Source organism: Serinicoccus sp. CNJ-927, assembly GCF_001942435.1.
GTDB lineage: Bacteria > Actinomycetota > Actinomycetes > Actinomycetales > Dermatophilaceae > Ornithinicoccus > Ornithinicoccus marinus.
Genome location: NZ_MKKF01000044.1, coordinates 1 through 56,189 on the forward strand (window position 1 = coordinate 1; position 56,189 = coordinate 56,189).

General features: G+C 70.2%; 53 protein-coding genes, 5 pseudogenes and 1 riboswitch (1 of these 59 running past the window's edge). Of the genes and pseudogenes, 23 read left to right on the plus strand and 35 right to left on the minus strand.

Annotated features, from left to right (window positions below):
* Together BJF86_RS11110 and BJF86_RS17585 are read left to right on the plus strand one after the other, a co-directional pair.
* The coding region (locus BJF86_RS11110; RefSeq protein WP_143553818.1) for a transposase at positions 1 to 301 on the plus strand (301 nt) is incomplete at its 5' end.
* Between the two features lie 5 nt (positions 302 to 306).
* Positions 307 to 456 (plus strand): hypothetical protein, encoded by a 150-nt coding sequence (locus BJF86_RS17585; RefSeq protein WP_187345618.1) that lies wholly within the window; start codon positions 307 to 309, stop codon positions 454 to 456.
* Positions 457 to 584: 128 nt separating this feature from the next.
* Here BJF86_RS17585 and BJF86_RS11120 read toward each other — a convergent pair whose 3' ends face one another.
* The gene (locus BJF86_RS11120; RefSeq protein WP_075818974.1) at positions 585 to 908 is read right to left on the minus strand and encodes a hypothetical protein; all 324 of its coding nucleotides are present in this window, start codon (positions 906 to 908) and stop codon (positions 585 to 587) included.
* 163 nt (positions 909 to 1,071) lie between these two features.
* On the opposite strand from BJF86_RS11120, the pseudogene BJF86_RS11125 reads away from it, so the two are divergent.
* Positions 1,072 to 1,365, plus strand: a pseudogene (locus BJF86_RS11125) (heavy-metal-associated domain-containing protein); the annotation flags it as partial.
* Positions 1,355 to 3,670 carry a heavy metal translocating P-type ATPase gene (locus BJF86_RS11130; protein WP_075818976.1) on the plus strand — a complete coding sequence of 772 codons (2,316 nt, stop codon included), beginning with the start codon at positions 1,355 to 1,357 and terminating at the stop codon, positions 3,668 to 3,670. The pseudogene BJF86_RS11125 and the gene BJF86_RS11130, both read left to right, overlap by 11 nt.
* Before the next feature lie 79 nt (positions 3,671 to 3,749).
* On the opposite strand, the gene BJF86_RS11135 is transcribed toward BJF86_RS11130, so the two are convergent.
* On the minus strand, positions 3,750 to 4,319 hold the full coding sequence (locus BJF86_RS11135; RefSeq protein ID WP_237768186.1) for a DUF305 domain-containing protein: 570 nt from the start codon (positions 4,317 to 4,319) through the stop codon (positions 3,750 to 3,752).
* Positions 4,320 to 5,239: 920 nt separating this feature from the next.
* Positions 5,240 to 5,406: riboswitch (cyclic di-AMP (ydaO/yuaA leader) on the plus strand.
* Here BJF86_RS11135 and BJF86_RS18965 point away from each other — a divergent pair.
* Positions 5,405 to 5,785: a hypothetical protein gene (locus tag BJF86_RS18965; protein ID WP_075818982.1), complete on the plus strand. Its 381-nt coding sequence runs from the start codon at positions 5,405 to 5,407 to the stop codon at positions 5,783 to 5,785. (Overlaps the previous riboswitch by 2 nt.)
* Positions 5,712 to 6,227, plus strand: a complete 516-nt coding sequence (locus tag BJF86_RS11150) for a C40 family peptidase (RefSeq protein ID WP_075818985.1) — start codon at positions 5,712 to 5,714, stop codon at positions 6,225 to 6,227. Before BJF86_RS18965 ends, BJF86_RS11150 begins: the two co-directional genes overlap by 74 nt.
* A gap of 281 nt (positions 6,228 to 6,508) precedes the next feature.
* On the opposite strand, the gene BJF86_RS11155 is transcribed toward BJF86_RS11150, so the two are convergent.
* From BJF86_RS11155 to BJF86_RS18975, 9 genes are all read right to left on the minus strand, one after another.
* Positions 6,509 to 7,909, minus strand: coding sequence for an NADH-quinone oxidoreductase subunit N (locus BJF86_RS11155; protein ID WP_202817344.1), 1,401 nt, complete (start codon positions 7,907 to 7,909; stop codon positions 6,509 to 6,511).
* 15 nt (positions 7,910 to 7,924) lie between these two features.
* Entirely contained in the window at positions 7,925 to 9,421 is a 1,497-nt protein-coding gene (locus BJF86_RS11160; RefSeq protein ID WP_237768187.1) for a complex I subunit 4 family protein, read from the minus strand.
* Positions 9,418 to 11,355 carry a proton-conducting transporter membrane subunit gene (locus BJF86_RS11165; protein WP_075818989.1) on the minus strand — a complete coding sequence of 646 codons (1,938 nt, stop codon included), beginning with the start codon at positions 11,353 to 11,355 and terminating at the stop codon, positions 9,418 to 9,420. The genes BJF86_RS11160 and BJF86_RS11165 overlap by 4 nt, the downstream gene beginning before the upstream one ends.
* Positions 11,352 to 11,654, minus strand: coding sequence for an NADH-quinone oxidoreductase subunit NuoK (locus BJF86_RS11170; RefSeq protein WP_022926299.1), 303 nt, complete (start codon positions 11,652 to 11,654; stop codon positions 11,352 to 11,354). The genes BJF86_RS11165 and BJF86_RS11170 overlap by 4 nt, the downstream gene beginning before the upstream one ends.
* Complete coding sequence (locus BJF86_RS11175; RefSeq protein WP_022926300.1) at positions 11,651 to 12,229, minus strand: NADH-quinone oxidoreductase subunit J; 579 nt, start codon at positions 12,227 to 12,229, stop codon at positions 11,651 to 11,653. The genes BJF86_RS11170 and BJF86_RS11175 overlap by 4 nt, the downstream gene beginning before the upstream one ends.
* The gene (locus BJF86_RS11180; protein WP_022926301.1) at positions 12,217 to 13,194 is read right to left on the minus strand and encodes an NADH-quinone oxidoreductase subunit H; all 978 of its coding nucleotides are present in this window, start codon (positions 13,192 to 13,194) and stop codon (positions 12,217 to 12,219) included. Before BJF86_RS11180 ends, BJF86_RS11175 begins: the two co-directional genes overlap by 13 nt.
* Positions 13,187 to 14,428, minus strand: coding sequence for a hypothetical protein (locus tag BJF86_RS18970; protein ID WP_075818991.1), 1,242 nt, complete (start codon positions 14,426 to 14,428; stop codon positions 13,187 to 13,189). Before BJF86_RS18970 ends, BJF86_RS11180 begins: the two co-directional genes overlap by 8 nt.
* Positions 14,419 to 14,742: an NADH-quinone oxidoreductase subunit A gene (locus tag BJF86_RS11190; protein WP_237768188.1), complete on the minus strand. Its 324-nt coding sequence runs from the start codon at positions 14,740 to 14,742 to the stop codon at positions 14,419 to 14,421. The genes BJF86_RS18970 and BJF86_RS11190 overlap by 10 nt, the downstream gene beginning before the upstream one ends.
* 284 nt (positions 14,743 to 15,026) lie before the next feature.
* Positions 15,027 to 15,377, minus strand: coding sequence for a heavy-metal-associated domain-containing protein (locus BJF86_RS18975; protein ID WP_075818993.1), 351 nt, complete (start codon positions 15,375 to 15,377; stop codon positions 15,027 to 15,029).
* A gap of 148 nt (positions 15,378 to 15,525) precedes the next feature.
* Between BJF86_RS18975 and BJF86_RS11200 the strand changes: the two genes are divergently transcribed.
* Positions 15,526 to 16,443: a F510_1955 family glycosylhydrolase gene (locus tag BJF86_RS11200; RefSeq protein ID WP_143553820.1), complete on the plus strand. Its 918-nt coding sequence runs from the start codon at positions 15,526 to 15,528 to the stop codon at positions 16,441 to 16,443.
* A 37-nt stretch (positions 16,444 to 16,480) separates the two neighbouring features.
* On the opposite strand, the gene BJF86_RS11205 is transcribed toward BJF86_RS11200, so the two are convergent.
* From BJF86_RS11205 to BJF86_RS11230, 6 genes are all read right to left on the minus strand, one after another.
* Positions 16,481 to 16,786 (minus strand): hypothetical protein, encoded by a 306-nt coding sequence (locus tag BJF86_RS11205; protein ID WP_075818995.1) that lies wholly within the window; start codon positions 16,784 to 16,786, stop codon positions 16,481 to 16,483.
* A gap of 541 nt (positions 16,787 to 17,327) precedes the next feature.
* Positions 17,328 to 18,110, minus strand: coding sequence for a ZIP family metal transporter (locus BJF86_RS11210; RefSeq protein WP_202817345.1), 783 nt, complete (start codon positions 18,108 to 18,110; stop codon positions 17,328 to 17,330).
* Positions 18,111 to 18,157: 47 nt separating this feature from the next.
* On the minus strand, positions 18,158 to 19,237 hold the full coding sequence (locus BJF86_RS11215) for a YihY/virulence factor BrkB family protein (protein WP_022925107.1): 1,080 nt from the start codon (positions 19,235 to 19,237) through the stop codon (positions 18,158 to 18,160).
* Positions 19,234 to 19,563: a DUF3618 domain-containing protein gene (locus BJF86_RS11220; RefSeq protein WP_075818997.1), complete on the minus strand. Its 330-nt coding sequence runs from the start codon at positions 19,561 to 19,563 to the stop codon at positions 19,234 to 19,236. Before BJF86_RS11220 ends, BJF86_RS11215 begins: the two co-directional genes overlap by 4 nt.
* A complete protein-coding gene (locus BJF86_RS11225) occupies positions 19,560 to 19,970 on the minus strand; it encodes a phage holin family protein (protein ID WP_143553821.1) in 411 nt (136 codons plus the stop codon). The genes BJF86_RS11220 and BJF86_RS11225 overlap by 4 nt, the downstream gene beginning before the upstream one ends.
* Positions 19,963 to 20,253, minus strand: coding sequence for a hypothetical protein (locus BJF86_RS11230; RefSeq protein WP_075818999.1), 291 nt, complete (start codon positions 20,251 to 20,253; stop codon positions 19,963 to 19,965). Before BJF86_RS11230 ends, BJF86_RS11225 begins: the two co-directional genes overlap by 8 nt.
* Positions 20,254 to 20,421: 168 nt before the next feature.
* Here BJF86_RS11230 and BJF86_RS11235 point away from each other — a divergent pair, with 168 nt between their 5' ends.
* The 3 genes from BJF86_RS11235 to BJF86_RS11250 all read left to right on the plus strand — a co-directional run bounded on the left by BJF86_RS11235 (position 20,422) and on the right by BJF86_RS11250 (position 23,250).
* Positions 20,422 to 20,694 (plus strand): DUF4235 domain-containing protein, encoded by a 273-nt coding sequence (locus BJF86_RS11235; protein ID WP_022925111.1) that lies wholly within the window; start codon positions 20,422 to 20,424, stop codon positions 20,692 to 20,694.
* A 66-nt stretch (positions 20,695 to 20,760) separates the two neighbouring features.
* On the plus strand, positions 20,761 to 21,483 hold the full coding sequence (locus BJF86_RS11240; protein ID WP_075819001.1) for a TetR/AcrR family transcriptional regulator: 723 nt from the start codon (positions 20,761 to 20,763) through the stop codon (positions 21,481 to 21,483).
* Between the two features lie 915 nt (positions 21,484 to 22,398).
* Positions 22,399 to 23,250 carry a DUF2382 domain-containing protein gene (locus BJF86_RS11250; protein ID WP_075819005.1) on the plus strand — a complete coding sequence of 284 codons (852 nt, stop codon included), beginning with the start codon at positions 22,399 to 22,401 and terminating at the stop codon, positions 23,248 to 23,250.
* Between the two features lie 317 nt (positions 23,251 to 23,567).
* Here the strand turns inward: BJF86_RS11250 and BJF86_RS11255 are convergent, their stop codons facing one another.
* Complete coding sequence (locus tag BJF86_RS11255) at positions 23,568 to 24,284, minus strand: ABC transporter ATP-binding protein (protein WP_075819007.1); 717 nt, start codon at positions 24,282 to 24,284, stop codon at positions 23,568 to 23,570.
* Complete coding sequence (locus BJF86_RS11260) at positions 24,281 to 25,372, minus strand: ABC transporter permease (RefSeq protein ID WP_075819313.1); 1,092 nt, start codon at positions 25,370 to 25,372, stop codon at positions 24,281 to 24,283. The genes BJF86_RS11255 and BJF86_RS11260 overlap by 4 nt, the downstream gene beginning before the upstream one ends.
* Positions 25,373 to 25,522: 150 nt before the next feature.
* Between BJF86_RS11260 and BJF86_RS11265 the strand changes: the two genes are divergently transcribed.
* From BJF86_RS11265 to BJF86_RS11275, 3 genes and pseudogenes are all read left to right on the plus strand, one after another.
* Complete coding sequence (locus BJF86_RS11265) at positions 25,523 to 26,719, plus strand: sensor histidine kinase (protein WP_075819009.1); 1,197 nt, start codon at positions 25,523 to 25,525, stop codon at positions 26,717 to 26,719.
* Positions 26,716 to 27,336 (plus strand): response regulator transcription factor, encoded by a 621-nt coding sequence (locus BJF86_RS11270; RefSeq protein ID WP_075819010.1) that lies wholly within the window; start codon positions 26,716 to 26,718, stop codon positions 27,334 to 27,336. Before BJF86_RS11265 ends, BJF86_RS11270 begins: the two co-directional genes overlap by 4 nt.
* A 101-nt stretch (positions 27,337 to 27,437) precedes the next feature.
* Positions 27,438 to 28,712, plus strand: a pseudogene (locus tag BJF86_RS11275) (IS256 family transposase).
* A 359-nt stretch (positions 28,713 to 29,071) separates the two neighbouring features.
* Here BJF86_RS11275 and BJF86_RS11280 read toward each other — a convergent pair.
* The 6 genes and pseudogenes from BJF86_RS11280 to BJF86_RS11305 form a co-directional block, all read right to left on the minus strand.
* On the minus strand, positions 29,072 to 31,834 hold the full coding sequence (locus BJF86_RS11280; protein WP_083652988.1) for a multicopper oxidase domain-containing protein: 2,763 nt from the start codon (positions 31,832 to 31,834) through the stop codon (positions 29,072 to 29,074).
* Positions 31,822 to 32,991 carry a hypothetical protein gene (locus BJF86_RS11285; protein WP_075819012.1) on the minus strand — a complete coding sequence of 390 codons (1,170 nt, stop codon included), beginning with the start codon at positions 32,989 to 32,991 and terminating at the stop codon, positions 31,822 to 31,824. Before BJF86_RS11285 ends, BJF86_RS11280 begins: the two co-directional genes overlap by 13 nt.
* Positions 32,988 to 33,422 carry a hemerythrin domain-containing protein gene (locus BJF86_RS11290; protein ID WP_237768189.1) on the minus strand — a complete coding sequence of 145 codons (435 nt, stop codon included), beginning with the start codon at positions 33,420 to 33,422 and terminating at the stop codon, positions 32,988 to 32,990. The genes BJF86_RS11285 and BJF86_RS11290 overlap by 4 nt, the downstream gene beginning before the upstream one ends.
* Before the next feature lie 49 nt (positions 33,423 to 33,471).
* Entirely contained in the window at positions 33,472 to 33,768 is a 297-nt protein-coding gene (locus BJF86_RS11295) for a DUF2249 domain-containing protein (protein WP_075819015.1), read from the minus strand.
* 53 nt (positions 33,769 to 33,821) lie between these two features.
* Positions 33,822 to 35,219, minus strand: coding sequence for an MFS transporter (locus tag BJF86_RS11300; RefSeq protein ID WP_075819017.1), 1,398 nt, complete (start codon positions 35,217 to 35,219; stop codon positions 33,822 to 33,824).
* Positions 35,220 to 35,382: 163 nt separating this feature from the next.
* Positions 35,383 to 36,648, minus strand: a pseudogene (locus BJF86_RS11305) (MFS transporter); the annotation flags it as partial.
* Between the two features lie 266 nt (positions 36,649 to 36,914).
* On the opposite strand from BJF86_RS11305, the gene BJF86_RS11310 reads away from it, so the two are divergent.
* From BJF86_RS11310 to BJF86_RS11345, 8 genes and pseudogenes are all read left to right on the plus strand, one after another.
* A complete protein-coding gene (locus BJF86_RS11310) occupies positions 36,915 to 37,739 on the plus strand; it encodes a helix-turn-helix transcriptional regulator (RefSeq protein ID WP_075819019.1) in 825 nt (274 codons plus the stop codon).
* Complete coding sequence (locus BJF86_RS11315) at positions 37,736 to 41,443, plus strand: nitrate reductase subunit alpha (RefSeq protein ID WP_075819021.1); 3,708 nt, start codon at positions 37,736 to 37,738, stop codon at positions 41,441 to 41,443. The genes BJF86_RS11310 and BJF86_RS11315 overlap by 4 nt, the downstream gene beginning before the upstream one ends.
* Before the next feature lie 43 nt (positions 41,444 to 41,486).
* Positions 41,487 to 43,264: pseudogene (gene narH, locus BJF86_RS11320) on the plus strand (nitrate reductase subunit beta).
* Positions 43,264 to 44,025 (plus strand): nitrate reductase molybdenum cofactor assembly chaperone, encoded by a 762-nt coding sequence (gene narJ, locus BJF86_RS11325; protein WP_143553826.1) that lies wholly within the window; start codon positions 43,264 to 43,266, stop codon positions 44,023 to 44,025. The pseudogene narH and the gene narJ overlap by 1 nt, the downstream one beginning before the upstream one ends.
* Positions 44,022 to 44,768 carry a respiratory nitrate reductase subunit gamma gene (gene narI, locus BJF86_RS11330; RefSeq protein ID WP_075819025.1) on the plus strand — a complete coding sequence of 249 codons (747 nt, stop codon included), beginning with the start codon at positions 44,022 to 44,024 and terminating at the stop codon, positions 44,766 to 44,768. Before narJ ends, narI begins: the two co-directional genes overlap by 4 nt.
* 11 nt (positions 44,769 to 44,779) lie before the next feature.
* Positions 44,780 to 45,148 carry a cupin gene (locus tag BJF86_RS17970; RefSeq protein ID WP_158068410.1) on the plus strand — a complete coding sequence of 123 codons (369 nt, stop codon included), beginning with the start codon at positions 44,780 to 44,782 and terminating at the stop codon, positions 45,146 to 45,148.
* Between the two features lie 2 nt (positions 45,149 to 45,150).
* A complete protein-coding gene (locus BJF86_RS11340) occupies positions 45,151 to 45,831 on the plus strand; it encodes a molybdenum cofactor guanylyltransferase (RefSeq protein WP_158068411.1) in 681 nt (226 codons plus the stop codon).
* Between the two features lie 3 nt (positions 45,832 to 45,834).
* On the plus strand, positions 45,835 to 46,074 hold the full coding sequence (locus tag BJF86_RS11345) for a MoaD/ThiS family protein (RefSeq protein WP_075819029.1): 240 nt from the start codon (positions 45,835 to 45,837) through the stop codon (positions 46,072 to 46,074).
* Positions 46,075 to 46,080: 6 nt separating this feature from the next.
* Here the strand turns inward: BJF86_RS11345 and moaA are convergent, their stop codons facing one another.
* Both moaA and BJF86_RS11355 read right to left on the minus strand, forming a co-directional pair.
* Positions 46,081 to 47,106, minus strand: coding sequence for a GTP 3',8-cyclase MoaA (moaA, locus tag BJF86_RS11350; protein WP_075819031.1), 1,026 nt, complete (start codon positions 47,104 to 47,106; stop codon positions 46,081 to 46,083).
* The gene (locus BJF86_RS11355; protein WP_075819033.1) at positions 47,106 to 47,630 is read right to left on the minus strand and encodes a molybdenum cofactor biosynthesis protein B; all 525 of its coding nucleotides are present in this window, start codon (positions 47,628 to 47,630) and stop codon (positions 47,106 to 47,108) included. Before BJF86_RS11355 ends, moaA begins: the two co-directional genes overlap by 1 nt.
* Before the next feature lie 730 nt (positions 47,631 to 48,360).
* Here BJF86_RS11355 and BJF86_RS11365 point away from each other — a divergent pair.
* Complete coding sequence (locus tag BJF86_RS11365) at positions 48,361 to 49,137, plus strand: SDR family oxidoreductase (RefSeq protein WP_075819037.1); 777 nt, start codon at positions 48,361 to 48,363, stop codon at positions 49,135 to 49,137.
* Between the two features lie 83 nt (positions 49,138 to 49,220).
* A complete protein-coding gene (locus tag BJF86_RS18980) occupies positions 49,221 to 49,406 on the plus strand; it encodes a hypothetical protein (protein ID WP_237768190.1) in 186 nt (61 codons plus the stop codon).
* 300 nt (positions 49,407 to 49,706) lie between these two features.
* Here BJF86_RS18980 and BJF86_RS11375 read toward each other — a convergent pair whose 3' ends face one another.
* The 8 genes and pseudogenes from BJF86_RS11375 to BJF86_RS11410 all read right to left on the minus strand — a co-directional run.
* Positions 49,707 to 50,339: a PfkB family carbohydrate kinase gene (locus BJF86_RS11375; protein WP_237768191.1), complete on the minus strand. Its 633-nt coding sequence runs from the start codon at positions 50,337 to 50,339 to the stop codon at positions 49,707 to 49,709.
* A 23-nt stretch (positions 50,340 to 50,362) separates the two neighbouring features.
* Positions 50,363 to 50,554, minus strand: a pseudogene (locus BJF86_RS19385) (PfkB family carbohydrate kinase); the annotation flags it as partial.
* Complete coding sequence (locus BJF86_RS11385) at positions 50,554 to 51,576, minus strand: SIS domain-containing protein (protein WP_075819043.1); 1,023 nt, start codon at positions 51,574 to 51,576, stop codon at positions 50,554 to 50,556. The gene BJF86_RS11385 and the pseudogene BJF86_RS19385, both read right to left, overlap by 1 nt.
* 59 nt (positions 51,577 to 51,635) lie before the next feature.
* The gene (locus BJF86_RS11390) at positions 51,636 to 52,676 is read right to left on the minus strand and encodes a Gfo/Idh/MocA family oxidoreductase (protein WP_075819045.1); all 1,041 of its coding nucleotides are present in this window, start codon (positions 52,674 to 52,676) and stop codon (positions 51,636 to 51,638) included.
* Positions 52,673 to 53,443: an amino acid ABC transporter ATP-binding protein gene (locus BJF86_RS11395; protein WP_075819047.1), complete on the minus strand. Its 771-nt coding sequence runs from the start codon at positions 53,441 to 53,443 to the stop codon at positions 52,673 to 52,675. The genes BJF86_RS11390 and BJF86_RS11395 overlap by 4 nt, the downstream gene beginning before the upstream one ends.
* On the minus strand, positions 53,440 to 54,234 hold the full coding sequence (locus BJF86_RS11400) for an amino acid ABC transporter permease (protein ID WP_075819049.1): 795 nt from the start codon (positions 54,232 to 54,234) through the stop codon (positions 53,440 to 53,442). The genes BJF86_RS11395 and BJF86_RS11400 overlap by 4 nt, the downstream gene beginning before the upstream one ends.
* Before the next feature lie 84 nt (positions 54,235 to 54,318).
* Complete coding sequence (locus BJF86_RS11405; RefSeq protein WP_075819051.1) at positions 54,319 to 55,200, minus strand: ABC transporter substrate-binding protein; 882 nt, start codon at positions 55,198 to 55,200, stop codon at positions 54,319 to 54,321.
* A 28-nt stretch (positions 55,201 to 55,228) separates the two neighbouring features.
* Positions 55,229 to 56,189 carry the 3' portion of an NAD(P)/FAD-dependent oxidoreductase gene (locus tag BJF86_RS11410; protein WP_075819053.1) on the minus strand. It continues 167 nt past the right edge of the window, so the window shows 961 of its 1,128 coding nt (coding positions 168–1,128); its start codon lies off the right edge, out of view; the stop codon is at positions 55,229 to 55,231.

The following is a 56,189-nucleotide window of genomic DNA, read 5'->3' on the forward strand; positions in this document are numbered from 1 at the left end:
CGCCAAGATGTGCGGCGCGTGCCCGATTCCCGCCGGGTCCGGCAAGACCAACAACAGACACCGCCTCTACAGGGGCGGGAACCGCCAGGCCAACGCCGCTCTCTACCGAGTCATCATCGTCCGCATGCGATGGCACCAACCAACCATCGACTACGTGGCCCGTCGCACCGCCGAAGGCCTGTCCAAACGAGAGATCATCCGCTGCCTCAAGCGCTACCTCGCACGCGAACTCTTCCGCCTCCTCCCAGCACCCGATACCACCGCCCACCCCCGAGACGAGGAACTCGAGATGGTCGCCTGATCGACTTGACGATCTATAGGAGCATCAACGCGATGGCCGAGGCGCTCAACTCGCTGTTCAAGGCCGAGTGCATCCGCAACCCCGTCATGCGACCGAAGGGCGGCTGGAAGTCGGTCGTCGACGTCGAGGTCGCGGTCGCCGAGTACGTCGACTGATTCAACCACCGACGACTTCACGGCGAGATCGGACTCGTCCCACCCGTCGAGTTCGAGACCAACCACTGGGCAACCCTGCCCAGTGAGCACTACCGTACAAACCCGGTCCTCACCGAGGTCGGATCCAACTAACCGAGCCTCCACGAAACCCGGGGCGATTCATTCCTGACCTTTCCGACAACTATGGAGGGCCCGTCCAAAGCCTCGGCGTCGGCGAGGAACTCTGTCCTGAGCGTCCCCGCCACCTTCCAGTCACTGTCGCCGTCATAGTCATCGCCTACGACCACAAGCGGGACAGTGATGTTCTTGCTCAAGGACCTGAAGGCGTCAAGTTGGCCACGGGACGGCATGTCGCTCTCGGTGTCGAGGCCTAGAGCTTCGGCAAACGGGGCGAGACGGTCAAGGGTTTCCAGGGCGTCTGCCAGACCCCCCTGTGACTGTAGTGCCTTCACCGTGTCAGGGATGTAGACGTCGCACTCCCATTGGACGAACGACCCGACGACGGCTCGTTCCAGGTCTGAGGCGATGTCAGGTCCGGCGACGTGTATCCAGTCAAGCTCGTCCGCTCGCTGCGTTGCGGCATCGATCAGGCGCTGGAGGCGCGCGACGTCATGGTTTGGGCACCTGGTCGTGCTACGCGATGGGGACTTGGCCTATCTGCACGTCCACCCCCACGGCGACGCACCTGCCGCCGGGCAGACGTCGGGACCGGACATCGTGTTCGAGGCCATCGCCCCCACGCCTGGCCGCTACCTGCTGTTCCTGGACTTCCAGGTCGACGGGCAGGTGCACACCGCGCCGCTGGTGATCGATACCGGCGGCGCGAGCAGCGGCGGCAGTGATGGCGGCTCGACGAGCACCGGCGACGGGCAGGGCAAGCACGAGGAAGGAGAGGACCATGAGCACTGACCAATCCACCGGCACCAACCTGGCCGGCGTCGAACTGCAGATCGGCGGCATGACCTGCGCGTCGTGCGCGAACCGGATCGAGAAGAAGCTGAACAAGCTCGACGGCATCACCGCGAGCGTGAACTACGCCACCGAGAAGGCCAGCGTCACCGCCCCGGCAGGCTATGACGCGCAGCTGCTGATCGCGGAAGTCGAGAAGACCGGCTACACCGCCGAGCTCCCCACCCCCAAGGGCGCCGCCGCGCCCGGCGATGAAAACGAGGGTGAGTCCCGTGAGGACGCCGAGCTGCGCACCCTGCGCCAGCGACTCATCGGCTCAGCCGTGCTCGCGATCCCGGTGATCGCGATGGCGATGATCCCGGCACTGCAGTTCGACTATTGGGGCTTCGCCTCCCTGGCCCTGGCCGCACCCGTGGTGATCTGGGCCGGGTGGCCGTTCCACAAGGCCGCCTGGATGAACCTCAAGCACGGCGCCGCGACGATGGACACGCTCATCTCCGTGGGCACGAGCGCGGCGATGATCTGGTCGATCATTGCGCTGTTCTTCGGCACCGCCGGCGACCGCGGCGTGGTCCACCCGTTCGAGCTCACCATCTCCCGCTCCGACGGCCTCGGCCACATCTACCTGGAGGTCGCCGCGGGAGTGGTCACCTTCATCCTGCTGGGCCGCTACTTCGAGAAGCGCTCCAAGCGCCGCGCCGGAGCAGCCCTACGCGCGCTGCTCGAACTCGGCGCGAAGGAGGTCTCCGTCCTCCGCGACGGGAAGGAGGAGCGGATCTCCATCGAGGATCTGAGCGTCGGGGACCACTTCGTCGTCCGACCGGGTGAGAAGATCGCCACCGACGGCACCATCACCTTCGGCAGCTCCGCGATCGACGCGTCCATGCTCACTGGCGAGTCCGTGCCGGTCGAGGTCGGTGAAGGCGACAACGTCACCGGCGCGACCGTAAACGCCGGCGGACGCCTCGTCGTCCGCGCCACCCGCGTCGGGTCCGACACCCAGTTTGCGCAGATGGCCAAGCTCGTAGAGGACGCCCAGTCCGGCAAGGCCGAGATCCAACGCCTGGCCGACCGGGTGTCCGGGGTGTTCGTGCCCATTGCGATCGCGATCGCCGTCGCCTCCCTCGGCGCCTGGATCGGGGCCGGCTTCCCGGTATCCGCCGGGTTCACCGCCGCCGTGGCGGTGCTGATCATCGCGTGCCCCTGCGCGCTCGGACTCGCGACGCCGACCGCGCTGCTGGTCGGCACCGGCCGCGGCGCGCAGATGGGCGTGCTCATCAAGGGTCCCGAGGTGCTGGAGTCCACCAAGCGGGTGGACACGATCGTGCTGGACAAGACCGGCACCGTCACCACCGGCAAGATGATGCTGACCGACGTGATCACCGCCGCCGGTACCGATCGGGCCGAGCTGCTGCGCCTGGCGGGCGGGTTGGAGGACTACTCCGAGCACCCCATCGCCCAGGCCATCGCCGCCGCCGCTACCGCCGAGGTCGGAGATCTGCCCGCCCCGGAGTCGTTCGAGAACATCGAGGGCCAGGGGGTGCAGGGCGTCGTCGACGGCCGCGCCGTGCTCGCCTGTCGGGAGTCGCTGCTGGCGGACTGGTCCCAGCACCTCGACGAGCACCTCAAGAGCGCCAAGCAGGCTGCCGAGGCCGAGGGCAAGACGGCCATCGTGGTCGGCTGGGACGGCGCCGCACGTGGCGTGCTGGTGGTCTCCGACCAGATCAAGCCCACCTCCGCCGACGCCATCCGTCAGTTCACAGACCTGGGCTTGACGCCGGTGCTGCTGACCGGGGACAACCAGGCCGTGGCCGAGCAGGTCGCCGCCGAGGTCGGCATCACCGAAGTGATCGCCGAGGTGCTGCCGAAGGACAAGGTCGACGTCGTCGCCCGCCTCCAGGACGAGGGCAAGGTCGTCGCGATGGTCGGTGACGGTGTGAACGACGCCCCCGCCCTGGCCCAGGCCGACCTCGGACTGGCCATGGGCACGGGCACCGACGTCGCGATCGAGGCCGCCGACATCACCCTGGTGCGCGGCGACCTGCGCGCCGCCGCCGACGCGATCCGGCTCGCGCGGCGCACCCTGCGCACGATCAAGACCAACCTGTTCTGGGCCTTCGCCTACAACACCGCCGCGATCCCGCTGGCCGCGTTCGGGCTCTTGAACCCGATGCTGGCCGGCGCCGCGATGGCGCTCTCGTCGGTGTTCGTGGTCTCCAACAGCCTGAGGCTACGAGCCTTCCAGGCCGAGGCCGACGACCACACTGCTCCCACCAGCGACACCTCCGCACGCGCAACCGCCTGACCGCGCTCCGCGACGTGGTCCGTGCCCTGCCGCCCTGCTGCTGCCCGCGAGAGCGGGCAGCAGCAGCACGGGCCTGGGCTCAGCCGTTCGACCCCTGGAGGAGGGCCTCCATCTCCTCGATCTCTGCTTCCTGGCTCTCGGCGATGTCCTCGGCCAGTGCGACGGCCTCGGGGTCGAGGCCGTCAGCGACCTGGGTCTGAGCCATGGTGATGGCCCCGTCGTGGTGCTCGATCATCATCTCCAGCCACATGGTGTCGAACTGGGAGCCCTGCGCGCTGCCCAGGTCCGCCATGTCCTCGGGCGACATCATGCCCTCCATCTGCGAGTGGTCCATGCCTTCCATGCTGCCGTGGCCGTCGGTCTCGGGCACGTCTTCGCCCCAGGCCTGCAGCCACTCGGTCATGGTCTCGATCTCGGGTGCCTGGGCCGCCTGGATCCGTTCGGCGAGCTCCCTGACCTCGGTGCCGCCTTGCTCCAGGGCCATGTCGGACATCTCGACCGCCTGTTGGTGATGGGGGATCATCTCGGTGGCGAACTGGACGTCGGCGTCGTTGTGCTCCTCGGACGCGGCCGAGGAGGATGGGTTCGCCGTGGTCCCATCACTGCAGGCGGAGATGGTGAAGAGGGCCGCGAGGGCCATGGCGGGCATGGTCAACATTCGGGTGGTGCTGTTCATTGCTGCTCTGCTTTCGTCGAAGGTGGTTCAGGAGGTGGAACGGTGCCGGGGAGAGCCCGGCCCGTGGCCTCCTAGACCCGCATGACGCAGAGCTGGTGGATGGATACCGCCTCACGCGGTGGAGACAGTCTCGGCGCCCAGGACATGCGCGTCTGCGGTGCGCGGCCCCGCGTCCAGCGCGGACTACCCCGGCGGGCCAGGAAGGGGGCGACAGCCACGGCCGCCGCGCAGAGGACCGCGAGGCAGGTCGTGGCCCAGCTCGTGTGCTCCGTGCCGTGGCCCTGCTGGTGGTGGGCTCGTGATGGCGCGCCTTGGCTGTCGTCCTGACCATGGGCGTCGAGGGCGTGCGTCTGGCTGGTCGTGCCGAGTGGTCGGTCTGCGACGTGCGGGAGGGCCGGTGCTCGGTCGCCGACGTCGACACCGTGCATGAAGGCAAGGGTCACCAGGAGCCCGGCCAGGGCCAGCACGCGCACGAAGTGTGCCTGCGACCAGGAGCGGGTGGGTGCAGCCCACTGTGGCGCCGGGGCCGGGGCGGAGCGGGGCTGCACCCTCCCAGCGTACGAGATGCCGTGGGCGCGTTTGGCTGGGCGGTTACCGGATCCGGTCGCAGAAGGAAGCGCGGTCTGACTGCCCGGTGCAGTGCAGGGCGGCCGAGTGTCCGAATCGGCCCCTCGGGGTGGTTGGCGATGTGAGGTCTCTCACCCGTTCATTGAGCGACCCAGCCCTGAGTGCAGCAAATGTCCAGGTCAGGGCGTTCTACCGATGCTCGTCGCAGGCAGGGCCTTGACGCGGTCGTTACCTGATCGTGACATTTGCCGGGGGGTCTGTGAAATCTCGAAGAGTCCTCCTCCCTGGGGGGACCCCCGAGCGTGACTGCCTAGTCCTGTCCCACGCGCACACCGGGGCCGTGGCCAGTACGACACCGCTTTGACAGGAGCGGGGGACCCAACTCTGGAACCGCCGTGCGCGGTTCCTCGGGGCGTGGGACCGACACGATCGGTCCAGGGGCACTCCAGCCCAAGCCCGACAGCTCACCCCGTAGGCACTGGAGGATCTACATGACGCAGCGCACCCCTGGCCGCCACCGTCGGCCCGGTCGTCTCCGCACGACCAGCACCACCCTGACCCGCACGGCGGCCGTGGCCGCGACGTCGACCGGCCTGCTCGCCGGCGCGGCGCTGAGCGCCAATGCGGCACCCGAGGTGCCCCAGGACCGCGACGGCCTGCTCCGTCTCGGCCCCGGCGTCAGCGCCGGCCGCACGGTCACCGTGGACCGTCCGGCCGAGGCCGTCGCCGCCCCGTCCGACATCGAGCTCGACTCCTTCGGCATCGGTGGCTTCTCCGCCTACACCCCCCCAGGTCGAGGTGGAGGTCGAGGAGCCGGCGCAGGCCGCCCCCGCGCAGCAGGAGCAGGTCACCGAGCAGGTCCCCGCCCGTGAGGAGACCAGCGCGAGCCGCGCCAACGAGCGCGCCGCCACGCCGGAGCCCGCTGCACCGGCCGAGCCGGCCGTCCAGTCCCAGCCGGAGCCCGCCGCGGCCCCCGCCCCGACCGGTGGCGTGCTCGGCATCGCCGCCGGCCTGGTCGGGACCCCGTACCAGTGGGGTGGCAGCACCCCGGCCGGTTTCGACTGCTCCGGCTTCACCAGCTACGTCTTCGCGGCGGTAGGCATCTCGCTGCCGCGCACCGCCGCCGCCCAGCAGGCGTACGCCACCCCGGTCAGCGACCCGCAGCCCGGCGACCTGATCTTCTACGGGTACCCCGCCTACCACATCGGCATCTACGCCGGCAACGGCATGATGTACGACTCGCCCCGACCGGGCAAGGTCCTCGATCTGCGCCCGGTGTTCGACGGTGTCTCCGGCTACGGCCGGGTCGGCTGACCCCAGCCCACCGAGGCGAGCACGCTCCCGCCCCGACGACAGCCCCGGCCGCACCCCGTGTGCGGACCGGGGCTTCGTCATACCCGGGCAGGCCGACGCGCGCGCATGGCCCGGGCTGACTACCGTGGGACCGGTCCCTCGTGACAAGGACGGTCCTGGCTCAAACGCGGCCCCGGCCACGAGGTCGAGCCAGGGGAGTGATGGACCCGATCTATGCCAGATCTGCAGGCGCGGGAAGGTCCGGACCGCGATGCACAGGCTGGGCGCGGTGTGGCCGCACATCAGGCGGTGGCAACGGCCCACAGGACCCCGGCCCCGACACCGACCAGGACGCTCAAGTTGGCGGTCGCGACGGCGGTCCACCGTGACCAGGGGGCGGGCGGATCGCCGTCCTCCGGGTGCTTGGTCGTCGGGCGGGCGTAGAGCGGGGCGATCCACCGCAGGTAGTAGAAGAGGCTGGCCAGGGTGTTCAGCAGGACGAGCACGGCGAGCCACGCGTAGCCGGCGTCCCAGGCGGCGGCCGTGGTGGTGAGCTTGCCGACGAAGACCGCGGTGGGCGGGGTCCCGACCAGCCCGAGCAGCGCCACGACCAGCGCCGCGGCGAGCCGCGGGTAGCGCCTGCCCACCCCGCGGTAGGCGGACAGCTCGCGGCGCCGCGGGAACGCGGTGGTGACGGCGAAGGCCGCCAGGTTGGTGACCGTGTAGCCGGCGAGGTAGAGCAGCAGGGACGGCAGCGCCAGGTCGCTGCGGCCCGCCACCGTGACGGGCACGAGCAGGTAGCCCACCTGGCTGACGGTGGACCAGCCGAGCAGGCGCCGCGGGTCGGTCTGGGCGTAGGCGGCGAGGTTGCCCACCGTCATGCTGGCGACGGCCAGCACGGCCACGAGCAGCGGCCACGCCAGGGTGTCGGGCAGGGCGCCCACGAGTCGGTATGCGGCCACGACCGCCCCGATCTTCGGCACCGTCGTGAGGAATGCCGCGACGGCACCACCGGCGCCCTGCGCGGCGTCGGGGACCCAGAAGTGCGCGGGGACGCCACCGGCCTTGAACAGCAACCCGCCCAAGATCCCCACAACACCGGCGGCGACCACCGCCCGAGGCGCGGCGGCGAGCGGGTCGGCCAGCCCGGCGTATGACGTGGTGCCGGATACGCCGTAGAGCAGCGTGACCCCGGCCAGCAGCAGGATGCCGAAGAGGGCACCGAGCAGGTAGGTCTTCATCGCCGCCTCGGCCGCCACGGCGGTCCCGGTGATCCCGATGAGCCCGTAGAGGGGGACGCTGGTCAGCAGGAACCCGACGGCGACGACGAGCAGGTCGTCGGCACCGGCGAGGACCAGCGTGCCGGTCGTGGACAGGAGCAGCAGCGCGTAGGTCTCGCTCTCCCGCGGGCTGCCATCGATCTCGTCCGCCGCCAGCGCCAGCACCACCAGGGCGCCCAGGGTCGCGACGAGGCGGGCCACCCCGGTGGACGGGTCCACTGTGAAACTGCCCTCCATGGCCACCGCCGTCGGGCCGGCCAGGGCGACGGCGGCCATCGCAGCGGCGAGCAAGAGGGCGGCCGCGGCGACGACCCGGGTGACCCACTGCCGCGTGCGGGGCAGGAACGACCCGCCCAGCAGGGCGGCGAGGGCGCCGAGGAAGAGCACGATCTCCGGCAGGAGCAGGGCCGGTCGCATCGCCATGGAGTCCACCGCCGCCTACCTCCCGACGAGCTGCACGACGACCTCCGCGGCGGGCTCGACCACCCCGAGCAGCGGGCGCGGCAGCACCCCGATGAGCAGCGAGAGGGCGAGCAGCGGCGCGACCGCCCAGAGCTCGGCGGGACGCAGGTCGCCGAAGCCCCGCGAGGCGCCACGGGTGGGTCCGGTGAAGAGACGTTGCAGCGCCCGCAGGAACAGCGCCGCGGTGATGAGGATGCCGACCAGCGCGATCGCCGTCACCGGCGCGACTGCGATGCTGCCGGCGAAGATTTGGAACTCGGCGATGAACCCGGACAGGCCGGGCAGCCCGAGCGAGGCGAACGCACCGACGGCGAAGAGCGTGGCCAGGCGCGGTGCGGTGCCGGCCAGCCCGCCGAAGGAGCCCAGGTCGTAGGTGCCGGCGCGGTCCCAGACCACCCCCGCCATGAGGAACAGGGCGGCGGTGACGATGCCGTGGCTCACCATCTGGGTCACGGCGCCGGTGACCGCCACCGACCGCGCCTGCTCGCTGCCCTCGGCGACGATCCCGGCAGCACCGACGGCCAGGACGACGTACCCCATGTGGTTGACCGAGGTGTAGGCGATCATCCGCTTGAGGTCGGTCTGGGCGAGCGCGACGAGGGCGCCGTAGACGACCGAGATGACGCCGACCACGACGACCACCCAGGCCCAGGCGCGCCAGGCCTCGGGGAGCATCGGCATCGCGATCCGGACGAAGCCGTAGGTGCCCATCTTGAGCAGCACACCGGCCAGGACGGCCGACCCGACGGCGGGGGCGTCGGTGTGCGCGGGGGGCAGCCAGGTGTGGAACGGCACCGTCGGCGTCTTGACGGCCAGCCCCAGCAGGATGGCCGCGAGCACCAGGCCACCGGCCGTGGGCGACCCGTCGAGCGGGGTCTGCCGGGCCAGCTCGACCATGTCGAAGGTGTGCGGCTCGGCCGCGACGTAGAGACCGATGAAGCCGGCGAGCAGGGCCAGCGAGCCCAGGAAGGTGTAGAGGAAGAACTTCAGCGCCGACCGGCCCCGGTCCCCGTGGCCCCACCCGGCGATGACGAAGTACATCCCGACGATGGACAGGTCGAAGAAGAGGAAGAAGAGGATGAGGTCGGCGGCGGCGAACAGGCCCAGGCTGACGCTCTGTAGGAAGAGGAAGAGCGCGGCCCGGGTCCGGGGCCGGTCCTCGTCGCGGAGGGCGAAGACGGCACAGGCCAGGAACACCGCCGTCGTCATCGCCATGAGCGGCAGCGAGAGCCCGTCGACCCCTACGTGGTAGCTGCTGTCGACCCCCGGGATCCACGGCACCTGCTCCTCGAAGGCCAGCCGGCCCGGCCCCGGTGGCTCGTAGGCCAGCCACAGGGCGGCCACGAGTGCCAGGTCGACGGCCGTGACCGCGACCCAGACCCATCTCGCGGCGCCGTCACCCAGCCGCGGGACCGCGACCAGGGCCACCGCGGCGAGCAGGGGCAGGACGATGATCAGACTGAGCACGGTCACCTCACCGAGAGCAGGAGCAGGACGCCGACCGCGAGGACCGCGACGGCCTGGACGTAGTAGTGGTGCAGATGTCCGCTCTGCGGGCGCCGCGCCACCTGGCCGAGCCGGCGGACGCGGGCGGCGAGTCCCTCGACCGCGCCGTCGACCCCTCGCTCGTCGGCCCAGGCGACGACCCGGGCGAGCCGCGAGGTCGCGCGGGAGCCGGACCCGACGGCGCCGTCGAGCACCCGGTCGTCGAACGTGGCCGCCCTGCGTGCCACGCCGACGGCACCGGCCGCGGCCGCCCCCACGGCACGGTCGAGCACCCGGTCGTCGAAGGACGCCAGGGCCCGGGCCAGCGCCAGCGTGGGGCCGACGACCACGGCCCGGACGGCCGTCTCCAGACCCAGCCAGTGCCGCGCCCACCCGGGGCGGGGGGCTGGACGCCACCGGACGAGCGCGAGCACCGCGAGGGCGAGGGCCGCCGACGCCCCCATCTCCGCCAGACCGGGGTGCACGGGCTGCTCCCCGAGGGACCGGGCGAGGACGTCACCCACCGGGGGCAGCGCGAGCAGGCCCAGGGTCAGCGCGCCGAGAGCGAGCGGCAGCAGCGGCAGGGTCGCCAGCCTGTCGACGTGGCGGGTGCCCTCCTGCTCCTCGTCGAGATGCTGCGCCACCTGTGCACGGTCCGCCGCGGGCACCCGTGCCCAGACGGTGAGCAGGATCCGGCCCGAGTAGGCGGCGGACAGGGCTGCCGCGGCCAGGCCCACGGCATACAGCCACGGCGACCGGGCCAGCGCCACGGCCAGCACCGCGTCCTTGGTCGCCCACAGGGCCAGGGGAGCCACGCCGGCGAGCGAGAGGGCCCCCACGGTGCTCGCCACGCCCAGCAGCGGCCAGCGCCGGGCGGCACCGCGCAGCCCGGTCAGCTGCTTGGTGCCCAGGGCGCTCAGCCAGGCCCCGGCGGCGAGGAAGAGCAGCGCCTTGGTCGAGGCGTGCGCCACGAGGTGCGCCGCCCCACCGCCGACGGCGCCCAGCCCCGCGCCCATGACGACGAAGCCCAGCTGGGCCGCGGTGGAGGCCGCCAGGAGCTGCTTGAGGTCCTGCTGGGCCAGCGCCACGGCGCCCAGCAGCAGCGCGGTCGTGGCTCCGACCCAGGCGGCGGTCGGCCCGGCCCACCCCGTGGCGGCGAGCAGTGGCTCGGTGCGCAGCAGCAGGTAGCCGCCCATGGCCACCATGGCGGCCGAGTGCAGCAGCGCGCTGACCGGGCTGGGGCCCTCCATCGCCCGGGACAGCCAGAACGAGAACGGCAGCTGGGCGGCCTTGCCGAGGGCGGCCACGAGCACCCCGGCCGCCAGCACGTGCCGCCACCCCTCGCTCGCGGCGGGCAGGTCGGCGAGCACCAACCCACCGCCCCCGGCGAGGGCCGCCCCGGCGGCCAGGTAGAGGCCGACGTCCGCGGCCCGGGTCACGAGGAACGCCGTCGTGCCGGCGGACACCCGGTGCTGCTCGTGCCACCAGAAGCCGATGAGCGCGAACGACGTGGCGCCCATGAGCTCCCAGGCCAGGAGGAGCCCCGGCAGGGTCTGCGCGGTGGCGGTCAGCAGGGCGCCCGAGGCGAAGAGCAGCATGAGCCCGTGGAAGCGCGCCCGCGACCGCCCGATCTCGCCGGCCGAGAAGACCAGCACGAGCAGGGTGACGACCGCGACGGTCGGGACGACCAGCGCCGACAGGGCGTCGACGCCGAGGGCGAGGTCGGTGCCGGCCATGAACGGCACCGACACCTGCGGCCCGCTGAGCGCCACGAGGAGAGCCAGGACGGCGGTCAGCGCCGCGGTGAGCAGGGAGACGGGCACGGCGACCCGCTCCGGGCGCGCGACCACCAGGAACGCCCCGACGAGCGCGGGGAGCAGGACGAGGAGCCACAGGGCGGTCTGGGCGCTGCCGTCGCTCATCGGGACAGGTCCGTCGCCATGTCCGTCATGTCGGTCTGCCGGGCCCGGTGCAGCAGCACGGCGACGGCGAACCCCATGGCCATCTCGAGGGTCATCGCCGCGATGACGACCATGAGCAGGACCTGCCCGGTGGGGCCGGGGGCCAGGAACCACCAGCACGCGGCCGCCGCCAGGATGACGCCGTTGATCATCAGCTCCAGGCCCATCATGACCATGACCACCACCTGCTGGGAGATCGCGCCGTAGAGCCCGACGGAGAAGATCGCCGCGCTGAGGAGCAGCGCCGCCTCGAGGGTCATCGGCCCACTCCTCCGGGCTGCGGGTCGTCCGGGGGCCGCTGCCGCAGGTCGTCGCCGAACCGGTCGTAGCGCGTGCGCGGCGCGGCCAGCACCACCCCGGCCACGATGGTGGCCACCATGACCGGGCTGATGACGGCCATGACGAGCATCTGCGGGCCCATGAGGGCCTCGCCGAGCGCCTCCGTGACGTCCGGTGGAGGGCTGCCCCGGCGGGCGGGCCAGTCCACCACGAGGATGCCGGCCGCCAGGAGGAGGAAGGTGAGGACCGCGGTGGCGACGGCGGTCCGGTTGCTGTGGACCATGCTCATCGGCATGAGGGCCGGGTTCATCCCCATGAACATCACCATGTAGACGGCCATGACCGCCATCTCCATGACCATCATGAGGATGATCACCACGCCGACGTAGCTCTGCTGCAGGAAGAGCACCTGCGCACCGACCGCGACGAAGGACACGGCGAGGGCGTAGGTGGCGCGGGCCATCGAGTCCACGACGAAGACGGCGGCGCCGCTGAGGACCGCCAGGACCCCGAGCGCCACGAAGGCGATGTCGACGAGCACGGTCAGGACCTCCATACCGTGACGACGGCGACGAGCAGGTCCTGCACCAGCGCCGCGGGGAGCAGCACGAGCCAGCCGATCTCCATGAACAGGTCGGGGCGCAGGGCGGGGAGCCGCCGACGCGCCCAGACCAGCAGCGCCAGCACGGCCAGCGTCTTGACCAGCGTCCAGGCCCAGTCGGGGAGCAGCGGCCCCGCCCCGCCGCCGAGGAACATCGGCACGGCGAAGGCCGCGCCGGCCGCGAGCAGGGCGTACCGCCCCGTCTCGAGCACCAGACGGTCCACCCCCGACAGCTCGGCCCGCACACCACCGGCGACGTCGGTGCCCAGCGCCGGGGCGAACGGGCCCCACACCGAGAAGCCCGCCACGCCCAGCAGGTAGACGAGGAACGCGACCGGCATCCAGGCCGCGAACCACAGCCCGTCCTGGGCGGCGGCGACGGCGCCCACGTTCAGGCTGCCCGCGGCGATCGCCGGGGCGACGAGGGCGAACATCAGCGGCAGCTCGTAGCCCAGGCCGTGGGCCAGGAACCGGTAGCCGCCGACCAGCGCGTGCGCCGAGTTGGCGCCCCAGCCGACCAGCCACACCAGGGCCCAGACCATGACGTCCATGGCGTTGAACCACACGACGCCCACCGCCAGGTCGGCGACCGTCCACCGCCCCAGCGGCACCACGGCGAGCATGAGGGCCGCCGCGACGAGCAGCCCCGCCCCGCCGGTGCGCCAGAGCAGGGTGTCGGCCTGCACCGTGGTGCGTCGACGCTGCCGCAGCAACCGGGACGCCTCACCGAGGGGTCGGCCGGCTGCGCCCACGGCACCACCCGCCGACGCGGAGCGCGCGGACAGCACCCCGTCGAGAGCGGCTGCGGCCAGGGCCAGGGCTCCGAGCACGGCGACGACGGCGACAGCCCAGGCCGGCGCCACGATGACGACCGCCGGGCCCGCCGCCGCGGGGAGCGAGGTCAGCAGCGGCTCACCCACGGGTCGCCTCCGGACGCGGTGCCGGTGCCGCGCTCAGCGTGCCGAGGTCGAGACCGGCCAGCACCAGCCGCGCGGCCGCGAGGTCGAGACCGACGACCGGGTCCACCACGGCGTCGACCGGCACAGCCCGGCGACCTCCGGGCGGCGCCGGCTCGTCGACGTCGTCCAGCAGGTGCAGCAGCCGGTCGTAGGCGTCGCCCACGGCACCTTCCGGGAGCCCGAGACGGCGGACGTCGTCGGCGGTCAGCGGGCCCAGCCCTCGCAACGACCAGCGCAGCATCCGGGAGCGGCGCACCCGTCGCCGCAGCCGCGCCAGCCCGGGAGAGGCAGTCGGGCGGTCGACGGCGGGGCGGGCGTCGCCGGTCGGCGGTACGTCGCGGATCCGCCGTGCGCGCTCGGCGGCGTCGTCCCAGCCGGCGAGCGCCAGCACGGACACTACCCGGTCCAGCGCCCGGGTCCGCGGGTCGGCCGCATCCCCGCCCTCGCATTCCGCACCGAGGAGCTCCGCGCGGGCGCCGGTGAGGACGTCACCCTGGAGGGAGCAGTGGAGCACCAGACCTGCCGGCCAGTGCGGCAGCACCGGGCCGAGCCGGACCGCCAGGACGTCCATCTCCAGCCCGTCCCGGTCCTCGCCGCCCTCCGCCAGGGGGATGCCGTCGGGGGACATCTCCATGTCGTGGCCGCCGTGGTCCGCGTGATTTCCGTGGTCCTCGTCCCCGCTGGGTTCGTCCGAACCCTCGTTCGCGCCGTAGTCGGCGTGGTCGGAGTGGCCCTCGTGCCCGCTGGGTTCGTCCGAACCCTCCTTCGCGCCGTGGTCGGCGTGGTCGGAGTGGCCCTCGTGCCCGCTGGGCTCGTCCTCCGCCTCCCGGCTGGCCAGCAGGTCCGGTGCCCCGGGGCGGTCGCGGGCGTCGCGCCGGTGGTGGTCGTCGTCGAGTAGCCCCGCGTGCGCGCCGGGGAGGGCGTCTGTCAGCTCGGAGCGGTTAAGCACGACGATCCGTACCCGGGGGCCCGGCAGCTGCTCCCACACGAGGTCCACCGCCTCGGCCAGCCGGGGCCCCGGGGTCCCGCACACCACGAGCACGTCCGCGTCCGCCGGCGAGCACGCGAGCCGCCACCCCCGCTCGAGCACAGCCCGCTCGGTCGCCATGCGGAGCCCGTCCCACCCGGGCACCTCGACGACGAGGACGTGCGCGTGCCGGGCCGCTGACCGAGCCAGGACCTCCCTCAGACCCACCGGAACGCCCCCTCGCGCCAGGCCCAGACGACCGCGACGAGCAGGGCCCCGAGGAAAAGGAACATCTCGACCACGGCGGACCACCCGACCTGGGCCACGACGACGGCCCAGGGGTACATGAACAGCATCTCGACGTCGAAGGCGAGGAAGACGAGCGACGCGAGGTACCACCGCACGTGGTAGCGGGACAAGGCGTGCTGCTGGGGGACCCAGCCGGACTCGAACGGCAGCGTGTGCAGCGGGTCGGCGGCCACCGCGGTGGCCCGGTGCAGCGCGAACATCCCCGCCAACGCCACCAGGCAACTGATGGCCACGCCTATGAGACCCAGATACATGAACTTCCCTAGAAGCCGTTCGAAGGTGTTCTTGTGTCGTCCGTCTGCCGCGGTCCTGCCGCATCGACACTGCCCGACAGATGGACATCACCAGACCTGAGTGGGTCACGTGCGGCTGTCGCAGACCGAAGAGGGGGCGTCCACCCTTCGGTCGGACGGCGACGGTCATAGCGCCGGGCGCGCCTCATGCCTTCTGCCCCGGCGGATGAGGCCGAGACCGGCCGCAGACCCGGGCAAGGTCTCGGCCTCCTTGGGAGAACGGCTCAGCGCCTGCCACTGAGGGCGTAGTCGCCGGCAGCGGACAGGGCGGTACGGACGCGCTCGGTGCCAAGTGCCTCTGTGCTCGCGACCCGGACCGAAGACTCGCCTCCCGGGACAACGTCCACCCGGACTGCTGAGACCTCATCCAGTGCCTCCAACTCCTCGGTGACCGAGGTAGCGCAGTGATGACAGGTCAGTCCGGTCACGAGGTAGGTGGTCTGCACCAGCGCTAGTGATCTCTCGGCCGACCCGGTCGCGCTCCCTGCCTCGGTGGCGCAGCAGTCGCACGATGTCGCTTCAGCGGTGGTGGGCCGCTCGCCGACCTGTGTCGACTGTGTCCGAGATGTACACATGAGGTCATCCTCCGTCGGGGTGAGGGGTGATGGTTCTGCTCGTGGCGTGCTGCAAAGTCATGTGGCACCGATGATACCCTAACAGGGTATGGGTTCAGACAGAACTGGCTGCACACGTGGTCCGCGGACGCCCGCTCTTAAGTCTCACGTGGAGACCGCCATCAGAACACTCTCGAGAACGACAAAGAAGCACCTCGGGACCGCCAAGTCGGCCACGATCGCTTTAGCTGCATCGTTGGTGCTGTCGGCCTGCTCCTCTGACATCACGCCTGCCTCTGAGCAGTCAGGTGCCTCTGGCGGAACGGCGGGCCAGAAAGCCGGGGTCCTGGAACAACCCATCACCCACATCCACGGAGTCGCGCGCGACCCCATCACGCAGAGTGTCGTCATGGCCACCCACGAGGGCGCGTTCGAGCGCCGCGACGGCGGCTGGTATGGACGGGGGGACGTCGTCGACCTCATGGGTTTCGCCATCGCTCCGGACGGCACGTGGTTCGCCTCCGGTCACCCAGGATTCGACACCGACCTGCCCCAGCCCGTCGGTCTCATCGCCTCGACAGACCGGGGCCAGACATGGCAGACGCTGTCGCGAGGGGGCGAGAGCGACTTCCACGTGCTGGCGGTAGGACCTGCGGGCGTTCTGGGCTTCGACGGAACGCTACGCGCCAGCGCAGACGGCACCCGTTGGGACGAAGCGTCTATCCCGGCGCCACCCGTGGATCTTGCCGTGAACAGAGCCACCGGTGCCGTGCTCGCCACCACCGAGCAAGGTCTGCTGCAATCCACCGATGACCTCGCGACCTGGGCCCCGCTAGATCCTCCGGAGAGCGTCGTGCTCGTCGACTGGGTGGACGAGGAGACCATCGTCGCGACGACGGCGGCGAACAGGGTGCTCCTCAGCCATGACGCGGGGCAGTCTTGGGAGGCTGGTTCGCCGCTCTCGGTGGAAGTGCAGGCCCTCGGTGCGCACCTCCTCCCCAGCGGCAAGACGGAGATCCTTGTCGCGACCCAGAACGGTGTGCTGAAGAGCCTCGACTTCGGATCCACATTCGTGCAAGTGCCGTAATTGGGGTAGCGCGTCCCGTTGAGCCTACCTCCGGACGTCAGTGTTCCTGGTCGGGGTCGGTGGTGTCCCCGCCGCTGCGGCGCAGCGCGCGGGCCTTGTCCTCGTCTTCCAGCTCCTTCTCCTCGTTCGCGCGGATCTTGGCGTCGTCTCGCGGGGGCAGCTGGACATCCTCCTCGGCCTCGATGCCGGCGATGAGCTGGCGGGACCGCTCGAGCTCGGCGTCGACCTCTGCACCGAGCCGCAGCGCGAGGTTGCTGATCCACAGGTAGAGCAGGAAGTCATCACCCCGGAGGGCGAGCCGTAGGTGGCCGCTACCACAATGGATAGGCGCTGCCAGCGGCATGGCGTTGAAGTACCGACCGCCTGCTCGAGGGGGAGGCGTGGGTGGCACAGCGGCCACGAGGAGCCAAGACGGGCCTCTCCTGATGCACGTATGATGCACGACACCGTCGAAACGCCTCTGTTTTGGGGATGTGCGCTGGTCAGCGCGCTATGGCTGTGAGTCTTGTAAACAGGTGGTTGAGGGTTCGAGTCCCTTCGCCAGCTCTGAAATCGCTTATAACCGCAGGCGATCTGAGATCTGCCGTCTCCATTTCAGTCTGCTGTTCAGAAAACAGGTAAGTCGGCCTGCGCAGAGCCACTGACCTGCGGTTTTGTGGTGCAGGGCAGGTTGAGGGTGCTGTGGTCATCCGAGTCACTGATGCACGTATGCTGCGCGCTCGACGGGTGGGGAGCAGGTGTGATTGCTCCGCTCGGCGCCCAGCTGCGGCGGTTGGGCGCGCTGCGCATCCGTCAGCATCACAGTTCCGCCGGCATCTGCAGCAGCCCCGTCGCGTTCAGCCACTCAAGTGCTTTCGGGTCCAGAGTGCGTGGCGCGTGTTCGGTCAGAGGGTCGCCAGGAGATATGACAGGACGAAGCCGGCTGCGGTCGCGAGGGCCACCGTGGGACCTCCTTCTTCGTATGCTTCGGGCATCAGCGTGTCAGCCAAGGAGGCGAGGACCGCGCCGGCGGCGAAGGCGAGGGGCAAGGAGATGGTCTCGGGTGTGGCGCTGGCCAGCGGACCCGCACCCAGGACGACAGCGGCCGTGAGCAACAACGCACAGATGGTCCAGGTCACCAGGACGAAGGTATGTGTTCGCCCTTGGGCGCGCATGGAGGCGCTGCCCACGAGGGCCTCTGGGAAGTTCGATACGAAGATCGCACCGAGCAGCGCCAGGCCACCTGTCCCTTCGCCCAGGGACACGCCCAGAGCGACATTCTCGGGTACGCCGTCGAGGGTGACCGCGGCGAGCAGCGCCATCCCGGCAGCCCCTTTCACTGAGGGTGCCGCGGCACGTTGTCCTTCCGTGGCAGCTTGCTTGTCCAGCTTGTCGCTGCCGCGGTCGGTGTCATCACCCGTTCCGGCGGCGGCGGCCCAGTCCAGCCACGCGCTGAGGAGGGTGAAGACCACCGCCCCCACGATCAGGCCTAGTCCGGCTCGCCACAGGCCGCCCTGCTCGTGCGCGTCCTCGAAGAGCTCGAACGCCAGCGCCGTGATGAGCGCCCCGGAGGCGAAGGCCAGCATCGCGGCCAGCACCCGCTTGGGGATCTGGAACCGTCCCCCGACCACGGCACCCAGCACGAGCGCGCTGGACCCGAGCAGACCGAAAGTCACTGCCTGCGTCACGACTCACGTCCTCCCCTCCCTTGCGCTACCTCACCTGAGCACGGATATCAGCGGGTCTGGTCGGGGTCGGTGGTGTCCCCGCCGCTGCGGCGCAGCGCGCGGGCCTTGTCCTGGTCCGCCTGCTCCTTCTCCTCGCTCGCGACGATCTTTGCGTCGTCGCGGGGAGGCAGCTGGATGTCCTCCTCGGCCTCGATGCCGGCGATGAGCTGGCGTGAGCGCTCCAGCTCGGCGTCGACCTCCGCCCCGAGCAGCAGCGCGAGGTTGGTGATCCACAGGTAGAGCAGGAAGATGATCACCCCGGCGAACGAGCCGTAGGTCGCGCCGTAGCTGGAGAAGTTGGCGATGTAGAAGCCGAACGCGACCGAGATGAGGACCCAGACCAGGATCGCGAACGCGGCCCCGATGCTCAGCCACCGGAACTTCGGCTGCTTCACGTTAGGCGTGCTGTAGTACAGCAGCGCCACGAGCAGCATGACCAGGACCAGCACGACTGGCCACTTGGCGACCTGCCACACGGTGACCACGGTCGACCCCAGGCCGATCGCCTCGCCGAGCGCCGTCGCCACCGGACCGGACACGATGAGCATGAGGGCGATGAGCACCACCATGAGCACCATGACCAGGGTGATCAGGAGCATGACCGGGCGCAGCTTCCACACCGGCCGACCCTCCTCGATCTCATAGACCCGGTTCATCGCCCGGCTGAACGCGGTGACGTACCCCGAGGCCGACCACAGCGCGGTCGCCAGACCGATGACCAGGGCGAGCCCGGCACCCGGGGAGGTGGCCAACGACTGCACCACCGGCTCGAGGGTGGACGACCCGGACTCGCCCAGCACGCTGCTCAGCACGGGCATCACCGCGCTGACCACCTGCTGGCTCTGCCCGACCAGCCCCAGCAGCGAGAAGATCGCGATGAGCGCCGGGAAGATGGCCAGCACGGCGTAGTACGTCAGCGCGGCCGCGAGGTCGGTGCACTCGTCGTCCAGGAACTCCCGGAACGCCTTAACCGCGGTGTACTTCCACGCCGGCCCGGTCATCTCCGCGGGCGTGTCCGGCTTGTCCTCCCGCTCGGGCTCCGGGGCGTCCGCCTGCGCGGCCCTGCGTTCTGCTGCCCTGGAGCTCACCGCCGCACCCGCCGGGCGACCCCGATGATCAGCACCACTGCGGCCACGGCACCGAGCGCGGGGGCCAGCACGGTGAGCACGTCCCGGTGGTCATCACTGTTCAACCTGGTCTTGACCTCACCCAGCCCGGCGTTGGCGCGGGTCTTGATCGACTCGACCTTGTCCCGGGCCTGCTTCTTCACGTCCAGGCGTTCGGTGAGCTCGTCGACGGTGTCGCCGAGCTCCTGCCGGTGCCGGGCGATGTCGGCCTCGATCTGTGCCGGGTCGCTGCTGGCCTCGTCCTGGGTGTTGTCGCTGTCGGGGTTCTCATGCGGTGTGGCGCTCATGACTGGGCTGCCCCCTTGACCTGTTCGATGTCCTGCTTGACGTTGTCCACGGCACGTTCGGGCGCGGCCGGGGTGGCCTCCTGCACGCGCTTCTTGCCCACCAGCGACACCACCGCCGCCGCCGCGAACAGCAGCAGTGTCACGATGCCGGCGGCGGCCCACGGGGGCAGCACCAGGGCGAGGGCCAGGATGGCCGTCGTGATCAGGGCCGCGATGCCGAAGAAGGCGAGCAGGCCACCGGCGCCGAACATGCCGATGCCCACGCCCGCGTTCTTGGCCTTGGCGCTCAGCTCAGCCTGCGCCAGGCGCATCTCGTCCCGGATGAGCGTGCTCGTCTGCTCGCTCATCCGCGCGATGAGCTCGCCCGTGGACGCATGATCGGTGTCGGGGGTGAACCTCTCAGCCACGAGGCCCCTCCTGGTCATCACCCGCGAGGGCGGTGTCGGTGTCGACCTCCCACGGGTCATCCATGCTGTCCTGGTCGCCGTCCTGGGCGTCGCTCAGCCGGTCCTTGGCCTGCTCGGTCACCCTCCCGGCCTGCTGCTTGGCCTTGTCCGCCTGCTCCTGCACCTTCGGGTGCCCCCACAGCTCCTGCGCCTTGGCGCTGATCTGCTCATACCTCTCCCGGCCCGCCCTGGCGCCCAGGACGTACCCGGCCCCGAAGGCGGTCGCCATCATGATCTTGCTCATCGTCTGCTCCTGACTGCAGAGAGGGTGTCGCGCGGACCCCGGACTGGGGCCGCGTCGCCTTGCTGTGGTGCCCAGCATGCGAATACGGTGTAAACGTACGGCGTAATCGGAAGCCGTGCAAGCGTGGCCTCGAGGGTCCGGGCCAAGACCAGGAAGTGGTGAGTTCCAGTGGGCGACAAGATGTGGAGTCTGGCGACGACGGCGGCGGCGATTGGTGGTGGGGTGATGGCCAAGAACGTCATCGAGACGACGTGGAAGTTTGTCACCGGCAGCAACTCCCCGAGCAACCCCGAGGACCCGGAGGTGGATTGGGGTGAGGCCATGGCTTTCGCGCTGGTCTCGGGGGCGATCGTGCAGCTGGTGCGGGTCAGCATCAACCACAAGTCCACGCAGGCGTTCGCCAAGCGCAAGGGACGCCTGCCCGAGTCGGTCGCGAGTTGACCGCGACGGGGACGACGAGCCGACACGCGGGGCGTGTGACAGGGTGGTCTCCCAGGAGGTGTGCCGATGAGCCCAGAGGAGCCGGACGAGGCGGGGTCCACGCGGCCACCACGCCTCAGCCGCGAGCGCATCGTCGAAGCTGGCCTGGCCAGTATCGAGGCTCATGGTGTGGACCAGATGACCATGCGCAGCCTGGGCCGCGACCTCGGGGTTGAGGCGATGGCCCTGTACCGGTACGTCTCCGGGCGAGAAGATCTGCTGGAGGCGGTCGTGGAGAGCCTCCTGGACGGGCTCATCGAGCGCGTGGAGGCCGCGCAGACCACCAGCTGGCAGGAATACCTGCAGCACGTCGCGCACGAGATCCGCCAGATGGCCCTGGCCAACCCCACGGCGTTCCCCCTGGTGGTCTCGCGGCACCCAGCGGCGCCCTGGCTGCGACCGCCCTTGCGCGACATCGCCATGGTCGAGCACCTCCTGGCCACCCTGTGCGAGCGAGGCTTCAGCGACGACCAAGCGGTGGACACCTACAAGGCCTTCACCAGCTTCCTCGTCGGGTACCTGCTCTTGGAGGTTTCCACCCAGGTCGAGAATGTTGCCGCCGTGGACGAACCGATGAACGAGGGCAGCGCCGACATCCCAGAGCAAGACACGAGCGAAGATGTCGACTTCGGGCAGGCGCCGCACGTGGTGCGGATGCGCGACCGCCTCAGCCAGGACCACAGCGAGGCCGAGTTCGAGACCGGCCTCGAGAGCCTGCTCAACCGCATCGAGAACACCGTCTCGCACTAGCCCCGGTCCGGCCGGGGTGCCCGCGATGGGCGCATCGGGCCACCCGCGGGTCAGGCGGCCGTCTGTACGCCCCTGAACCCACCCCGATGCCTCGGGTCTTTACCACCGCCGAGGTTGCGGTCTAACCTGTCGATGTTTACAGCGTAAGCAGTTCGTTCATTCGGCTGCGCCAGGCAGGGGTAGGAGGGCTCATGGCCGTCGCGTGCAGTGAGTTCGTCCCATCAGTCCGGCCGGCGCGTCCGCGGGTCGCGGTCGTGACGGTGGTCCGAGGCGAGCATGGGGCGCTGTTGGCCCAGGTCGACGGACTGTCCGCGAGCACGTGGCCCCCCGACGTGCATGTCACCCTCGCGGTCGCGGATCGAGAGCTGAACCGCAACAAGCTGCCGATACGGTCCGACCGGTGGGAGACCTTCATCGTCTCCGGCAGGGACCTGCGACGAGCTCCCAGGGCCGCTTCCGGTCCTCGGTGATGCATGCCTGCGACGTGGCAATGAACGCTGGTGCTGAAGCGCTCGTGTTCGTCGATGTCCGGTGCCTGCCAGGCCGGCGCCTGCTGCAGACCTACGCCGAGCACGCCACCAACAGCACACAGACAACCCCAGTCCTGTGGAGCGCCGCCGAGGCCGTGCAGCTCGACGTACCACCGGGGAACCGTGTATCCCGTCTCGGGCGGGCTGGGGTCCCTCATCACATCAACACCGGTCCTCACCCACCCGAGCCCGACGACGGGACCGGCGATCGCGGTGGCAGGGTCCTAGGCCGCCGCTATCCGCCATGCGGTGGTTCACGTCGTCCTCGAGCCGAGCGGTGGCACGGTGCCCGTCTGGGTTGCGGGGTCATCGTCGGGGCGCTTACGTTTACGGTGTAAACGGACGGTGCATCAGGGCGCCGGCCACCATCACAGGAGGTTTCCGCATGTGGAACGAGGAACAGATCCAGTCCCTGCACAACGACGGTGTGGTCGTCGACCAGGATGGGGAGAAGGTCGGCAAGGTCGGCCAGGTCTACCTGGAGGACTCGACCGGTGAGCCCGCATGGGTGACGGTCAAGACCGGGCTCTTCGGCACCTCGGAGTCCTTCGTGCCCCTGCAGGGCGCCACCGTGCAGGACCAGGAGGTCCGGGTGCCGTACACCAAGGACCAGGTCAAGGACGCCCCCCGGGTCGAGGAAGACGGCCACATCTCGGTGGAGGAGGAGCGTGAGCTGTTCCGTTACTACGGCGGCCGGGACGGCCAGAAGAACGCGAACAACGGCGCACCAGCCACCCGCGACCAGGAAGACACCCGCACCGGCACCACCAGCCGAACCGACACCGCAACGGGCATGACCGACAGGACGGATACCGCCGCAGGCGCCGACGACACTGGGCGCGGCACCTACGACACCGACTCGGACGCCAGCATGGTCCGCTCCGAGGAGCAGCTGAACGTCGGCACCGAGAAGGTCACCACCGGCAAGGCCCGCCTGCGCAAGTACGTCGTCACCGAGCACGTCACCAAGACCGTCCCCGTCCAGCGTGAGGAGGTCCGCATCGAACGCGAGCCCCTCGATCAGCAGGACCGGGACCGCCTGTCCGGGGCCGACCTCGTCGAGGACGAGCAGGAAGTCACCCTCACCGAGGACCAGGTCGTCGTCGACAAGGAGACCGTTCCCGTCGAAGAGGTCCGTCTCGACACTGACACCGTCACCGAGGAGCAGCAGGTCAGCGACGAGGTCCGCAAGGAGCAGATCGACACCGACCTGCCCGACCAGCACCGCAACCACTGACCCACACCCCACCCGCGTCGGCCCTATCCCAACTGGGGGTGGGGCTGACGCGTGCGTTCCTGGGCATGAGTCCGGCAGTCGGGCATCTCTGAGCTGCGATTTCGTGACCCAGTACAGTGCGAGGGTGCTGCCCCATGTTAGTTACTGATGCACGTATGCTGCACGCGCGACGGGGCGAGGGCAGGGGCTCGAGCCTGCAGTGGGGGACACCGCGCATCTTCTCATGACCTCTCAGGTCGACATGCGGGTGTCACCGGCCCGTGCAGTGGTCCCCAACTTCCCGACATTCCTACTTTCTCACTGCTCAGCGGTCCAGTTCAGCGTGTAGGCGCGCGCCCAGCGATGGGGGTAGTGATACGCCCGTCGACGACCGTGACGAGATCATCCAGGGTGTCGCGGTGCCCGAGGTCGTGGGTGACGAGCAGGGTGGCGGTGTCGCGTTCGCGGGTGAGGCGGGAGATGAGTTCCATGATCTTCGCTCCGCGTTCTTGATCCAGGGCGCTGGTCGGCTCATCAACGAGGAGGACTTCGGGTTCGTGGACGAGGCCGCGGGCGATCGCGACCCGTTGCCGTTCCCCGCCGGAGAGCTGGTGCGTGCGCTTGCCTGCTTGCTCGGTGAGGCCGACGGCGTCGAGGAGTTCGTCGGCACGGGCGTCGATCTTCGCTCGCTGGTTCCGGCTGGTGCCGCCGCCGAGCCTGGCCATGACCTGCAACTGCTCGCGCGCCGTGAGCGCGGGCAGCAGGTTGGACTGCTGGAACACGATGCCGATGCGCTCACGGCGCAGTTGCGTGGCCTCGTGCTTCGAGAGCTGGGCGGCGTCGGTCATGTTGCTGCTGTTGCCGATGAGAACTCCGCCAGAGTCGGGGCGAAGAAGGGTCGCGGCGACGGCGAGGATGCTGGACTTGCCCGACCCGGAGGGGCCGGTGATGCCGGTGACGGTGCCGTTGGTCCCGCGGAGGGTGACGTTGTCAACGGCGGTGATGCGGTTCTCCCCGTCGGGGAAGGTGAGGGTGACGTTCTGTAGTTGGATCATCGGTTGCTCCCAAGGGCGGTGAGGGGGTCGGCTTTGGTGACGGAGCGCAGCGCGAACGCGGCTCCTGCGAGGCCGAGGACCGCCATCACGACGGCTGGGGCGACAGTGGTGATCGGGCTGATGACGAACGGGAGCGCCTGCCCCGCGAGAATGCCGAGCCCGATCACGGCGGCGAGGCCGACACCGATCCCGGCGACCAGAACGATGGACGCCTGGCCGAGTGAGTCGCGCACGAGCGACCCGGTGGTCGCACCGAGGGCTTTGAGCACGGCCATGTCGCTGGCACGCTGCATCGTCCAGACCGTGAAGAACGCGCCTACGACGAGGGCGGAAATCCCGAACAGCATCGCGATCATCAGCCCGAGCGACCCGATCTCGGATCGGAACGCTTCCAGGGCGGTCAAGCTCGCCAGCGGTGTTTCGGCGACCGTGCCGGTTGCTGCACCTATGGCCTCCCAGTCTGCGTCGGCGGTGACGGCGAGCACCGTCGCTTCGCCTGTGCCGCCGACGCGCTGACTTGCCTCGCTCCACGCCTCCGGGGTCATGACGATGACCGGGGTGTGGCTGTACCAAAGATCATCGCCAACGACGCTGACGGTGAAATCAGTGCCGGTGATCGAGATCGTGTCACCAGTCTCGACGCCGAGACCATCGGCGGCCCCGGAGGAGACACCGACCTGGTCGTCGTGAACCGGGGCGAGGTCGAACAGCGGGTTCGACTGGGCACCCGAAGCATGCTGCGGCAGCCCGTAGAGCGCAACCCCGGTCGGGTCGTCGGTGCCGCTGGCCGAGGCCCGCGATTGGACAATCCCGATGGGTGTCACCGACTCGACCCCGTCCGCCTGTGCCCATGCCGTGACCGTGTTCTCGTCGAGGGAGGAGGTTGCGTAGCTAGGGTCGCTGCTCTCGGGCTGCTGCAGCACGAGCCGGTCGCCGGGCAACTGCAGCACGGAGGAGATGTTCTGTGCGGCCAGACCCCCGGTGAGGCCGGAGAGGAAGCCGACGAGCAGGGTGATCAGGGCGACGACGGCCCCGATGAGGAGAAACCGGCCGCGGGCGAACCGCAACTCTCTCCACGCGACGAACACGATGATGCCTTTCCGCCCGCGCACTCTGCCCGAGCTACCCTCCAACTCTCCTTCGCGCAGGCAGGGCCGGGCATCGCCCAAACCGTGGGATTCACGGTCAAACTTTCGGTTGATGGCCGGGCAACACCGCTCGCATAGGCTTGGAGCGTCATGTCGCATTCGACCCTCGCCCCGGTGTTCACCGGTCTCCGGTTCGGCCTGCACACCCTCCTGATCGGGCTCGCGGGCTTCACGGTTGTGCGCGCATACGTCGTCTCCTCGCCGGCTGCGACATGGACGCTGGTCATGGGGATCGCGTTCGTCGCGGTGTATCTCGCGGGTGCATGGGCGGCGCGGGCACAAGGCGAGTCAGGGGTGTCCCGGCGCGGTGACGCCGTCGGCTGGATCGTCGCGCTCACGTTGTTGTGGGCGGTGCTGACGTGGCTGAGCCCCGAGGGGGCCTACCTCGTCTTCCCGCTGTTCTTCCTCTACCTCCACGTCCTGCCCGGACGTGGAGGGGTCGCGGCGATCGTGGTCACGACCGCGTTCGCGATCCTCGCCCTCGGCCTCCATCTCGGGTTCAGCGTCGGCGGGGTGATCGGCCCACTGGTGGGCGCCGGCGTCGCCCTACTGATCGGGCTCGCCTACCGTGCGCTTCGGCGTGAAGCCGAAGAGCGCGAACGGCTCGTTGCCGAGCTGATCCGCACTCGGCAGCACCTCGCCCAGACCGAACGCGAACAGGGCGCACTGGCGGAGCGCGCCCGGCTCGCTCGTGAAATCCACGACACCGTCGCCCAGGGCCTGTCCTCGATCCAGATGCTGTTGCGTGCCGCTGAACCCGACACCCCCGAACCCGGTGCCGGGTACGTGCGGCTCGCCCGTGAGACCGCGGCCGACAGCCTCGCGGACACGAGGCAGATCATCCGCGAGCTCACCCCGACCCGGCTCGGCGACGGACTCGCCCCCGCCCTGCACCGCCTCGGTCAGGAACAGTCCGACCGCGCGTCCATCCCTGTCGAGGTGAGTGCCGAGGAACTCGACTTGCCGATGGGAACCCAGATCGCGCTGCTGCGAATCTTTCAGGGCGCGCTCTCGAACACGATCCGCCACGCGAACGCCACCCACATCACCGCCGAACTCACCCGAGACAACGCCACGGTATCTCTGGTGGTACGCGACGACGGGCGCGGCTTTGAGGTGTCCTCCGCGGTCGCCGACTCGCACGAGGCTGACTCCTTCGGGTTGCACGCCATGCGTGAGCGCCTCGAACAACTCGACGGCACCCTCACCATCGCCTCGGCCCCTCAACAGGGCACCACCGTCACCGCGCGACTGCCGCTTCTCACCGGAAGCGAGGCGGCATCGTGATCCGCATCGTGCTTGCCGATGACCACCCCGTCGTCCGCACGGGCTTGCGGGCGATGCTCTCAGGCGACCCCGGCCTCGACGTGATCGGGGAAGCGGCAACCCCTGACGGTGTCGTCGCCCTCGCGAGCGATCTGGTACCGGACGTGGTGCTCATGGACTTGCAGTTCGGCACCGACCAGACCGGAGCCGACGCGACCCGCCGCATTCGCGCACTCAACCATCCGCCTGCCGTGCTGGTGCTCACGAACTACGACACCGACAGCGACATCCTCGGCGCCGTCGAAGCCGGAGCCAGCGGCTACCTCCTCAAAGACGCCCCACTCGAGGAGCTCATCGCTGCAATCCGCGCCGCAGCCGCAGGCGAGACCGCCCTCGCCCCCGCGATCGCAGGACGACTGCTCGCCCGGATGCGTTCCCCGCAACCCAACCTCAGCGCCCGCGAGACCGAAGTGCTGCGACTCGTCGCAGACGGCGCGACGAACAACGACATCGCGGCACGACTGCATATCAGCGACGCGACCGTGAAATCACACCTCGTGCACATCTACACCAAGCTCGGCGTCTCCTCCCGCACCGCCGCCGTCGCTTCTGCACGCGACTCCGGCCTGCTGCGGTGAAGGCAGGGAATGTCCGCTGAATGGTGTTTCTGGCCTGACACGCCGGCACGGCCGGCGGGGAAGGTCATGCGATGACCGAGAAGAACACGAGCGTGAGCTCGATGCCCAAGAAGGTGAAGAAGACGGCCTCGTGCAGCGAGGCCGAGCAGGCCGCGGTCCGGGAGCTGGTCAAGGCCGCCCGGGCCCGCGGTCAGGCCTGACCGGCCCGGACGGGCTGCTCAGTCGATCACCGCGATTGTCCTGGAGACCGCGCTGGAAGAGGAGCTGACCGAGCACCTCGGCCACGAAAAGCATCAGGCACCCACTGCGGAGAGCGGCAACATCCGCAACGGCACCCGCCCCAAGACGTTGCTCACCGACGCCGCCGGGGAGCTGAGCATCGCGGTCCCGCGGGATCGGGCCGGCACGTTCGAGCCGGTCATCGCCCAAGTTGCGACAACGGCGCCTGTCGGACGTGGACGCCGTCGCGATCAGCCTGTTCGCGAAAGGGCTGACCACCGGCGAGATGAGCGCGCACTTCCGCGAGGTGTATGGCGCATTTATCTACAAGGACGCTGTCTCGAGGATCACCGACAAGGTCCTCGAGGAGATGGCCGCCTGGGCCAGCCGCCCGTTGCAGGGCGTGTACGCGGCCATCTTCATCGGCGCGATCTACATCGAGGTCCGCGACGGCCAGGTCGGCAACCAACCCTTCTACGCCGCGATCGGGTCGACCTGGGTGGGCGCCGTGACGCGCTTGGCCTGTGGGCCGGCCAGGGCGGCGGCGAGTCCGCGAAGTTCTGGATGAACGTGCTGGCGAACCTGAAGAACCGCGGCGTGCGGGATGTCTTCTTCATCGTCTGCGACGGGCTCAAAAGACTACCTGACAGCGTGCACGCGGTGTTCCCGCAGGCCATCGTGCAGGCGTGCATGATCCACCTCATCCGAGCCACCCTGCGGTGCGCGAGCCGCAAGTACTGGGACCAGCTGGCAGGGGACTTGCGCCGCATCTACACCGCACCCTCGGTGGAGGCGGCGTGGGTGGGGTTCGAGGAGCTGGAGGAGAAATGGGGCAAGCCCTACCCCGCGATCGGCGAAGATGTGGAGAGCGTCGTGGGAGGAGTTCATCCCCTTCCTGGCCTAGGACGTGCAGATCCGCCGGGTGCTGTTCTCCACCAACGCCATCGAGTCCTTGCGCGTCAGGTACCGGCGGGCGGTCACCGTGCGCGGGCACTCCCCGACCGAGCAGGCCGCCCTGAAGTGCCTCTACCTGGTCACCCGGGGGCTGGACCCCAAGGGCACCGGCCAGGCACGAGGGACCATACGGTGGAAGCCCGCGCTCAACGCTTTTCGCCGTCACCTTCGCCGACCGCATGCCGGCCGCGGAGAACCTCTGAGATGAACGCCAGAATCACCGTTCATCGGACAGACCCTCTCTGAACTTGCTGGCTCAGTGACGACCGTTTTCGAGCCGGGTGCGCCCTGATTTACTGCTCGACCATGACGGGGCCGCGCCTCGGGGGCCACGTACACTGGCTGCTCGGCTGGGCAGTTGGGTCTGTTGCGCCCCTTCGGACGGTAAGAGTCCCGTGGAGCGTCGTTACTCGCCCCGTGGTTCTCCATCGAACCTGCCTGGGCTAGCGTCCGTCAGGACGCCCAGGTCCTCTAGGCCCAGGTGTCTGAGCTGCCCTCAGCCACGAACGGACACGGGGGTGGGCTCGGCTTGCGCAGCGATCACCCCGGCGACGGTGGGTGTTCAATCGTCGGTCCGCGCAGTGACCCGTATGACCCCGTGGGCGCCGCGCTCGGCGTCGGCCATGGCGTGGGAGACGAACGGGTAGGACCCCGCCTCGGGGAAGGTCAGCTCGACGAAGCCGCCCTGGGCGGCCATGAGGCCCAGGGTCTGTGCTCCAGCGTCCTCGGCCGGACCCTGGGGGCCCCCGAGACGCCATGCCCCTTCGGCGTAGACGGTGTCGAACTGGCCGCCGACGACGTGGAAGGACGTCGAACGGTTCGGGCCGGCGTCCAGCACCCAGAGCCGCACGCGGTCTCCGACCACGGCGTCGAGAACGTGCTCGTCGTACTGGTTGGCGATGCCGTTGAAGGTGACGAAGGTCGGCCGGTCCGAGGCGGCCGCCACGGCGTCGACCTCCGCCGCAGGCGCTTCTGCGTGATCCGTGGCGGGGGAGAGGTGTACCTCGGACTGGACGAGCAAGTACTCCTGGTCGACCGGTGGCAGGCCCTCGGGTGGGTCGATGATGACGGCGCCGTGCATGCCGGCCGAGATGTGGCTGGTCATGGGCATGGTCGAGCAGTGGTACATCCAGATCCCGGCCCGCTGTGCGGTGAAGTTATAGACGAGCGACTCCCCGGGTGGGATGGTCCGCATCGGCTCGTCAGGGGCCAGGGCCCCGGCGTGGAAGTCGATCGAGTGACCCATCGTCCCGTCGTTGACCAGGGTGATCTCGAAGACGTCCCCCACCTTGCCGCGCAGCGTCGGACCCGGGACCCGACCGTTGAAGGTCCAGCGGAGCTGGGTGATGCCGGGGGCGACCTCGAGCTCCTCCTCGGTCGCCCTGAGAGTGAGCTCATGCGTGGTGCCCGCCTTCGTCGTCACCGGCGACAGAGCTGGGTCAACCGGGTCCGTCACCGGGGTCTGCGGGTCGAGGTGCATCGAGGCTGGGCCGTCGGTGTCGTTTCCCTCGGTGTCGTGGCTGGCGTGGTCCTCAGCGGCGGTGGACACCTGGTCGTCCCCGGTCACCACGACGTCCAGGACCATCCCCATCTGCCGGTGGCCCACGATCGTGCACCAGCCCTGCACCGGCTCACCAACGACACCCAGGTCGAGCGTGGCGGACTCGCCGGGGGCCAGGCGGGGCGTGCGCTGGTCGAGGACCTGCAGGTCGTGCACGGTGGTCGGGTCGGTGTTGGTCAGCTCGACGACCAGACGATCACCGCGGGTCACCTCGATACGGGCGGGCTGGAAGCGCATGTCGACGGCGGCCACCTGGACGGTGGTGGTGCTACCGGTGGGGGCGACCGCGACCGCCCGACCGGTCGACGTGCCCCCCGTCAGACCGGCTGCGGCAGGGTCGAGCGCGACGCCGACGGATACGGCCAGCACGAGCGCGGACACCGCAGCCACCAGCTGCCCGCCGGACCAGACTGGCGGCATCCGGTCGGGCTCGCCGGCGGGGGTCCTCGGCGTGGGGGCCGCCCCGGCCGGGCGTTCTCCCCGGGCGCGGGCCGTCTCCACCTCTTTCTTCGCGCGCACCGCGGCGCGGATCCCGGCGAGCATCAGCGGGACGAAGGCGGCAAGGGCGAGTACGACGAGAACGGACAGGAGGACGCGAACGATGCTCGGGACGGGCAGCAGGCACAGGAGCAGGCCGGCGTTGACGACGACGAGCCGCGCGGTGCCCCATCGGTCGAACCACGCCTGCCCGGCGCGCACGACGGTCTTGCCGCCGCCGAGCACCGACGGGACCAGGTAGGACAGCGCTCCCGGCAGCAGCTGTGCGGCGAACCCGACGACGAGGATCGCGGTGGTGGGGCCGAAGCCGTCGGTGAACTCGGCCCATGTCTGCGTGGTCGAGAGCCGCACGAGGACGACCACGATGCCGGCCAGCCACCAGCCCAGCGACAGACCGACCGAGGCCGGGGCGAACTCGCGCGGGCGGGCGGTCCGAGCCGGCGCGAGGACCGCGGAGGCCCACCACGCCAGCGCCACGGCATACACGGCGAGCGCGGCGACGGTGACCCAGCGCAGGTCGGCCAGCGCACCCGCCACGAGCAGTACGATCGCGCCGACGAGCCCGGGCAGGGCCTGGCGCGCGCGCCGTTCCGCCTCGGGTCCGATGGGGGTGCGCAGCATCGTGGGCCACAGGGTGAGCAGGGTGCCGGCGACGGTGAGCCCGACCCAGCCGAGGACGTTGACGGTGATGTGCGCCAGCAGGAGGCGGCCGTGCGTCGTGTCGTCGAGACCCAGCGCGAGGGTGGCGCCCAGGGCCACGCCGACCGGAAGGCAGACGGCCGCGGCCAGGTAGTACCGCACGGTCACCCGGAACCGGCCCGGTAGCGCCGAGCGAAGTCGGCGGAAGAGCTGGACACCGTGCCAGACGACGGCGGCGGTGATCATCGCGGCGCCCGTCGCGGTGACCCACCACTGGACCGTGGGCACGCCGACCAGGGTGGTCGTGGTGCCGCCCAGGAGCAGGACCAGGCGGTGGTTCTGTCGGCGACGGTCGTCCAGGCCGGGTGCGGTCTTCAGCAGCGCCTGGCTGAAGTGGGTGCTCCACACCATGATCGAGTGCGTCAGGGCGCCGAGTAGCACCAGGTGCACCATGAGCCACCGGGAGCCGGGCACGAAGGGGTGCACCAAGGTCGTGATCACCGCGAGCACCATCCAGAGCACGCCGGGGTAGTCGCGCAGCGGCCACCTGCCCCGTGCGCCGCCCGGACGGGCGGGACCGGCCGGTCGCGGGGCGTCGGGGACGGCAGGGCTGGTCAGGGCAGGCATGCGGGCTCGTGTTCCTCGGTCGTTGGGGTGGGGAGACGGTGGCGGGTATGGCGGGTCCGTGCGGCTCGGTGGCGCCGTGCGCCGGCCGAGGTGATGGCCGACACCGTGACGAAGAGCAGGACGGCTGCGACGTTGCCGATGAGCGCGGCGTGCCAGCCGGTCGTCGTGCCGACGGCCACCGTCAGGACCCGACCGAGCAGGGTGGTGTGCAGCAGGACCAGGGGGCCCCACATGAGCGTGGTGTAGGGCAGGCGCACCCGTAGCACGGCGGGCAGGATCACCGGGGCGTGGGCCAGGATCATCGACATCGCGAAGCCGAGGAAGGTGGCGTGGACCACGATGTCGTAGCCGGCGGCGGAGGACGCCGGCGACCCCGTGAGGACCAGGCCCAGTCCGGTGACGGCCAGCCAGGCGTACCCCATGAGCAGCGCAGCCGCGGCGAAGCGTGGCAGGCCGGTCGAGCGGACCAGCCGGCGCGCCACGTCGTGACGCCCGAGCCAGGCGGTCAGGAGCAGCAGGGAGACCCCCAGCAGGCGCCCTCCGGTCGTGGGCCACAGCACGGCCGCCACGGCGGCGCCGCTCAGGCCTGTGGCGTGGGCGGTGAGGGTGACCCGGGCAAGGGTCGGCATCGCCAGGCGGGCCAGCTCGACACGCTCGGCGCCGATGGTCAGCACGACGAAGCCGATCAGCAGCGGCACGACGGCTGCCACCTGGACGCGTGTGAGCAGCAGCGCGGCCGCGGCGGCGAGGACGGCGCCGAGAGCCTGGACGGCCACGAGCAGGTCGCCGTTACGCCGCCACAGCGCGAGGTAGACCACGACGAGCAGCAGCATGCCCTGCACGAGTAGCAGCCGTCCGAGCAGCGGCTGGGGCAGCATGACCAGGGCGAGGGCCCCGGCGCCCAGCAGTGCAGGCGCGAGGAGGGACCAGGCCGCGCGCAGGGCGACGGCGCGTTCGAGCGCGATGACGGTGCCGAGGAACCCGAGCACCATGAGCGGCCCGTGCAGGACCGCGAGCCGCGCGCTGCCGACGGGGGCGGGCAGACCGGCCAGGGTGAGGGCGGCGTCCAAGCCCCCCAGCAGGGCCAGTCCGCCGCCGGCGATGAGCAACGGGGTGCAGCGCGGGCTACGGCCGGCGAGGCCCGTGCTCGTCCTCATCCTGGGTGCGGTGCCTGTCCCCGCGCCTTGCCCATCGGGGTCGGCGTCGCCTCGTCCACCTCGGCCCAGTCGGGGGCGTCGAGAGCGATCGCCGCAGCGGGGAACAGTCCGTTGTCCTCCCTGTCGATGTGGTGACGCAGGTCGTGCAGGAAGGTGTCGACGAGCACGGGGTCGACGTCCGCGCCGGCCCGCCGGATCGCCTCGAGCTGGGCATCAAGCGTGGTGTGCTCCGAGCAGAGGCTGTCGATGTGGTCGGTGAACTCCTCCTGGCGGCGCAGTACGGCGAACAGCCCGGTCTCCTCGTCGCGGGTGTGCGGGTGCAGCAGCGCCTCGACCCGGTCGACGGCCGCCACGACCTGCGGGGTACTGCCGCCCTCGCACGCCCGGCGCAGCTCACCGGAGGCGTTGATGATGTCGGTGTGCTCAGCCATGAACCGGCCGATGACCCTGATCGACTCGCAGCCGCAGTAGGTGCACATCTCAGGCGGAGCGGGTGAACCGCAGCGTCCAGGCCTCGGGGCCGCGGCCCCGGTAGTCCCAGCTGATGGCCCCTCCCTCGCGGTCGGTGATCTGGGCGAGCAGCGGCAGGGGGTCGTGCGGGGCGACGAGGTCCATCTGCTGTCCCGGACGCAGCCCGGACAGGGCGCCGAGGATGCTCGCGTGGCGGATCGCGTGGGGGATCTCGCGGGCGTCGAGGGCGGGCACGCCCTCGTCGGTGCAGCCGCAGCCGCAACCGCGCTCGCGGACCTCGGCGAGGGGGAGCTCGGTGTGGGTCATGGGGTCCTCCGGTGTTCGTCGTGGACGGTGGTGGGAAGCTGGCAGGCAGTCGGTCAGCCGGGCTTCAGGGCGCCCGGGCGGGCGTAGCGCATCCAGGTGATGGCCACGCACATCACGGCCCAGGCGATGCCGATCAGGTAGAAGAGCGTCGGGCTCATGATCGTCAGGCCGACGCCGAAGAGGAACGGGCCGAAGGCGGCGACCGCGGCCGTCCACCCGATGACACCGCCGGCCTGCCGGCGTTCGAAGATCATGGGCATCTGCTTGAAGGTCGAGGCGTTGCCGATGCCGGCGAAGAGGAAGATCGCGAGCATGCCGAGGAGGAAGTGCCGGAAGTCTCCGCTCAGCGCCTCGGCGGAGCTGGTGTCCGGGGTCAGCGCCGGGATGGTCACGGCGATCGAGGCGATGAGTCCCAGCCCGGAGATGAGGGTCCAGATGGCGCCGCCCATCCGGTCGGTGAGCGGGGAAAACAGCACCCTGGCACCGGCGCCGATGAGGGGGCCGAGGAAGACGAAGGCGACCACGTCGGGCACGTCATACCCGGGGATGAGCATCTGTGCGTCCGGGCCGGAGCCGCTGACGATCTGTTCGTTGCCGATGCCGTAGAGGTTGGCCATGAGCAGCCCGAACTGTGCCGAGAGCCCGGAGAAGGTGCCGAAGGTCATGATGTAGAGCACCGTCATCCACCAGGTGTCCTGGTTGGAGAAGATGTCGAACTGCTGGCGGATGTTGGCCTTGACCGGGACCGACTTGAGCATCGTCCAGGCGAGCACGGCGCCGACGACCATGAGCGGGATCCAGACGAACGCCGCGTTCTGGTACCAGACCTGCTGGGCCTGCTGGCCCGGCATCTGCAGCTGCTGGCTGCTGCCGAAGAGCGCCAGGGCACCCAGCGCGATGAGGTAGGGCGTCAGCAACTGGACCAGCGAGACGCCGAAGTTGCCGATCCCGGCCTGCAGGCCGAGCGCGGTGCCCTGCTTCCTCTTCGGGAAGAAGTAGGAGGTCGACGGCATGAAGCCAGAGAAGGCTCCGCCGCCGATGCCGGCGAGGAAGGCGAGGACCATGAGCTCCCAGTAGGGGGCGGTCGGTGCCTGCACGCGCACGCCCCAGCCGAGGGTGGAGGCGATCAGCAGCAGCGTGGTGAGGCTGACCATCTTGCGCGTGCCCAGCATCGGGGGCAGGACCATCCACACCAAACGGAACAGTCCGGCGGACAGACCGGGCATGGCGGCCATCCAGTACAGCTGGCTCTTGGTGAACTCGTAGCCCAGCGCGTTGAGCTTGGGGATGATCGCGCTCGGCAGGAACCATGCCACGAAGGCGAGCGTGAGGCAGAAGGTGGTGATCCACAGGGTCCGCCAGGCCAGACCCTTGTCCCAGGTCTGCTCGTTCTCCGGGTCCCAGGACTGCAGCCACTCCCCTCCGGTGCGGCGGTTGTCGACGGTGCTCATGCGCGGGTCTCCTCAAAGGTGGTGCCGTGGGTGGAGCCGGCCAGGATGCCGGCGGGGGCGGCTGGGGGCCCTGCGCCGGGACCTCGATGTCGGCGGACACCTCGGGCGAGCGCTCGTGCAGCATCCGCACGACTGTCAGGTGCATCCACACCAGGCAGAGGGCGGTGAGCAGGAAGATGACGAAGAAGGTGGACGTGGGGAAGCCGGACCAGGCCGTGGTGTAGGCGAACAGCGGCGGGAGGAAGAAACCACCCAGGCCGCCGAGCATGCCCACGAGGCCGCCGACCGGGCCCACGTTGCCGGGGAAGTACTCGGGGATGTGCTTGTAGACCGCGGCCTTGCCCACGCCCATGGCACAGCCGAGCAGGAACAGCAGGAGGGTGAAGGGCACGATGTGCATCGCGTAGCCCAGGTGCTCCGACTGCGTCCCGTCCGCGTGGTTGATGACGACGTGGCCGTTGGGCATCATGAGGACGCCCGAGGTGGCCAGCATGACGAAGAAGGTGCCGTACATCGCCCGGCGTGCGCCCCAGCGGTCGGAGAACCAGCCGCCGACGGGCCGCAGCAGCGAGGCAGGGAAGATGAACACCGCGGTGAGCAGGCCTGCTGCGGCCAGGGAGACGCCGTAGTTGTTCATGTAGTAGAGCGGCATCCACGCGGACAGCGCGACGTAGGCGCCGAACACGGCGACGTAGTAGAGGCTGAACCGCCACACCCGCACCTGCGACAGCGGCGCGAGCATCTCGCCCAGGGGCCTGCTGGCCCCGGGCATCCGGTCCTGGGAGGGGGTGAGCAGCCAGAGCGTTGTCGCCATGACCAGCAGCAGGACGGCGTAGACGACGGGGATGAGACGCCAGCCGCCCTGCAGGCCCAGGACCACCGTGGTGCCGGCGGTGGCCGCGATGATCGGGGGACCGATGAACTTGGTCACCGACGCGCCGACGTTGCCGGCGCCGAAGAGCCCGAGAGCGAAACCCTGCCGCTCGCGCGGCGCCCAGGCGGCGTTCCAGGCGATGCCCACACTGAAGGCGTTACCGGCGAAGCCGACGAGGAACGCCAGCACCAGCAGCATCGCGTAGCTCTCGGCGAGGCTGACCAGGAAGGCCGGCACCGCGGTGATGGCGAGCATGGCGGTCATCACCTTGCGTCCGCCGATCCGGTCCGCGAGCATCCCGGCGGGCAGGCGCCACATCGCCCCGTTGAGCACGGCCAGCGCGCTGACCCAGGAGAGCTGGGTGTCCGTGAGCCCGAACTCCTCCTGGATGGGCTTGCCCAGGATGCCGAACATCAGCCACACGGCGAACATCAGCGTGAACGCCACGGTGGACGTCCACATGACCCGTGTGGCGCCGGAGGGCGAGGCCGACACCGGGCCGGTCGCGGGGGCAGGGGTGCTCATGTCTCTCCTCATTAAAAGGAATGGACTCATCTAAATAATGTCCGCGCTGATCCTACACCCCGTAGGAGGCTGCTCCGCGCCAGGAGGGTTGTGGCGTACGCGACGCCCGAATTTGAGCACGACGAGATGTCGTAATAATACGTCTACCTGCGATTTTGTCGAGGGTCACCTCATCGGCGGCCCTGATTGCGCATGGGGTGACACGTGGCTTAGATTGAGCGGGAAACGTCCACTAAAAGGAGTCCTCGATGTCCGGTACCGAGCCCGCCGGGCCGTCCCGTGGGGCAGACTCCTTGATGGCGTCCGCCGTCCGACGCTCGATCGTCGAGCAGCTGCGTGCACTGCCGCCACTGGCCGTGTCCGGCCGCCCCACCCGTGACACCGGCCTGACCGCCGCCGAGCTCGGCCAGGAGCTGGGGCTGCACAGCACGACGGTGCGCTTCCACCTCGACCAGCTGGTCGACGGCGGCCTGGTGGACACCCACGTCCTGCGTAGCGGTGGCGCGGGCCGTCCAGCCAAACGGTATGTCGCCTCGGCCGAGGCGCAGGCGGTACCGGAGCCCGCGATCGAGGGGCCTTTCCAGGTCCTGGCGACCGTGCTGGCCAGCGCGCTGGATCCCACCCAAGGCGAGAGCCCGACCCCTGAGGAGGCGGGGGCCCAGTGGGTGCGTCGACGGCTGGGGGTCGACGGGACGGAGCCGCTGGCCGAACCCGCCCGCACCACCGGTGAGTGGGTGGGCAAGGTGGGGGGCGTGGTCGACCTGCTCCAGGAGTGGGGCTACACCCCCGACCTCGAGATGTCCGGCCGGCACGGCGACGTGCGCATCACGCTGCGCGACTGCCCCTTCCTCGACCTGGCCCGGGAGAGCCCGGAGGTCGTGTGTGGAGTGCACCGGGGGCTGCTGAAGGGTGCCCTGGAGGTGGCCGGTGAGGACGCGGCGGGCGTCAGTCTCCGTCCGTTCGTGGCCCCCGCCACCTGCCATGCGCTGCTGCTGCGCGACCGTACCCCGCCAGGCGAGCGCATCGAGCCCGGACCCTCGCGCTGGGAGTCCTCCCAGCACGCCGTCCCGGCGGACGATCCCGAGACCCCGACCGACACCACACCAGGAGACCCCGCATGAGCGACACCACCTCTGCCCGCCTCGACGGCCCGCTCAGCCAGGCGCTGGTCGGAACCCGCCGGTTCTTCACCCGGGGGCGGGTCTCGGAGGACCGGCGGACGCTGAGTCTGGAGGGCGGACGCAGCGGCGACTCCTTCTACCGTGACCGCTGGAGCCACGACAAGGTCGTCCGCTCCACGCACGGCGTCAACTGCACCGGCTCGTGCTCCTGGAAGGTCTACGTCAAGGACGGGATCATCACCTGGGAGGCCCAGCAGACCGACTACCCCTCGACCGGCGCGGACAAGCCGGAGTACGAGCCGCGCGGCTGCCCCCGCGGGGCGGCTTTCTCCTGGTACACCTACAGCCCGACCCGGGTGCGCTACCCCTACGTGCGCGGCACCCTGCTGGAGATGTTCCGAGCCGCCCGCCAGCAGTACGGCGACCCGGTGCTGGCGTGGGCGTCGATCGTTCAGGACGAGGAGAAGGCACGGGCCTACAAGGCGGCGCGCGGCAAAGGCGGCCTGGTGCGGGCCAGCTGGGAGGACGTCATCGACCTCGTCGCGGCCGCGCACGTCTACACCGTCAAGCGGTTCGGCCCGGACCGTATCGCCGGCTTCTCCCCGATACCGGCGATGTCCCCGGTGTCCTACGCCTCCGGTGCCCGGTTCCACGAGCTCATCGGTGCGCCGATGCTCTCCTTCTACGACTGGTACGCCGACCTGCCCAACGCCTCCCCGCAGATGTTCGGCGACCAGACCGACGTCCCCGAGTCCGGCGACTGGTGGGACGCCGGCTACCTCATCATGTGGGGCTCCAACGTCCCACTGACCCGCACCCCCGACGCGCACTGGATGGTCGAGGCGCGCTACCGCGGCCAGAAGGTCATCGCGGTCGCGCCGGACTACGCAGACAACGTCAAGTTCGCCGACGAGTGGGTCGCCTCCGCCCCGGGCACCGACGGTGCGCTGGCGATGGGTATGGGGCACGTCGTCATGCGTGAGTTCTTCGTGGACCGCCAGGTCGACTTCTTCACCGACTACAACCAGCGCTTCACCGACCTGCCCTATCTCGTGACGCTCGACGACGCCGGTGACGGTAGCTACCGTCCGGGCAAGTTCCTCGTCGCCGGCGATCTGGCGGACCACCCAGAGGCGGGCAGCGAGAACGCCATGTGGAAGCCGGCCGTCCTCGACGGTGCGACCGGTGAGGTCGCGATCCCGAACGGGTCGATCGGCCACCGCTTCGGCGAGGAGGGCGAAGGCCGATGGAACCTCGACCTCGGCGACATCCGCCCGGTGCTCTCGCTCTACGGCGGCACCGCCGAGGCGGTCGAGGTCGCGCTGCCACGTTTCGACAACCTCGAGGGCCACCAGGTGCTGGAGCGACGCGGCGTGCCGGTCCGCCGGGTCGGAGACCGGCTGGTCACCACGGTCCTGGACCTCCTGCTCGCCCAGTACGGCGTGGGCCGCGACGGGCTGCCCGGCACCTGGCCGTCCGGCTACGACGACCCCTCGGCCCCCGCCACCCCCGCCTGGGCGGCCGAGATCACCGGTGTCCCGGCCGAGCAGATCATCCGCATCGGCCGGGAGTGGGCGCAGAACGCCATCGACACGCAGGGCCGCGGGATGATCCTCATGGGCGCCGGTATCAACCACTGGTACCACTCCGACCAGATCTACCGTGCCCTGCTGGTGCTGACCTCGATCACCGGTTGCCAGGGCCGCAACGGCGGTGGCTGGGCGCACTACGTCGGCCAGGAGAAGGTCCGCCCGATCATGGGCTTCCAGCACCTCGCCTTCGCGTTGGACTGGGTGCGCCCACCGCGACACATGAACCAGACCGCGTACTGGTACGTCCACACCAGCCAGTACCGCTACGACACCTTCGACGCCGACGCGGTCAACGGCGCGACCGGCGCATTCACCGGCCGGTCCACGATGGACCTGCTCGCCCAGGCGGTCCGGCTGGGCTGGGTCCCGTCCTACCCGCAGTTCGACCGTAGCTCACTGCAGGTCGCCGACGAGGCCGCCGAGGCCGGCATGGCCGCCGCAGACTACGTGGCCAGTCGGCTGAAGGACGGCACGCTGCGGTTCGCGGTGGAGGCCCCGGAGCACCCGGACAACTACCCCCGGGTCCTGTCGCTGTGGCGCTCCAACCTGCTCGGCTCCTCGGCCAAGGGCAACGAGTACTTCCTCAAGCACCTGCTGGGGACCGACCATGCGGTGAAGGCGACGCAAGCCTCACCAGAGCACCGGCCGCAGGACGTGGCCTGGCCCGAGCAGGCCGGCGAGGGCAAGCTCGACCTGCTGCTGACGCTCGACTTCCGGATGACCAGCTCCACGTTGTTCTCCGACGTCGTGCTCCCGGCCGCGACGTGGTACGAGAAGCACGACATCAACACCACGGACATGCACCCGTTCATCCACTCCTTCAACCCTGCGATCGCCCCGCCGTGGCAGGCCAAGAGCGACTGGGAGGCGTGGAAGGCCATCGCCCGGCGCTTCTCCGAGCTGGCGGTCGAGCACCTGGGCACCCGCAAGGACGTCGTGACCAAACCGCTGTGGCACGACACCCCGGAGGCGATGGCGACCGTGCACGGCCGGGTCCAGGACTGGCGCACCGGCGAGGTCGAGCCGGTCCCGGGACGCACCATGCCGGTGGTCGCCGAGGTCGAGCGCGACTACACGGCCGTCTACGAGAAGATGACCTCGATCGGCCCGCTGCTGGAGAAGGTCGGCATGCTGACCAAGGGCGTGAAGTACGAGGTCGGCCGCGAGGTCGACATCCTGCGCCGACGCAACGGCACCGTCCGCGGGGGCGTCGCGGACGGGCAACCGAAGATCGAGACCGATATCCAGGTCGCCGACGCGATCATGCACCTGTCCGGGGTCAGCAACGGCCACCTGGCGACGCAGGGGTTCCGGTTCCTGGAGAAGCGGACCGGCACCCAGCTGCACGACCTGTCGGCCGAGCACGAGGGCAAGCAGATCACCTTCGCCGACACCCAGGCCGCGCCGGTACCGGTCATCACCTCCCCGGAGTGGTCCGGCTCGGAGAGCGGAGGGCGCCGCTACGCACCGTTCACGATCAACATCGAACGCTCCAAACCGTTCCACACCCTGACCGGCCGGCAGCACTTCTACCTCGACCACGACTGGGTGCAAGGGATGGGCGAGTCGCTGCCGACCTACCGGCCGCCGCTGAACATGACCACGCTCTTCGGCGAGGACCCGGTCGGTCAGCAGAGCGACCACGACGGTGCGGTCGCGGTCGCGGTCCGCTACCTGACCCCGCACAGCAAGTGGTCCATCCACAGCGAGTACCAGGACAACCTGTTCATGCTCTCGCTCTCGCGCGGCGGCCAGACCATCTGGATGTCCGACGTGGACGCGGCAAAGATCGGCGTGCGGGACAACGACTGGATCGAGGCGGTCAACCGCAACGGCGTGGTCGCCTGCCGGGCCATCGTCAGCCACCGGATGCCCGAGGGCACGGTCTTCATGCACCACGCCCAGGACCGGCTCATCGACGTGCCGCTGACCGAGACCGACAACAAGCGCGGCGGCATCCACAACAGCCTCACGCGGATCCTGCTCAAGCCGAGCCACATCGTCGGCGGCTACGCCCAGTTCTCCTACTTCTTCAACTACATCGGGCCCATCGGCAGCAACCGTGACGAGGTCACGGTCATCCGCCGGCGCACCGCCCCGGTGACGTACTGAACCACCCGACGCACGACATACCGACTTGAGGAAAAGAGACAACATGCGCGTCATGGCACAGATGGCCATGGTCATGAACCTGGACAAGTGCATCGGGTGCCACACCTGCTCGGTCACCTGCAAGCAGGCGTGGACCAACCGTCAGGGCACCGAGTACGTCTGGTTCAACAACGTCGAGACCCGACCGGGCCTGGGCTACCCCCGGGGCTACGAGGACCAGGAGGAGTGGAAGGGCGGCTGGATACGGGCCGACAACGGCCGGCTCAAGCTGCGCGCCGGCGGACGCCTCAACAAGATGCTCAACATCTTCTCCAACCCCAAGATGCCCTCGATCCAGGACTACTACGAGCCCTGGACCTACGACTACGAGACGCTGCTCAACGCCCCGGCGCAGGACACCTTCCCCGTCGCGCGGCCCAAGTCGCTCATCTCGGGCAAGGACATCAACATCGAGTGGTCGGCCAACTGGGACGACGACCTCGGCGGTTCCACCGAGCACGCCGCCAAGGACCCGATGCTCAAGGGCATCGAGGACAAGGTGAAGTTCGAGTTCGAGCAGACGTTCATGTTCTACCTGCCGCGGATCTGCGAGCACTGCCTCAACCCCAGCTGCGCTGCCTCCTGCCCCTCCGGGGCCATCTACAAGCGCGAGGAGGACGGCATCGTGCTGGTCGACCAGGACAAGTGCCGCGGCTGGCGCATGTGCGTCACCGGCTGCCCCTACAAGAAGGTGTACTTCAACCACAAGACCGGCAAGGCCGAGAAGTGCACCTTCTGCTACCCGCGCGTGGAGGTCGGCATCCCGACCGTGTGCGCCGAGACCTGCGTGGGCCGGCTGCGCTACATCGGCCTGATGCTCTACGACGCCGACAAGGTGCTCGAGGCCGCCGCGGTCGAGGACGAGCACGACTCTACGAGGCTCAGCGCAGCGTGTTCCTCGACCCACGCGACCCGGCGGTCGAGCGCGAGGCCGAGCGCGCGGGCATCCCCGGCGACTGGATCGAGGCGGCGAAGAAGAGCCCCGTCCTCAAGCTCATCACCGACTACAAGGTCGCGCTGCCCCTGCACCCGGAATACCGCACCATGCCGATGGTCTGGTACATCCCGCCGCTGTCGCCGGTCGTCGACGTCATCAAGGACACCGGTTACGACGCCGAGGACAAGGACAACCTCTTCGCAGCCATCGACGCGCTGCGCATCCCGGTCGAGTACCTCGCCAACCTCTTCACCGCCGGCGATACCCGGCCGGTCGAGGCGGTGCTGCGCCGACTGGCCGCGATGCGGTCCTACATGCGCGACATCAACCTGGGCCGCGACCCCCAGGCGCACATCGCCGAGGCCGTCGGCATGGAGGAAGAGGAGATGTACGAGATGTTCCGCCTCCTAGCGATCGCCAAGTACGGCGACCGCTACGTCATCCCGACCGCCCACGGGGAGCAGGCGCACGCCCTTGAGGAGCTGGCCACGGACTGCCCCGTGAGCTCTTTCGACGACGAGCTGCTCGACTCCTCCGGCCCGTTCGGCGAAGGCTCGGGCCGCGGCGCCGTCACCCCGGTCGCGGTGGAGAACCTCAAGATGCTCCAGGAGCGGGCCCAGTCGGAAACCCTCGTCTCCGGCGGCACCAAGCGCGGTCGCGTCAACCTGCTCAACTGGGACGGGCGCGGCATGCCCGAGGGTCTGTTCCCCCAGCGCGAGCAGGGCGCCCAGGCCTCGGCGGGTGACGGGACGCCGCACCAGCCCACCGACGACCGGTCCGTGCTCGAGGACGGCCAGGCCCGGCCGGACCATGTCGCCGGCGCGGACGAAGGGCAGCAGCGATGATGCCCTGGCGGCGCCACCGGCGCAGCAGCCCCCGATTCGCTGCGCGCGCGCAGGCCGATGCCTGGCAGCTGTGCTCGCTGCTGCTGGACTACCCCCGCGAGGACCTGCCCGGGCAGCTGGCGGTGCTCCGGGAGGTGGCCGGAGGCCTGCCGCCGTCGGCCGGTGAGCCGTTGAGCCGGTTTCTTGAGCACGCGGAGGCCGTCGGCCTTCCTGAGCTGCAGCGCGACTACGTCGACACCTTCGACGTCACCCGCAAGTGCGCGCTGCACCTGACCTACTTCCTGCACGGGGACACCCGCAACCGTGGCGTGGCGCTGGTGCAGTTCAAGCAGCTCTACCGCCAGCACGGGGTCGAGCTGGACGACGCCGATGCAGAGCTTCCTGACTACCTGCCCGTCGTCCTGGAGTTCGGCGCGACCGTCGCCCCCGACACGGCGTGGAAGGTCCTCAACGACCATCGGGTCGGCATCGAGCTCCTCCGGCGGGCCCTGGACCGGCGCGGCTCACCCTGGTTGGACGTGGTCGCGGCCCTTCGGGCCACCCTGCCCGACCTCGACGGCGACGACGAGCAGGCCCTCGCGCGGCTCATCGCCCAAGGACCGCCGCAGGAGACGGTCGGGATCGACGACGCGCCCTACGCCATGGACCCCGCCCTCGACGGCCTGCGCACACCTCCGACCGACGGGTGCGCGCCCCCCGGCAGCACACCGCACACCGCCCAGTCTCTCGGCCCGACCATCCCCGTAGGAGCCCCCCGATGAGCACCTTCCTCTGGGTGATCTTCCCCTACATCTGCCTGGCGACCTTCGTCGTGGGCCACGTCTGGCGCTATCGCTACGACAAGTTCGGGTGGACCACCCGAAGCTCCCAGCTCTACGAGGACAAGCTGCTGCGGATCGGCAGCCCCCTGTTCCACTTCGGCATCCTCTTCGTGGCGGTCGGCCATTTCATGGGGCTGATCGTGCCGCAGAGCTGGACCGAGCGGGCCGGGATGAGCCAGGAGCTGTATCACATCGTGGCGCTGCTCGGCGGGCTGCCGGCGGGCATCGCCTGCCTGGTCGGGCTGGCCATCCTCGTCTACCGGCGCCGTACCGTCGGGCCCGTCTTCCGCGCCACGACGGTCAACGACAAGGCCATGTATGCCGTGCTCGCCGTCGTCATCGTGCTGGGCATGTGGAACACCATCGCGGGCACCCTGCTCAACCTGGGTATCGCGGGCGATCACTACAACTACCGCGACGGTGTGTCGCCGTGGTTCCGGCAGATCTTCTGGTTCCAGCCCGACGCCTCGCTCATGGAGGGCGCGCCGATCGGATTCCAGCTGCACGCCCTGCTCGCCTTCCTGCTCTTCGCGATGTGGCCCTTCACCCGCCTGGTGCACGTCTTCTCCGCACCGATCGGCTACTTCACCCGGCCCTACATCGTCTACCGTAGCCGCGACGAGCGGCCCGGGACGGCGACCGGCACCCGGGCGCAGAAGCGCGGCTGGGAGCGGGTCCAGTGAACGAGCACCCCGTGGTCGGCGAGCCTGACCGGTCCCGCGCGCAGGGCGCCTCGGCGGTCGTCGACCTGCGCGCGGAGGGTGAGGCGCTCGTGCAGGAGGCACGCTCCACGGGTCGCGGCCGGGCGGTGCGGGCGGTCGTGCGCCAGCCCGGGCAGAGCCTGATTCTGCTCGGCCTGCCCGCCGGTGGTGGCCTGCCCGAGCACGACGCGCCCGGCCCGGCCTCCCTGCTCTGCCTCTCCGGCCGGGTGACGTTGTCCAGCGAAGGGTCGTCGCACACCATGCCCGCGGGTACGGCGTGCGTCATACCGTCGGAGCGGCACGAGGTCACCGCCGCCGTGGACAGCGTCTGCCTGCTCACGCTCTCGCTCCCGGACTCCTGACCGTGCCCGGACAGGTCGTGGACCTCCTGGTCCTGGCCGGCGGCCGCGGCACGCGGCTCGGGGGCCGGGACAAGGCGGCGCTGGAGGTGGGCGGCCGGTCGCTGCTGGCACGGGTGCTCGACGCCCAGCCGCTGCTCGGGGGCCGGGTGGTGGTCGTGGGCGATACTCCTGTGCCAGCGGGTGTGCTCCGGACGGTGGAGGAGCCCCCCGACGGGGGCCCGGTCGCGGGCATCGCCGCGGGACTGGCCGCGCTGGGCGCCGGCGCTGAGGGCGACGCGGGCGTCCACCGCCCTAGCGGAGGACAGGCCGGTGCCCGGTCAGCCGACTGGGCGGCAGTCGTGGCGGTCGACCAGCCCGGCGCTGCGGTCGCACTGGCCGCGCTGCGCGCCTCGGTGGACGGCGCGGCGGAGCACGTGGACGCCGTCGGTCACCAGGACGCTCAGGGTCACCGCCAGTGGCTGCTGGCCCTCTACCGCCTGGTCTCGCTCGAGAGGGCGTTGGGACGGCTGGGGGAGGTCCGTGACGTCTCGGTCCGCCGCCTTGTCGCCGACCTGCGCTGGCAGGACGAGGAGTCCGGGCGGGAGCACCTCGGGGACATAGACACCTGGGCCGACGCCCGGCACTGGGAACATCGCCTGCGGCGGGAGCCGGCGATGACGGACGAACCACACACGAAGGGATAGACGATGGCGACCGTGAGGTACTTCGCTGCCGCCGCAGAAGCGGCAGGCACCGAGACCGAGCAGGTGCCCGCCGAGGACCTGGGCCGCCTGCTCGACCAGCTCGCCGAGCTCCACGGCGCCGAGCTCGCCCGCGTGCTCTCCTGCAGCTCGGTGCTGCACGAAGGCCGCTACGTCAGCGACCGGTCCCTATCCCTGGCCCAGGACGCCGTACTCGACGTGCTGCCGCCCTTCGCCGGGGGCTGACCGGTCTCAGCCGCCGATGGCGCTCATGGGCCGGGGCGGCTGCAGGAAGTCGGGTTGGTTGATGCCGTGCCCGGGCAGCTTGGCGGTGATCGAGGCCCGGAGCAGCGCGGCCAGCTTGTCGTCCGGGGCGCCCTCGCGCAGGGGGGTCCGCAGGTCGGTCTCCCCGGCGGCGAAGAGGCAGTTGCGGATCATGCCGTCGGCAGTGAGCCGCACCCGGTCGCAGCTGCCGCAGAACGGCATGGTCACCGAGGCGATGGCGCCGACCGTGCCCAGCGGCTCGACCTCGGGGCCGGCCCCCCACGGCCGCACGTCGAAGAGCTCGGCCGGTGCGCTGCCGCGCGCCTCGTCCGGCTGAGGGGTGAGGTCGTAGCCGGTGCGCAGCTTCGCGAGGATCTCCTCGCCGGTGATCATCTGCGAGCGGTCCCAGCCGTGCTGGGCGTCCAGCGGCATCTGCTCGACGAAGCGCAGCTCGTAGCCGTGCTCCAGGGCAAAGGTCAGCAGCGCCACGACGTCCTCGTCGGCGTCGTTGATGCCGCGCATGAGGACGGTGTTGATCTTCACGGGGACCAGCCCCGCCTCGGCGGCGGCGTGGATGCCCGCCAGGGTGTCGGCGAGCCGGTCCCGCTTGGCGAGGGCGATGAACACGTCGCGGCGCAGGGTGTCGAGGCTGACGTTGACCCGGGTCAGGCCGGCCTCGCGCAGCGCGGCGGCCTTCTTGGCCAGGCCGATGGCGTTGGTCGTCATCGAGATCTCGGGAGCTGGGTCCAGCGCGGAGAGTCCGGCGACGACGTCGACCAGGTCGCGGCGCAGCAGCGGCTCCCCGCCGGTCAGCCGGACCTCGTCGATGCCCATGGAGACCGCGACGCCGGCGAGGCGCACGACCTCCTCCGTGGTGAGCATCGTCGCCCTGGGCAGCCAGGGCACTCCGTCCTCGGGCATGCAGTAGGTGCAGCGCAGCGAGCAGCGGTCGGTCACCGAGATGCGCAGGTCAGGGTGCACCCGGCCGTAGCCGTCGACCAGAGGGTCCCGCATTAATGATCGCCACCGACCACTTGTTCGACCAGGTGGCCGAGGAGCGGCCCGATGATGTCCATCCCCTCGGTCACGGCCGCGGGACGGCCGGGCAGATTGATGACGAGCGTGCCACCGACGCCGCGCTCGGCCGGCCAATCGACGACCCCGACCACGCCGCGGGACACCGCCGCGAAGGGGGTCTGCCGGGAGCCCTCCCGGCGCATCAGCTCGGCCATGCCCGGGTTCTCCCGGGTGATGACCTGACGGGTGCCCTCCGGGGTGAGGTCGCGCGGACCCATACCCGTGCCGCCGGTGGTCACGACGAGGCGGGCTCCGTCCTCGACGGCGTCGCGCAGCGCCCCCGCGACCGACTCGACACCGTCCGGGACGACCATCGGGGACTCGACGGCATACCCCAACTCCCGGAGAGCCACCGTGAGGCGGCGGCCCGACTCATCTGCGCGAAGCCCGTCGGAGGACCGTCCCGACACCGTAATCACTGCTGCCGTCCTACTGGCTTGCGACGCGTCGTGTGAGCACACTCCTCGACCTTAACGGGCTCCGACATCGGACTCCTGAGCGCCTCTATCGATACGTGAGTGGCCGCTGCGCCATCACTCGACGAACACACTTGGGCGTTGCGCACTTCCAGCATTGACGGCCGGGTAAGCACGATGGCCGTCCTGTCGAGTGGTCCAAGGTGTGAAGGCGCCGTGACCGGCCACGGCCTAAATATCTGCCGCTCACCTCGGTCGGGATGAGAGTCCAGCGCCCATACCGTCGTGGTGCCGGTGCTAGTAGCTGCTGACCTGTCGGCCCGGCCCTTCTGGGAAGCCCTCGAGGGGTGGCTCGACGGTGTAGCCGAGTCCGGCCAACGTGTCGGCGGCGTGCTTCTGGTTGTCGCGTATTGCGGCGGCAAGTTGGTGATGGCGCCAGTCCACTAATAATATGGAGACTCCATGAGTGCAAGGTTCGAGCGTGACGGCCTGTCGCTGTGGTATCGCTTCACCTGGAGGGTCAAGTACACGTTGCTGATCTTCTTCGGCCCGCCCCGCCTGGATCCGCGCCAGGACCCTCAGATTCGCATGGAGCGGGCCCGAGCTGCGAAGGTCGCGGAAGCGCGGGCAGCGCGAATGGCGGCAGGACTCAGCGACACTGCATGACTGCTCGGTGCTCGAACTCGGTGATGTCGGAGCACTGCCGATCCCTGGCCCACCTCGTAAGTTGGGTCGGGCCGTCTCATCACGAGCGACGGCAGGAGAGGAGCACAGCATGCTGAAGGGCAAGGTCGCACTGGTGACTGGTGCGGGGTCCGGCATCGGTGAGGCGAGTGCACGGGCACTGGCCGCGCAGGGAGCGGACGTGACCCTGGTCAGTCGCACCCGGGAGGAGCTGGAGGAGGTCGCGGCCGACCTCGAGGCCGGCGGTAGCCAGGCCCTGGTGGTGACCGGGGACGTCAGCGACGAGGACGACGCGCGTCGGATGGTGTCGGAGACCATCGAGCGCTTCGGCAGGCTCGACGTCGTCGTCGCCAACGCCGGGGTCAACGGCACCTGGGCCGGCATCGAGGACCTCGAGGTCGACGACTTCCGGTCCACCATCGACATCAACCTGGTCGGGACGTTCCTCACCATCAAGCACGCGGTGCCGCACCTGGCCGACGGCGGCGGCTCGGTCGTCGTGGTCTCCTCGGTCAACGGCACGCGGATGTTCTCCAACTCCGGCGCCACGGCATACTCCGCGAGCAAGGCAGGCCAGGTCGCCATGACCAAGATGCTGGCCGTCGAGCTCGGGCCGCGCTGCATACGCCTCAACGTGGTGTGCCCCGGGGCGATCGACACCGAGATCGACGACAACACTCGGGCGGCGAACGAGGATGTGAAGATCCCGGTCGAGTTCCCGCAGGGCGAGATCCCACTCACTCAGGGGACTCCTGGCTCGGCGCAGCAGGTGGCCGAGCTGGTGACCTTCCTCGCCTCGGACGCGGCCGGCCACATCAGCGGCACCGAGGTGTGGGTCGACGGGGCGCAGTCGCTGCTGCAGGGGTGACCGGGGGGCGGGGACCGTCAGCACTCAGCGGAGCAGTCCTTCCTGGACCCACGGGCCTGTGTCGACCTGATCAGGCACTGACGGTGGAGTGCGGCAGCGCCATGATCGGGCTCGTGGACGGTGATCCAGCACTGCACGCCTATCTCAGCTACTCGGACGCCCAGGTCGGGCCGAGACGGCTGGAGCAGGTGGGGTTCAGCGTCGTCGCGCGTCAGGACGGCGACGGCGGTGCGGTGGGGAGACGTGGTGCTGATGGTCGCCAGTGCTGACGACGACTACGACGTTCCCCGTCTCCGGGGTCGCAGCACAGGCGGTGGCCTGTACCTCTGGCTCTCCGACCCGAGCCAGGTCGACGAGTGGTATGCCCGTGCGCTGTAGGCAGGTGGCACCCAGGTGTGCGCTCCCGAGGAGACCGAGTGGGGGACCCGACGTGCGCGGGTCCTCGACCCAGAGGGCCACGAGTGGAGCGTCGGGGCATACCGGCCGGGCGCTTCCTGGGAACAGTGATGCTCTTCCACGGCGATGGATGCGCTCCCACACCACGTCAACGGCCTGAGGCGTCGCGACCGTCAGCCGGGAACGTGTCCGTGCAACCCCTGTGCAGTCGCATCCTCGTCGACGAGAGCACGCCCGTGCCCGAAACCTCCCTGCTCGAGGCACGCCTCGGCACCTGAGTGCGCCGCGTGGGTCGCCAGCGCCTCGAGGGGTTCGCCGGCCACCACTCCGACGAGGGCACGGGCGATGAAGGCGTCACCTGCCCCCAGTGTGTCCACGGCCGTCACCTCACGCGGGGCGGCTCGGACCATCTGACGACCGTCCGAGACCAGGGCGGGGGAGCGGCCGCGCGTGAGGACGACCCAGCTGGCGCCGCGGTCGTGCGCCCACCCGACGGCGTCTATCGCCTCGGCGTCGTCGAGCGACGCCCCGGAGAACGCGGCGACGGTCACGTGTCTGAGCAGGTCCTCGGTCTCAGGCGTGTCGAGGCGTTCGTCGAAGTCGTAGGACACCGCCACGCGGCGCGCCAGTGCCGCGATGACCTCGTCGAGCTCGCTGCAGTAGCTCACGTGCGCCAGGTCGTACGTCGCAACGAGGTCCAGGTCTGCGGCCCGCGGGGCGAAGACCCGGACACCCTTGTCGGTGGAGCCGAAGTAGCGGTCACCGGCGACGTGGCGCACCACGGTCCGGGAAGTGCGGCCGGGCACGACCCGGACGCGCTGGTGTCGACACTCTCGGCGGCGAGCGCGTCCAGCAGCACCTGGCCGCGCTCGTCCTGCCCGACCTGACCGATGTATGCCGTGCGAGCGCCGGCGCGGGCGGCGCGGACGGCAACGTTCACGCAGTTCCCGCCTGGGAACATCACGCCTTGGTCCACGTAGCAGTCGGTGACGTTGTCGCCGATGGCCGCGATACGGACCATCAGTAGTCGACCTTCCACATGTAGCGGCGCTCGCTCAGGGCGTGGCCGGACCACGCCTCGAAGTGCTCCGCCAGCCGGCCGACGATGGTGCTGGCCATGACCAGGGTGCCGACGAAGGGTCGCATCGCCTCCGGCACACCGGGCAACGTCAACCGAGCGCCGTCCACGACATGCACCTTGTCGCTGTAGCGCTCGAGGAACCGGATGACGCGCTCGCCCATCGGCCGGGTGGTGTCCTCGCCCGTCAGGACGATGACCGGAAGGTCCTCGGTCACCATCTCGAAGGGACCGTGCAGGAACTCGCCGGAGCCCACCGCCACCGCGTGCTTCCACTGCATCTCCTGCAGGTAGCACATGGCGAGGGTGTCGGCGGCCGACTCCAGAGGGCCGGAGCCGACCACGTAGACCACCGGCTCGGCGTGCAGGGCTGCGGCGACGCGGTCGAGGTCGGCATCCATCTCGTCGATGGCCGTGCGGAAGGCCGCGGGCGAGGCCTGCAGCGCGGTCATGGCCTCGGCGTGCTCCGGCGCGGCACCGAGGGCGTCGAGCAAGGACCAGCCGAGGAGGGCCAGGACGACCTGCTTGGCCTCGATGCCCTGGTGCAGCACCAGCTCGGGGCACGCCTGCCCCACGACGCTGGCCGGGTCCTGGGTGATCCCCAGGATCTGCGCGCCGACCTGGGTGGCGAGCTCGGCGGCACGGGCCGTCTCCGCGGTCCCACCGTTGGTGCTGCTGATGACGACCAAGGAACGGGCACCCAGCGCCGCGGGACGGCGGGTGAGCAGCTCGTCGGCGTTGACGGTGAAGCAGGGGATCGGGCTGCGGTCCAGCAGAACCCGCAGAGGGCCGAAACCGAAGAGGGAGCCTCCGCAGCCGACGAGGAAGATGTTGTCGACGCCGGCCGCGACGGCGCGCTCGACGTGCGCCTCGACCTCGGGGCGCCGGGCGAGAGCGGCCTCGATGCGTGCCGCGAAGTCCTCGGGCACGGCGCGGACGGGCGCGGTGGGGGTGGTGACGGACATGGTTGACCCTTCTGTGAAGTGGTGGGGAGGTGGCGGTGGGTGGTCAGGGGGATGAGCGGTCAGCCAGCGTGCCGCACGGGGAACCGCCGGTGCAGCGACTCGATGAGCTCGATGACGGCCAGGCTGTCGCGCGGGTCGACGGGTGGTGGTGCGCCGTCCTGGAGGGTGGCGGCGAGCCCCCGGTAGAACGCGGCGTAGTCGCCGGGCTGGGTCGCGACGGGACTCTCCGACCCGGTGCGGCCGAGGGTGCCCCAGCCGTCTCTCGGCTTCTGCCCGAAGCCGGGGTCCGTCGGTCTCGACCCCGCCTTGAGCGAGGCCTCCTGCGGGTCCAGGCCCGACGTCGTGTAGCCGGCTTCGGAGCCCAGCACCCGGAAGCGGGCACCGAGCCGGGGTGCCAGGCTGCTCATCCATAGGTGGGAGACGACCCCGCCGGTATGCCGTAGGGCCACGAAGGCGTCGTCGTCGGCTCCCTCGCCGGGCCGGTACCGTACGAGCTCGGCGTGGCTGTCCTCGACCGGCCCGAAGAGCTGGACCGCCTGGTCGATCAGGTGCGGGCCGAGGTCATACAGGATTCCGCCGCCCTGGTCCGCCGGTGCGCCGGCCTTCCAGGCCTTGGTCTCCTCGGGCTTCCACCACTCGAACCGGGACTCGAACCGCCGGACCGTGCCCAGCGCGCCCTCCTCGACCAGGTGGCGGAGGGTGAGGTAGTCACCGTCCCAGCGTCGGTTCTGGAAGACGCTGAGAACCCGTCCGGCCTGGTCGGCATGGTCGATGAGCTCGCGCCCCTCCTGCGCCGTGACGGACAGGGGCTTGTCGACGACGACGTGCAGGCCGGCGTCCAGCGCGGCGTGAGCCTGGCCGGCATGTCGTGCGGGCGGTGTCGCCACCACGACGAGGTCGAGGTCCTGGGCCCTTTTGAGCAGCGCGTCGAGGTCGGTGACGACCTGGGCGTCCGGGTGGTCCGTGGCTGCGTGGGCGGCCCGGTCGTGGTCGCCGGTCACGACGGCGGTGATGTCGAAGGCCGGGTCGGCTCCGAGGAACGGTGCGTGGAAGACGCGACCAGCCGTGCCGTACCCGATGATCCCGGTGCGGATGCTCATAGCACCTCCGAGAGGAAGGTCCGCAGCCGTCGGCTCTGCGGCTGGTCGAACAGCCGCGCCGGGGGTCCGGCCTCGACGACCTCGCCTTCGTCCATGAAGACCACCTGGTCGGCGACCTTTCGGGCGAAGTTCATCTCGTGGGTCACCACGACCATGGTCATGCCGCTGTTCGCCAGCGAGGCCATGAGGCGGAGGACCCCCTTCACCAGCTCGGGGTCCAGCGCGCTGGTCACCTCGTCGAAGAGCATCACCTCGGGCTGCATCGCCAACGCGCGGGCGATGGCCACCCGCTGCTGCTGTCCGCCGGACAGGTCGCGGGGCCGGTGGTCGGCCCGGGGGCCCAGGCCGACCTCGTCCAGCCGCTCCCGCGCCACGTCCAGGGCGTCCGCCTTCGGCACGCCCTTCACCTTGTGCAGCGCCAGCGCGACGTTCTGCAGGGCGGTGTGGTCGGGGAAGAGGTTGAAGTGCTGGAACACCATGCCGATGCGCTGGCGCAGCCGGTCGGGATGGACCTCGAGGGCGCTCTCTCCCGCGATGAGCACGTCTCCGGAGGTCGGCTCGTGCAGGCGGTTGACCCCACGCAGCAGCGTCGACTTGCCCGAGCCGGAGGGCCCGATCACGCAGGTGGTGGTCCCGGCGGGGACGGTGAAGCTGACGTCGCGGATCACCTCGAAAGAGCCGTAGGCCATCCGCAGGTCGACCAGGTCGAGGCTGGAGCCGCGGTAGGTGACGGTGTCGGCCGTCCGGCCGGTGGTCGTGGCGCTCATGTGTTCTCTCCGTGGACGAGGGGGTCGACGTCGTGGTCCATCTCGTGGACCTCCTTGAGCCCGCTGGTGGGGCCGGCGGTCGGCCGCCGGCCGGTGCGGAACCGGTTGTCGAAGTAGTTGACGAGGTGCGTGAGGGGCACCGTGATGACCATGTAGAACGCTCCGGCGAGGACCAGGGGCGACAGGTTCCCGGTGAGCACGGCGGCGTCCTGGCCGACGCGGAACAGCTCGCGCTCGGACACCAGGAGGCCAAGGAAGTAGACGAGGGAGGAGTCCTTGACGATGGCGATGAACTGGTTCACCAGCGCCGGGAGGACGCGGCGCACGCCTTGCGGCACGACGACCAGGCGCATGGCCCTGGGCCAGCTCATGCCGAGGGCGCGGCACGCCTCGAGCTGACCCTTGTCCACCCCCTGGATGCCGGCCCGGAAGATCTCGCCGATGTAGGCCGCTGCGATGAGCGAGAGGGCCAGGATGCCCAGCGGGTAGGGCGATGGCCCGAACACCGACTGGCTGAACCGGGCGAAGCCCTGCCCGATCAGCAGGATCGTGAGGATGGCCGGCAGGCCGCGGAAGATGTCGGTGTAGATGCGCGCAGGCAGCCGCAGCCAGATGCTGCGGGAGATGCCCATGATGGCCAGCACCATGCCGAGCACCAGCCCGATGACGGTGGCTGCTGCCGAGATGATGAGGGTGTTCTTCAGGCCGGTTCCCAGCATCTGCGGGAAGACCAGCCACATGGCGTCGAAGTCGAGGAAGGTGCGCCGCAGCAGCTCCAGCCAGTCGGTCATGGGTGGCTCCTTTGCCGTTCGTGGACCCGCAGGTCCCGGGCCGGCCGGACGGGATGACGTCCGGCCGGCCGTGGGGTCAGGGGGTCAGGGCGTGGTCGTCTCGCTGGCGTCGTCCGAGCCCTGCTCCGAGGACGGCAGGTACTGGTCGGGCATGGGGGAGCCCGGGAACCACTCCTGGTAGAGGTCGCGCCAGGTGCCGTCCTCCATCTTCTGCTCGAGGCAGGTGTTGAGCGCCTCGCGGAAGTCGTCGTTGCCCGGCTTCAGCGCGAATCCGGCGGGGGCGTCGAAGGAGGGGATGTTGATCGCCAGGTCCACGTCGTACTGGGTGGCGTACTGCTTGGCCGCCTCGTAGTCGGCGAAGTGGGCGCCGATGGTGCCGCTGTTAAGCGCGGAGATGCCGGCGTTGTTGTCCGGGAACCGCACGAGCTCGACGTCGGGGAAGTTCTCGGCGGCGTAGGTCTCCTGGAGCGTGCCCTGCACGACACCGAGCCGCTGCCCGGCGAGGTCCTCCGGCTCGGTGATGCTGGCACCCTCCGGCGTGATCACGGTGAGGTAGCCGGCGAGGTAGCCGTCGGAGAAGTCCACCGTCTGCTGGCGCTCCTCGGTGATGCCGATGGCGGCCACGCCGACGTCGAACTGGCCGTTGGCGACGGCGGGGAGGATGGCGGAGAAGTCCTGCCCGGTGAAGACGACGTCGTCGATGCCGACGCACCCGGCGACCTCCTTGAAGAACTCCACGTCGAAGCCGGTGAACTCGCCGTTCTCGTCGGTGAAGGTATAGGGCCGGGCGTCGCCCATGCTGGCGACCCGGATGGTGCCGGGATCGATGAGGTCGAAGTTCTCACCCTGGTCGGCGGCGGCGCTGCTGCCCGGGGTGCTGTCGTCCCCGCTGCAGGCGGAGAGGGCCAGCGTGGTGGCGGCGAGCAGGGCGGCGCCCCGGGCGAAGCGGGAGGTGGTTCGCATCATGGTGGTGTCCGATCTCGTGGGTGGGTGGTCAGGCCGCGAAGCGGTCGGGGCGGAAGGAGCTGAGCAGGGGGTGGGGCGTGGCGGTGACGATCTGCCGGGCGAGGAGCTCCCCGACGATGAGCGCGAGGGTCGCGCCGGAGTGGGTGAAGGCGACGTGGTAGCCGCGGACGCCGGGCACCTCGCCCACGACGGGCTCGCCGTCACCCGGGATGGGCTTGGGCCCGACGCCGTAGGAGGCGAGCTCCAACGTCGGGTTTCCGGCGAGCACGCGCGAGCCCTCCTTTAACAGCCCGCTGATCGTGGTGTCGCTGACCTGGTGGGTGCCGTCCTCGCGGGTGACCACCTCGCGCTCGGACCAACCCGCGTCCATGACGAGTGACCCGTCGGGCGTCGGGCGGATCGCGACCCGCGGGGTGTTGAGGACAGCGCGCAGGGCGGCGTCGACCGGTGGCGTGCGCACCAGCAACGACACCGGGGTGGCGTCCGGTATGTCGACCCCGAGCTCGGCGAGGGTGGCCGGAACGGCGGGGCCGGTGGCGAGCACCGCCGCGTCGGCCTCGTACATGTCGCCGGAAGCCGTCCGGACACCGCTCACCGCGCCGTCGCTCACGACGACGGTGGATGGGCCGGCATCGGTGACGACGGTTCCGCCGGCGGCGACGAGCTCATCGACGAGGTGGTCGACCAACGGGGGGAGCTCGACCCAGCCCTCGCTGGGGTTGAAGATCGCGCCCTCGTCGGGGATGGCCGCCGGGTCGACCCCTGGGATGGTGGCGGCGACCTCCTCACGACTGAGCCAGCGGGCGTCATACCCGTTCTGCCGCATGTGGTCGAAGTCCGCCTGGTGCTTGTCCGGCTGGCCGGATGGCGCCCAGGTGAGCCCGCCGTCGAACCGGAGCCACGCGCCCACGTCGTTCCGGGAGGCGAGGCTGCGGTAGCGGTCCAGGCCCAGCATGCGCAGCTGGTGGTAGGGCTCGCCGCGACGACCG

What these genes read in the sequence shown, in the direction of transcription:
- BJF86_RS11130 (WP_075818976.1), top strand. Translation starts at nt 1,355, where the DNA reads ATGAGCACTGACCAATCCACCGGCACCAACCTGGCCGGCGTCGAACTG.
- BJF86_RS11135 (WP_237768186.1), bottom strand. Translation starts at nt 4,319, where the DNA reads ATGCCCGCCATGGCCCTCGCGGCCCTCTTCACCATCTCCGCCTGCAGT.
- BJF86_RS18965 (WP_075818982.1), top strand. Translation starts at nt 5,405, where the DNA reads ATGACGCAGCGCACCCCTGGCCGCCACCGTCGGCCCGGTCGTCTCCGC.
- BJF86_RS11155 (WP_202817344.1), bottom strand. Translation starts at nt 7,909, where the DNA reads ATGGCGATGCGACCGGCCCTGCTCCTGCCGGAGATCGTGCTCTTCCTC.
- BJF86_RS11165 (WP_075818989.1), bottom strand. Translation starts at nt 11,355, where the DNA reads ATGAGCGACGGCAGCGCCCAGACCGCCCTGTGGCTCCTCGTCCTGCTC.
- BJF86_RS11170 (WP_022926299.1), bottom strand. Translation starts at nt 11,654, where the DNA reads ATGACCCTCGAGGCGGCGCTGCTCCTCAGCGCGGCGATCTTCTCCGTC.
- BJF86_RS11175 (WP_022926300.1), bottom strand. Translation starts at nt 12,229, where the DNA reads ATGGAGGTCCTGACCGTGCTCGTCGACATCGCCTTCGTGGCGCTCGGG.
- BJF86_RS18975 (WP_075818993.1), bottom strand. Translation starts at nt 15,377, where the DNA reads ATGTGTACATCTCGGACACAGTCGACACAGGTCGGCGAGCGGCCCACC.
- BJF86_RS11205 (WP_075818995.1), bottom strand. Translation starts at nt 16,786, where the DNA reads ATGCCGCTGGCAGCGCCTATCCATTGTGGTAGCGGCCACCTACGGCTC.
- BJF86_RS11220 (WP_075818997.1), bottom strand. Translation starts at nt 19,563, where the DNA reads ATGAGCGCCACACCGCATGAGAACCCCGACAGCGACAACACCCAGGAC.
- BJF86_RS11230 (WP_075818999.1), bottom strand. Translation starts at nt 20,253, where the DNA reads ATGAGCAAGATCATGATGGCGACCGCCTTCGGGGCCGGGTACGTCCTG.
- BJF86_RS11240 (WP_075819001.1), top strand. Translation starts at nt 20,761, where the DNA reads ATGAGCCCAGAGGAGCCGGACGAGGCGGGGTCCACGCGGCCACCACGC.
- BJF86_RS11250 (WP_075819005.1), top strand. Translation starts at nt 22,399, where the DNA reads ATGTGGAACGAGGAACAGATCCAGTCCCTGCACAACGACGGTGTGGTC.
- BJF86_RS11255 (WP_075819007.1), bottom strand. Translation starts at nt 24,284, where the DNA reads ATGATCCAACTACAGAACGTCACCCTCACCTTCCCCGACGGGGAGAAC.
- BJF86_RS11265 (WP_075819009.1), top strand. Translation starts at nt 25,523, where the DNA reads ATGTCGCATTCGACCCTCGCCCCGGTGTTCACCGGTCTCCGGTTCGGC.
- BJF86_RS11280 (WP_083652988.1), bottom strand. Translation starts at nt 31,834, where the DNA reads ATGCCTGCCCTGACCAGCCCTGCCGTCCCCGACGCCCCGCGACCGGCC.
- BJF86_RS11285 (WP_075819012.1), bottom strand. Translation starts at nt 32,991, where the DNA reads ATGAGGACGAGCACGGGCCTCGCCGGCCGTAGCCCGCGCTGCACCCCG.
- BJF86_RS11290 (WP_237768189.1), bottom strand. Translation starts at nt 33,422, where the DNA reads ATGGCTGAGCACACCGACATCATCAACGCCTCCGGTGAGCTGCGCCGG.
- BJF86_RS11295 (WP_075819015.1), bottom strand. Translation starts at nt 33,768, where the DNA reads ATGACCCACACCGAGCTCCCCCTCGCCGAGGTCCGCGAGCGCGGTTGC.
- BJF86_RS11300 (WP_075819017.1), bottom strand. Translation starts at nt 35,219, where the DNA reads ATGAGCACCGTCGACAACCGCCGCACCGGAGGGGAGTGGCTGCAGTCC.
- BJF86_RS11310 (WP_075819019.1), top strand. Translation starts at nt 36,915, where the DNA reads ATGGCGTCCGCCGTCCGACGCTCGATCGTCGAGCAGCTGCGTGCACTG.
- BJF86_RS11315 (WP_075819021.1), top strand. Translation starts at nt 37,736, where the DNA reads ATGAGCGACACCACCTCTGCCCGCCTCGACGGCCCGCTCAGCCAGGCG.
- narJ (WP_143553826.1), top strand. Translation starts at nt 43,264, where the DNA reads ATGCCCTGGCGGCGCCACCGGCGCAGCAGCCCCCGATTCGCTGCGCGC.
- narI (WP_075819025.1), top strand. Translation starts at nt 44,022, where the DNA reads ATGAGCACCTTCCTCTGGGTGATCTTCCCCTACATCTGCCTGGCGACC.
- BJF86_RS11345 (WP_075819029.1), top strand. Translation starts at nt 45,835, where the DNA reads ATGGCGACCGTGAGGTACTTCGCTGCCGCCGCAGAAGCGGCAGGCACC.
- moaA (WP_075819031.1), bottom strand. Translation starts at nt 47,106, where the DNA reads ATGCGGGACCCTCTGGTCGACGGCTACGGCCGGGTGCACCCTGACCTG.
- BJF86_RS11365 (WP_075819037.1), top strand. Translation starts at nt 48,361, where the DNA reads ATGCTGAAGGGCAAGGTCGCACTGGTGACTGGTGCGGGGTCCGGCATC.
- BJF86_RS11385 (WP_075819043.1), bottom strand. Translation starts at nt 51,576, where the DNA reads ATGTCCGTCACCACCCCCACCGCGCCCGTCCGCGCCGTGCCCGAGGAC.
- BJF86_RS11390 (WP_075819045.1), bottom strand. Translation starts at nt 52,676, where the DNA reads ATGAGCATCCGCACCGGGATCATCGGGTACGGCACGGCTGGTCGCGTC.
- BJF86_RS11395 (WP_075819047.1), bottom strand. Translation starts at nt 53,443, where the DNA reads ATGAGCGCCACGACCACCGGCCGGACGGCCGACACCGTCACCTACCGC.
- BJF86_RS11400 (WP_075819049.1), bottom strand. Translation starts at nt 54,234, where the DNA reads ATGACCGACTGGCTGGAGCTGCTGCGGCGCACCTTCCTCGACTTCGAC.
- BJF86_RS11405 (WP_075819051.1), bottom strand. Translation starts at nt 55,200, where the DNA reads ATGATGCGAACCACCTCCCGCTTCGCCCGGGGCGCCGCCCTGCTCGCC.